The organism is Deltaproteobacteria bacterium, from assembly GCA_016218975.1.
Classification (GTDB): domain Bacteria; phylum Desulfobacterota; class Deferrimicrobia; order Deferrimicrobiales; family Deferrimicrobiaceae; genus JAENIX01.
In genome coordinates this window covers 1-43115 of sequence record JACRCO010000036.1, presented here as the reverse complement: position 1 = coordinate 43115, position 43115 = coordinate 1, and the positions used below count along the sequence as shown (strand labels likewise).

Sequence of the window (43115 nt, the reverse complement as noted above, 5' to 3'; positions counted from 1 at the left end):
TTCCTGTCCGGTCGGAATCGGTCCGCCTCGGCAAGCTGTCGGCGCCGTCCCTGGCGCCTTTTCCTCGCTTATCGCTCGGCGCTTGCCTCGGAGCTCGAACCACAGTATGTATTCCACACGTTGGTTCTCGCTCCATGGCCGTGCTGCGGCTTTACGCTCCTCGCTCGCTGCCAGGGATGGCGAGAGCAAGCTGAGTCGCAGGCGAGGAGTCCATGGACGGACGGCCGCTCCTGCGCATCCATGCGCCCGCGGCACGCTGCCGTCCATGGCAGCGACGAGCCGTAGCCGCGGGGAGAACATCCAACTCCGGCAGGGACCCGGCCCCATCGTGCGCTGAAAGCTCGTTGCCTTAATTAAGAAGCGCGGCATTTAGTGTCCCTTGGCGCCGTGGACGAAGAAGAGGGGCTCGCCGTCGATCTTGAAGCCGGCGATGATCCGCCGCCCCTCCTCGCCGGTCACGTACTCGATGAGCTTCATCGACAGGTCATACTTCGCGTGCTTGTGCCGGGCGGGGTTCACGGCGATTATGCCGTACGGATTCCAAAGCCCCTTGTCTCCCTCCCGCACGACGACGAGGTCGGTTTTCTTCTTGTACGCTATGTAGGTCCCGCGGTCGGCAAGGGTGTAGCCGCGCACCTGGCCGGCAATCTGGATCACCTCGCCCATACCCTGGCCCGCGGCCATGTACCATTTCCCTTTCGGCACGATACCGGCGGACTGCCAGATCTCCTTCTCCTTCTGATGCGTTCCGGACTCGTCGCCCCTCGATACAAAGCGGGCCTGCGCCGCGGCGATCCGGGAGAACGCCTCGACCGCGGTACCCGTTTTCCGTGTTCCCGCAGGATCATCCGCCGGGCCCAGTATCACGAAATCGTTGTACATGACGTCCCTCCGGTTCACCCCGAACCCGTCGGCGACGAACTTGTCCTCGAGCTTCCTCGCATGAACGAATACCACATCCACGTCCCCGGTCTCCCCCAGCTTGAGCGATTTGCCCGTCCCCACCGCGATCACATCGATCTTGCACCCGTATTTTTTCTCGAAGGGGGGAAGGAGTACCGCGAGGAGCCCGGAGTTCTCCGTGGAAGTGGTTGTGGACATGCGCAGCCGATCCTGCGCGAATGCCGGAGCGGGATGATTCACATCCGCCGCAAGTATTAAAAGGAAAGCGAACGAAAAAAGAAACGACATCGGGCAGCGGAACCTCTCCGCCCCCGGCCTGGTCATCCGCTCACCCCCAGGATGACGCTTGACGCCTTGACGACGGCGCATACGTGGTCGCCGTGTTTCAGTGCAAGTTTCTTCGCGCTTTCCCGGGTTATGATAGAGGTCAGAATATTTCCTCCCGAAAGTTTTACGGTCACTTCCTCGTTCACCGGCCCTTCCGCGAGCGTCTCCACGGTGCCGCACAGCAGGTTCCGGGCGCTGATCTTCGCTTCGTGGAGATCTTTTCCCAGCAGGACCGAACTCGCCTTGATGATGCCGTACGCATCCGCCCCCTTCCGGAGCCCCAGGCTTTCCGCGCTCTCCTTCGTGATGACCGCGACTACCGTGTCGCCTCCCTTGAGCGACAGCGTCACCTCCGTGCTTACAGCACCTTTTTTTATGCCGGCTACCTTTCCCAAAAAAGTGTTCCTCGCGCTCACTCTCACGGCGATCCTCCGTAAAAACCGGTAAAAGGTTTCCACATCCCCGATCTTCTCCGAAAGCCCACCCAGAAACCTCTCGTGTTCCTTTTGAAGGACACGGTATCTTCGGACGACGTCCTTGCCCTCCTCCGTGAGGACCGTGCCTCCCCCTCCCTTGCCTCCCGTCATCCGCCGGACGAGCGGTTTTTCCGAGAGGTTGTTGACGGCGCTTACGATATCCCATGCGGTTTTATAGCTTATCCCCGCCGCCCGGGCCGCCTTCGTGATCGAACCGCATTCCCCGATTTTTTCCAGCAGCCCTATACGGTCGCTGCCCAGGAGGACGTCGTCCCCCTTTCCGAGCCAGACCGTCCCGGATACTTCCAGCGGATATTTTGTACGGCTCACCGGTTGCCTTGGCCCGCATTCGGTGAGAAATGCGGACTATCCTCCTTTTTAGAAAACGACCTGTGCCTGCACGCGGACCTGCTTATTGTCGGTGCTCGTGTTCAAGGAAACCTGCTTGTGGATGTTACTATAATCCGCCTGCAGCTTCAGGTTATGTCCGAAGAAATAATAGGAGACAGCTCCCTGGGTCTCCGCCTGGATGTCGTTCGATCTGGAGCGGTTGGGATCCACGTACGAATACCTCGCCGCCGCCTCAAGCCGTTTCGGAATCAGGAAGTACCCCGCCTGCGCATACATCCCACGGGCGCGGAGAGTTTTTCCCGACGTCTTCCCCTCCGCGCGTCCTTCGAGGTACTCCGCCTGGAACGAAAAACCGTTCCATAAGAAAGCCGCATCTCCGCCGAATTGATCGATGTCGACTTTCTCGGTGTTGTCGAAAGTCGAGGCTCCATTTCCGAGCCAGCCTGCCGCCGCAGCGTAGTTCGGCGTGACGCTCTCGAAGACAGTCGTTGCCGACCTTTTAAGCGTGTTGCGGAAATAGTTCGCTCCGACCGAAAGGAGCGGTTTTTCGTGATGCCCGACATCCGTTTCGCTGTAAGGCGCTTCCCCCAGCGGGCTGGCAACCAGTCGCGCCGCGAAGGCGTTGTTGTTCGTCGTTCGGGTTGCGCTCTGTCCCGCCCCCCCGAAGATACCCGCGTTGTATGCGAACATCCCCCGGCCGATCTTTCCCGAGGCCATCGCGCCTATATCGTAGTTCGGCTTGAACGCATCCACGGCATTGGACCGGTCGACGAACTGGAGCGCCGAAGCCGAATTGAGCGCCTGCCGTGAAAACGGGACCTTGAACTGCCCGGCCTGGAGCGCAAAAGCGTCCGAGAACCCGTATTTAAGGTAGGCGTAATCGAGAAGCTTCGCGTTCCCGCTGTTTTCGAGCGCGATCTGGATCTTGTACGTTAAATCCTTGCTGTAGGCGTACCCTCCCACCGACAATTTCGCCCAGCGTATTTTCCATTCGCTCGCGTCTTGAGCCGAACCGCTCACCGCCTCCGCGTCGGTATATGAATAACGGGGCTGTATGCGGCCGCCGACGGACAACTGGAATTTCTCATCCGGAGAAGTAAACGTAAACCCTTTCCCGAGCTTGTAGTCCACGGGCTTCGAACGTGTCGCCTCCTTGTAATCGGCCTCCGTGATCACTCCCTTCTCTTTAAGGATCTCCTCGATAGTCCTTGCACCCGCCGTCCCGGCGGCAAACAATACGGCAAAAGCGATTGCGGCGACGATTCTCCGGACCAATTCCATCCCTCCTTCGATTCGGCGATTTACCCGCAATCCCGCAGGGCCCACGCTTCGGCGAAGGATGCGGGCCCGCGGCAATCCCGTGCAGGATATAGGGCGGATTCGTTATATAGTATGTTATATAACGATATAGTCAAGAACGAGAATAAAACGCATGTTTTTTAAGTTTTATTTGCTATTCGATCATAATATGCGGAAAATGCAGCTAAATATGGCTCAACCAATAACCCCTATTATTTGTTGGAGTTTTTTTTATTGAAATTTATAAAACGATTTTATAATATCTCTTCGCACCTTCGATTCCACACCCCGCGATATTCAATCTCCAGGCAGGTGCCCTGACAACAGAACCGAAGCATTTTTACGTTCTCACGACGGTTTTATTACCGATAAACACGCCGCAAGAACCAAGGAGGTGCAACGCATGGCGATTTCCAGGAGGGAATTGTTCAAGCTCTCCGGAGCCGGGCTGGCCGCCGGGGTGTTCGGCCTGTCCCTCGAGCCGGTCGAAGCGAAGGCCCAGGACCTTCAGATCCGGTACGCGAAGGAGTCGACGAGCATCTGCCCCTACTGCTCCGTCGGCTGCGGGATGATCCTGCACACCCTGAACGGAAACTTGATCAACGTGGAGGGGGACCCCGACCACCCCATCAACGAGGGGTCGCTCTGCCCGAAGGGTTCCGCCGTAATCCAGCTGCGCGACAACGCCACCCGGGTGACGAAGCCGCGTTACCGGGCCCCGGGCGAGAAGGAATGGAAAGAGGTCGACTGGGACTGGGCGCTCGACGAGATAGCCAAGCGCACGAAAAAAACCCGGGACGCCACCTTCCAGGCCAAATCCAGGATCAAGGTCAAGGAGAAGGTGGGCGACAAGGAAGTGGAGAAGGAAATCGAGGCGGTCGTGAACCGGACGATGGGGATCGCCCACGTCGGCAGCGCCGCCCTGGACAACGAGGAGTGCTATCTCCTCCAGAAGATGATGAGGGGGTTGGGCCTGGTCGCCATAGAACACCAGGCGCGAATATGACACAGCGCCACTGTAGCGGCTCTGGCAGAGTCGTTCGGACGCGGCGCGATGACGAATCACTGGGTAGACGTAAAGAACGCTGACGTAGTGCTCATCATGGGGGCCAACCCCGCGGAGAACCACCCGGTCGCCTTCCGGTGGATCATGAAGGCCAAGGATGCGGGCGGCAAGATCATCGTCGTTGACCCCCGCTTCACCCGGAGTGCATCGAAGGCCGACATATACGCGCCACTCCGCTCTGGGACCGACATAGCCTTCCTCGGCGGGATGATCAACTACATCCTTCAGAACAAGCTCTACATGGAGCTTCCCGTCAAGAAGTACACCAACGCGAGCTACGTGGTCGGCACGGATTTCAAGGGCCCCGGGGAGCTCGCCGGCCTCTTCTCGGGTTACGACACAAAGAAGCGGGCCTACGACAACAAGAAGTGGGGTTTCCTCAAGGACAAGGACGACAAGATCGTAAAGGACGAATCCCTGACGAATCCCCGTTGCGTGTTCCAGCTCATGAAGAAGCACTACTCCCGGTACACGCCGGATATGGTTTCGAACATAACCGGTACGCCGAAGGAAACGCTCCTCAAGGTCTACGAAGCATACGCCTCAACCGGCAAGCCGGACCGGGCCGGGACTTCCCTGTACGCGATGGGATGGACCCAGCACACCGTGGGGACGCAGAATATCCGCGCGATGTCGATCATCCAGCTCCTGCTGGGCAACATGGGCGTTGCCGGCGGCGGCGTGAACGCCATGCGCGGGGAGTCCAACGTCCAGGGCTCCACCGACCACGGCGTTCTCTTCCACATCCTCCCCGGCTACATGCCGGTGCCGTCCGCGGACATCAAGGACCTGAACGCATACATCGAGAAATACACTCCGAAAACGAAAGACCCGATGAGCGCCAACTGGTGGGGGAACCGGAACAAGTACATCGTCTCCTACCTCAAGGCGATATACGGGGCGAAGGCGACGAAGCAGAACGACTTCGGATACCACTGGCTGCCGAAGACCGACCCCGGAATGAACCTGTCGTGGATCATGCTCTTCGACAACATGGCCCGCGGGAAATTCAAGGGGTTCTTCGCATGGGGCCAGAACCCAGCCTGCTCCGGCACCAACGCGGGGAAGGTTCGTAAGGCGCTCGGAAATCTCGAGTGGATGGTGGCCGTCAACCTCTTCGACAACGAGACGGCGTCGTTCTGGAAGGGGCCGGGCGTCGACCCGTCGAAGATCAAAACGGAAGTTTTCTTCCTGCCGGCCGCCGCGTCGTTCGAGAAGGAAGGGAGCATCACGAATTCTTCACGAATGGCGCAGTGGCGAGTCCCTGCGGTGAAGCCGCTCGGGCAGTCCCGACCCGATGCCGAGATCATGAACGACCTCTTCTACCGGATCAAGGGGCTCTACGCCAAGGAGAAAGGGGCATTCCCCGATCCGCTGATGAACCTTGCCTGGGGATACGGCTTCAAGCGGGCCGACGGAACCGTCAAGACGGTGGACATTCACGCCGTGGCAAAGGAGATCAACGGGTACTTTGTAGCCGACGTGCCGAACAAGCCGAAGCCGGGGCAGAAGCCGCCCAAGGAGAAGCTCCTCGGAAAGAAGGGGGAACTGGTGCCCGGTTTCGCCGCGCTCCAGCCCGACGGCACCACCTCCTGCGGCTCCTGGATCTACTGCCAGAGCTACAACGAGAAGGGAAACATGATGGCGCGGCGGGGGAAGAAGGACCCCACAGGCCTGGGACTTTTCAACGAGTGGGCGTGGGCTTGGCCGGTCAACCGCCGGATCATATACAACCGCGCTTCCGTCGACCTCGACGGCAAGCCGTTCAACCCGAAGAAGGCGGTCATCTACTGGAACCCGGCCGCACCGCTGCCGGACGGCAAGTTCGGCGCATGGGCGGGGGACGTTCCGGACGGGCCGTGGCCCCCGATGGGCAACGAGAAGGAAGGGAAGAAGCCGTACATCATGCGGGCCGACGGCGTCGCTGCGCTCTTCGGGCCGGGCCTGAAGGACGGCCCCTTCCCAGAGCATTACGAGCCGCTGGAATGCCCGGTCGCGGAAAACCCGCTTTCCAAACAGCGGGTGAATCCCGCCGCGAAGATATTCTCGAGCGACGGGATGCCCGAAGACGCATACGCCTCGAACGACAAGCGTTTCCCGTACGTGGCCACTACCTACAGGGTCACGGAACATTGGCAGACCGGGGTCCTGTCCCGGAACGTCCCATGGCTGCTCGAGCTTCAGCCCAGGCAGTTCGTCGAGCTCTCCCAGGAACTGGCCAAGGAGAAGAACATCAGGAACGGCGATCTGCTGGAGGTTTCCTCCGTGAGGGGGAAGATCGATGCCGTCGCCGTGGTCACCCCGCGCTTCAAGCCGTTCAAGGTGGCAAATTCCATCGTCCACCAGGTCGGCATGCCCTGGTGCTTCGGGTGGTGCACGCCGGCCGTAGGGGACTCGGCGAACCTGCTTACCCCGACGGTCGGGGACGCCAACACCATGATCCCGGAAACGAAGGCGTTCATGGTCAATATCAAGAGCAAGGGGTGAGATAGCCATGGCCGAATCGAGAATGGGATTTCTGGTCGATACGTCGCGCTGCATAGGCTGCCGCTCCTGCCAGGTGGCTTGCAAGCAGTGGAACAAGCTCGATCCCGACAAAACCGTGAACCAGGGGACCTACGAGAACCCCCGCGACCTGACACCCAACCTTTATAACCGGATCCGGTTCGTCGAGAAGTCCGACGGCGGAAACGTGAAATGGCTCTTCCTGAACGAAAGGTGCATGCACTGCGGAGACGCCGGGTGCCTGAAGGTTTGTCCTTCGCCGGGCGCCCTCTACCGCACCCGGGAAGGGTTCGTCGCCTTCAATGCGGAGAAGTGCATTTCCTGCAAGTATTGCGTTTCGGCCTGCCCCTTCGGGGCTCCGCGCTACGGCACCGGCGAGAAGGTCTCCAAGTGCCACCTCTGCTCCGACCGGATCGGGGCGGGGATGTTCCCCGCCTGCGCGAAGGCATGCCCGACGCAGGCGCTTCAGTACGGCCCGAGAAGCGGGCTCGTCGCCAAGGCGAAGGCGTCGAAGAAGACCGTTTACGGAGAGGCGGACCTCTCCGGCCTGGGCGTGCTTTACCTGCTGGACGACAAGCCTGAAAGCTACGGCCTTGCGGCCAACCCCTCCATTCCCACGGCCGTCTTCCTGTGGAAGGACGTACTCAAACCCCTTGGGCTCATCGGATTCTGGGGCAGCATCATCGGCGTGCTGACGCACTACGTCACCTTCGGACCCAGAAAACTGGAGGAGGAGAATTCGGAGAAGGGAGGAGGCGCCAATGGGTAAATCCATAGAAAGGTTCAACGCGAGGGAAAGGATCCTCCACTGGTTCGTGATGGTGTCGTTCTTCATGCTGGTGTTTTCGGGACTGGGACTTTACTCCAGGATTTTTCACGGATATTTCGACCTCTTCGGCGGGGGGGAAGCCGCCATCTTCGTCCATAAATACACGGGGGTCGTCTTCTTCGTAAGTTCCGTCCTGCTCTTCTTCAACCATTTCAAGGAAATGAATTTTTTCGACGAGGACGACCGGCGATGGTTCAAACTGCTGGGAGGATACCTCGACCGGGACCCGGAACACATAAACAGCGGCAAGTTCAACGCCGGGCAAAAAGCTTACGGGCTGTTCATGGGGATAGCGACGATCATTCTCGGCGTCACCGGATTCATCAACTGGTTCCCCGGGTCGTTCCCGATCGGCATCGTCCAGATCTCACTATTGATACACGGACTTCTTTTCATCCTCTTCATCATGTTCGTGATCGTCCATGCCTACCTGACCACCATCGGAAACCCGGGCACGCTCGAAAGCATGATCTACGGGAACGTCCGAAAAATCTGGGCGAAAACCCACCATCCGAAATGGTATAAGGAGATATCGGGCCAGTAAAAATTCGAACCGACACGAAAGAATGCCGCAGACCGCCAGAAAACGCGAACACCTCGATCGCACGGTACGGGAAAAGCCGGAGTACCGTGAGATCCTTTCTCTGTTCCAGGGCCTTTTCGCATACATAGACGGGAGGGAAGGGGAGACCGGCATCTCCTTTTCCCTCCCCGATCGTTTCGAAGCCGAGAGAATCGAAGGCGGCCTCCCCCTTCTCGCCCCGGAGAGCCTTTCCATCGATCGGGAAAGGGCGGCGTCGTTCCTCGACGGCATCGTGGGAGTCATGCGCGGGGTGAATCGCGATCCCCTCGGAGGTGAAGAGCTCGACCGGATCGGGCAGGCGCTCAAGGAAAACTCCCTTGACCTCGCGCCCCTCCTTTCCGCCTGTCTTCAACGGGAAAGGAAATGCGTAGAGGAGGCCTCCGCCGCGATTTCCGTCCGCCCGCCGCTTTTGACGTTCATACTGGAAGTTTCCCTTAAAACCGCGCTTTCGGTGGCCGCGGAATCGGTCGATCCGAAGGCTGTGGAAGGCTGGAAGGAAGGATATTGCCCGGTCTGCGGATCGCGGGCGGGTATGGACGAACTGGCAGGGGAAGAAGGAAAGCGGCTTCTCTCCTGCTCCGCCTGCTCCTTCCGGTGGGCCTTTCCAAGGCTTAAATGCCCCTTTTGCGGGAACCAGGATCCGGAGAGCCTGTCCTACTTCGTCGCCGGAGACGAGCCTGTCCGCGTGGGCGTCTGCCGCAAGTGCACCCGGTATATAAAGACAAGGGATTCCCGCAAGGGAAACGGAGACGTACCGCTGGAAGCGGAAGATCTTTCTACGCTTCACCTGGATCTGCTGGCGGGCAAGGAAGGCTTCGAGAAGGGCCGATGAGCGAAAAGGAAAAGGAAGAAACGGAAACGCCTCTTCCCGTACTGCGATACGACGGGCGGCGGCTTTCCGGAACCGACCACTTTCCCGTCAGGGAATTCCCTATCGCGCTTACCGTCAACGGAATCGAACTCGCCACGCTCATCGCTTCTCCACACGATCTTGTTTACCTTGTGGCAGGGTTCCTGCGTATGCAGGGGCTGGTGAAAAGGGCCGACGACCTGCTCGCGCTCAGCGTATGCGGGGACTTCGGCGCGGCCACAGTCCGGATTCGCGGCGAGGTGCCCTCGAGGCTCACCCCGACGCTCACTTCCGGCTGCGGCGCGGGGATCTCGTTCAAACTCCAGCAACCGCTGCCGCGAAATGACCGCGCTGCCGCAAAAGAAGAGCGGATCTATTCCCCGGCCGACGTCTTCACCATGATGAACGAACTCGCCAGGCGCGCGGAGAACTACAGGAGCCATGGAGGGATCCACTCCGCCGCAGTCGGGGACGGCCGTACCGTCCTTTTGCACGCGGAGGACATAGGACGCCACAACACGCTGGACCGGATCGCAGGCGAGGCGCTGCTGAAGAACATCGATCTGTCCGGGATGATCCTCGTGACCTCCGGCAGGATCTCGTCCGAACTGGTATCGAAGGCGGTCTCCCTGGGAATCGTCCTTATCGCCTCGCGCACCTCCCCGACCGACCTCGCGGTCCGGTTGGCACGGGAGCACGGGATCGCCCTTATCGGTTACGCGCGGGGGGGAAAGTTCAACCTTTATGCCGGCCCGGAACGGCTCGCCTTTCCGCCCGAGGAAGTGCGGATCGACGGCGTCACCGGCGTCATACTTGCCGGAGGCGCATCCAGCCGCATGGGGAGCAACAAGGCTCTCCTTCCCTACCAGGGAGGAAGGTTCGTCGAGGCGATCCACCGGCAGATGGCCTCCCTCTTCCGTAACGTCCTGATCGTCACCAACACTCCGCAGCTCTTCGATTTCCTTCCCTGCCCGAAAGTGAAGGACCTGATCCCGGGGATGGGAGCGTTGTCGGGGATCCACTCGGGACTCTTCCACAGCCAGGACCCGCGCGTATTCGTCGCCGCCTGCGACATGCCGAACCTCAACCCCGGCCTGATCCGCCACCTGGCCTCTCTTGCGGATGAAAACGACGTGGTCGTCCCCGAGGGGACGAAAGGGCTCGAGCCGCTGCACGCCGTGTACGGGAAAAGCGCGCTTCCGGCCATCGAGGATGCCCTCCACGCGGGAAAAGGAAGGGTCGTTTCCTTTTTCGACAAGGTGAAAGTCCGGAAGGTCTCCGCAGGGGAGGTTTCCAGGCTCGACCCCGACTTCCGTTCCTTCCGGAACATCAATACCCCGGAGGAGTACTTCCGTTTCCGCGAAGAGGGGAAGCCGGCGCAATCCGCGGAACACGGGAAGCCGCACACGGGGAAAGACGGAGGTTGAACCCCGGGGCCTGCGCCTCCCATCGAAATGAGGAAGCAGGAGGACTATTTGCGTCGGTGCCGGTTCCCATTCCTCGCGATCCTCTCAGCGGCCGTCATTCTTCACGCCGTTGCGTCCCCGTCCGCCGCGGAAACTCGTTTCGACGTTCCCGTGGGCGATTCGCAGGCGGTAGGTCCCGCGAACGCCCCCGTCACGCTGATCGAGTTCGTCGATTACCAGTGACCGCACTGCAAGGCGGCCGGTCCGACCGTCGAGAAACTCCTGAAAAACTTCCCGGGAAAAATACGGATGGTCGTAAAGCAGTACCCCTACCGCTACCGGGACTTTTCCATCATCGCCTCCGAAGCGGCGCTTGCTGCGGGAGAACAGGGTAAGTTCTGGGAGATGCATCATCTTCTTCTCCTGAATTCTCCCGACCTGGATCGCGGGAATCTCCTTCGTTGCGCAAGGGAGATCGGACTGGACCTGGGAAAATTCACGAATTCCCTCGACGGTGCGAAACACGCCTATGTCATCGAACGCGATCGGAAGCTCGCCGAATCGCTTGACCTCTACAGCACGCCGACGTATTTCATAAACGGACGGAAAGTCGTAGGCGACCGCGACTACGAATATCTCAGGGAGATCGTGGAGGAAGAGCTTGCGGCGGCGAAGTGATTCAGCGTACAGCCTCTCGCCGGCCTCCGTCCTGACAGCGGCTTTTCTCCTCTTTGCGCCGCCCGCAACGGCGGGGATCCTTTCCCCGCTTCCCCCGCCGCCTGTCCCGAAGGAGAACCTTCAGACACCGGAAAAGATAGAGCTTGGAAAGAAGCTCTTTTTCGACCGGCGTCTCTCCGGCGACGGGACGATGAACTGCGCCTCCTGCCATATCCCGGACAAGGCGTTCACGGACGGCCAGGAGCTTTCCCTGAGCTACCCCACTACCCGGAACTGGCGGAACGCGCCGACTCTCATCAACGCGGCCTATTTCAGGCATCTGTTCCATGACGGCCGCGCCGCGTCGCTCGAAGAGCAGGCGCTTTTTCCGATAATGTCACCATTCGAGATGAACCTGAACCTCGACTTTCTCGAAGAGAAGATCCGTGCCGTTCCCGAATACGACGGCGCTTTCCGGAAGGTGTTCGGCGGAGAGCCTACGAGGATGCGGGTTGCGATGGCGATCTCGGCATTCGAGCGGACGCTGGTCTCCGCGAACGCCCCGATCGACCGGTACCTTGCCGGAACGCAGGACGCTCTTTCTCCGGAGGCGCGGCAAGGTTACGGAATCTTCACCGGGAAGGGAAAATGCGCCGACTGCCATTCCGGTCCCCTCCTGTCGGACGAGCGGTTCCACGCGCTTGGCGTCCCGGAGAAGACGGAACATCTTAAAGATCCCCGCATCACGGCCACGAGGCGTTTCGTCGCAAAGGTCTACGGCTACGAGGATTACCGGAGCCTCGAAGAGGATCCCGGGCGTTATTTAATTACGAAAGAGAAGAAGGACTGGAAGGCATTCCGGACTCCCACCCTCAGGGAAATCGCGAAAACCGCTCCCTATATGCATAACGGGACGCTGAAAACCCTGGAGGACGTCATCGAATTCTACGACCGGGGCGGCGGTCCGGGGAACAGGGAACTATCCCCGCTGGGGCTGACCGTCAAGGAAAAGCAGGCCCTGAAAACCTTCCTCGTCGAGGCCCTCACCGGCGACCCGATCGCCGTCAAGGTCCCGGAAATCCCCCGATAGTGTCGATCACACTCCCGGGCATCCCTCCAGCGGCCTCGATGGGGCGTCCAGCACTTCGCGGACCTTGCCCAGCAGGGCCTCGGGCCGGAAGGGCTTCTGAAGGAACGGCACTCCGGCCTCCAGTTCCCCTTGACGCAGGATCGCCTCCGTGTAGCCCGACATGTAAAGAACGCGCATCCCGGGGTGGGAGGGCCCAAGGCGCATCGACAGTTCATGCCCGCCCATCTGGGGCATGACGACGTCGGTCAGGAGAAGGTGTATCGGCCCATCGTGCAAGCGGCCGGTTTCCAGGGCTCCTGCGCCGTCCCGCGCATCCAGGACCGTGTAACCGCGGCTTCGCAGTACGTTCAGTACGAAATCCCGGACCAGGTCTTCGTCTTCGGCCAGGAGTATCGTTTCCGTTCCCATCCATTTGACGGACGCTTCCTCGGCAACCGCCCCTGCACGCTCCGCCTCCCCCTCCGCCCGCGGCAGGTACACGCGGAACGTGCTCCCTTTTCCCACCTCGCTGTCCACCAGGATGTAGCCCTTGCTCTGCTTAACTATCCCGTAGACGGTGGAGAGCCCCAATCCGGTCCCCTTCCCCTGCGGCTTCGTCGTGAAGAAAGGCTCGAAGATCCGGGAGATCGTATCTCTCTCCATTCCGCACCCTGTGTCCGTCACCGCCATCATCACGTACGGGCCGGGCAGGACGTACGGGTGGTCCCGGATGAAGTTCTCGTCGAATTCGACGTTCATCGTCTCTATTATGAGTTTCCCGCCATGGGGCATGGCGTCGCGGGCGTTGACGGCGAGATTCATGAGAACCTGCTCGATCTGGCCGGGATCGACCCGCACCTTCCAGATCTCCGGTTCCGGTCTCGCGATCAGCTCTATGCTTTCCCGGATCATGCGCCGGAGCATTATGTCCATATTGGAGATCACGCGGTTCATGTCGAGCATCCTCGGCTGGAGCATCTGCTTCCGGCTGAACGCCAGTATCTGGCGGGTAAGGACGGCGGCGCGTTCCCCGGCCTTCTTTATCTCCTCGACCTCCATCCGCATCGGGTTATGCCGGTCGAGGCTCCCCAACAGCAGGTCGCTGTAACCCAGGATGGCCGTCAACAGATTGTTGAAGTCGTGGGCGATCCCTCCCGCCAGTTTTCCCACTGCTTCCATTTTCTGCGACTGGCGGAGCTGCTCTTCCAGCTGGACTTCGCGCGTGACGTCGCGTTTCACGGCGACGTAATTCACGATGTTGCCTGAGGCGTCTCGAACGGGGGAGATCACCGCCATCTCCTCGAACATCGTCCCGTCCTTGCGGCGGTTGATGAAGTGCCCTGACCACACCTGCCCGCTTGCAAGCGTGTCCCACATGTCCCGGTAGTAATCGGAATCGTGCCGGCCGCTCTTGAGCATGCGGAGGTTCCTTCCGATCACTTCCGCGGCTTTGTATCCGGTGGTCTGCTCGAAGGCAGGGTTCACGTACTGGACCTTCCCCCCGATATCGGTGATCACGATGGTCTCGGCGGCCTGTTCGACGGCCATGTTCAGCAGCTCCCTATCCTCCTCTGCCCGCCTCCGGACATCCGCTTCCTGACGGTTGGCCTCCGCAAGCGCCATGTTCCGGACTTCCAGCTGGTCCCTGTAGGACTTCAACCGGGTAAGCATCAGGTTGAATGAATGAGACAGGTCGGCGATCTCGGCGCTTCCTCCGACGGGCGCCTGCTCCCCCATCTTCTCTTCCGATACCGCATGGGTAAAATCGACGAGTTTCCTTATCGGGGACGTGATCCTGCGGGTGATCAGCAGCGTCGCCAACGTCCCGGCGAGAACCAATACGGACGTGACCATGGCCGCCGACAGAATGAACTGCCGCAGCTTGCGGTCACGGTTCTCCATCGACAATCCCAGCTGGAGATAGCCGATGACTCTCGGACGATGCTTTGCGGCGTCGGTGATCCCGGCGAATTCTTTCCCCGGTTGAATGATCACCGGAACGAGATAATCCGTGAATTCCACCCCGTCACGGGAATTCCTGAATCTTCGGCGGGAGATGTTTCCTCCCGCTGCCTGGTCCATACCGGAGGGGGGGCCGGGAATCGTGTCGAACCGGGGCTTGCTGTAGCTCCGAAGAAGCCGCTTTCCGTCGTCGAGAAACGCCGCGTAGCCCAGGTCGGGATTTGTCTCGATCCCTTCCAGTATCGCCTGCAACGCTTCCCGGTCTCTCGTGAAAACTCCGAATTCGCCGTTCTGCGCCATCATGGACGCGGTGGTCCGGCCGAAGTTGTCGATTTCCTCCCGGCTGTACTTCGCCTCCTCCCAAATGAGGTAGGAAGTGATCCCCGCCGCGGTGGCAAGGATCAGCGAGATCGCCAGCAGATTGAACCGGGCGGCAAGTCCGAACCGTTTCTTCATATCCATGGCCGCTTCAATCCCCTCCCTGGAACACGCGAACAGCTCCCCGCACGATCGATTCCGGGAGCCGGATATTCAACTGTTTCGCCGTATTCATGTTCAACGCGTAGACCGTTCGCCGCGGCGGCGCCGGCGGGATCGAATCAACCGGTTCCCCGCCCAGCACTTTCAAGGCCATTTCGCCGCACTGCGACCCGATATCGCCATAGTCCCATTCGAGGGAGTAGAGTGCGCCGGCCTTGACCCAGGATGAGGAAAGGCCGACGAACGGAATGCGATGTCGGAAGGAGGACAGCAGCACGTAACGAGCCGTCTCGGGAGCCGACGCCACGGAGTCGGACATTCCCCACAGGACGTCCGCCCTCCTTCCGAGACTCTCAAGCGCCTGCGGGATGTCCCCGGGGCTTTCGACTTCGCGGGCCTCCAGGCGTAACCCCAGGTCCGCCGCGATACGTGCCGCGCACTTCACACCTTCCCAGTTCTCTCCGGGGTTGAAGAGAATGCCGACGTTCCTCGCTTCCGGGAGAATGCGGCGCAGCCACTTCAATTGCGTCTCCACGGGATGTTCGAGATAGACGCCGGTGGCATTGTCCTTTTCATCCAGAAGATCGGGCCGCAGCAGAAGCCCGGCGATTATGGGAATATCCGCGATTTTCTTCAACGCCGCTTCCGTCGCCCGGGTCCCCACGGTGAACAGAAGATCCGGCTTTTCCGATTTGATTTCCCGGACCGCCCGTGCCGCCTTCTCTCCGTTTCCGGCAAGATTCCGGACGATATACCGCGCCCGCATCCCCCTGGTCCGCAAGACCTGCTGGAAGCCGGCGAGAGTTTCCTTGAAGGGTGCGCCATTGCCGCCGAAGAGCACCGCTATGCGCACCTCACCGGTTTCCGCCGCGATGCACGCGCCGACCCCGAGAAACAGGACCAGCGAAGCGGCAGCCGTCACGAGGCTGATCCATCGTGATCCGAATGCATTTGTTCGCGATCTCAAGGAGCGATTTCCACCCCGGTCAATATTTGTACGTGAACTTCAACCTGTAATTCCTTCCGTCCTGCGGGATCAGGGCTTCGGGATGCTCCACAGCTGCCGGATCCCCATATTCCTTGTCGAAAAGGTTGTAGACGCTCCCCGATACGGCGAGCCCTTTCACCAATCGGGCCGAAAACAGCGTCACGTTGGCGACCGTTACCGCGCCCGCGGGAGTCGTGTGGGGAGGGGTGGGGCTGCGCTTGCTCATGTACCGGACTTCCATCCCCGCGGACAGTTTTTCTCCCGCCAGCGGAACGAGCAGATTGAGTTTCGCGAGATGCCGGGGGGAATTGGAAAGGTCCGTCCCCGTGTCGGACGTCCTGGTCTTCTGGAGCGCGTAATTTACCCGGCCTTCCAGCCCGCTCCCCCATTTTCGTTCCAGCGCGAACTCGATCCCCTTCGCCCTGACCTCGCCCGCGTTCCGAAATACCGTGAGGCCGTCCGCCGGATCCTCCTGCTGGGAAACAAGGTTGTCGATCCTGTAAAAATAGCCGGCTGCGACCACGCGATAATGATCGGCCGTGTAATTCTCGAAGACGATCTCATAGGTCCGGATTACCTCGGGGCGCAGGCCAGGGTTCGATTTCTGAGTGACTCCGCCGTCGGAATAATAAAGTTCATATGCGTTGGGAGCGCGGAACGCCCTGCCGTAAAGAAACTTGAGAAACCAGTTTCCCGAGGGGTTATAGATCAATGCGACCCTGGGATTGAAGGTACCGCCGAACCTGCCGTAGCGGTCGTGCCGCGCGCCGGCGTTCAGCACGAGGGTTTTAGCGAGCACGACCTCATCCTGAAAGTAGATCCCCCAATTATCATCCCTCCGTTTGTCGTCGAGCGCCTGGGTGAAAGGGTCCGGATTGAAATTGAACTGGTCCAGGTGTAACGCGTAACGGTATTCCGCTCCGACGGTCAACCGGTGCCTGTCCCGCATCCTTCGGGAGAGCTTGAACTCCCCGCCGGCCCATTCCGCCTTGCCTCCGTCCCTGTTCAGGTAGAAAAACGGCGGGACCGGATTCACCGTATCGTCCCGGTAGGCGTAATCCCCGTCGTACCGGTACCAGTCGTAGAAGATCCTCCCCATGAAGCTCGTCCGCGCATCGATAACCCGCTCGTATTTGAGGTCGGCATAGTACCGTTCGTCCGTCGTCCTTGTCCGCGGATCGTTGAACGCCGTGCCGTACGACCCCGTGGGTATCCCTTTTTCGCGGGTTGAATATGCCGCCTGGAGGTTGAAATCGCCGAAGGAAACATTGGAGAAAAGGCTTTTGAACCTGTCGCCGTCCTTCTTCTCCGCAACCCCGTTATTGGTGGCCGGATCGTCGAATTCGGGGAAGAAGAGGTTTTGCCCCTTGCTTTCGTAATGCGTTCCGGACAGGACCGCTTCCAGCCCGCCGCCAAACCGGTTGCCGTAGCTCGCGCGCCAACGGGTGGTATCGAAGCTCGCCGCTTCCCCGGAGATTTCCAGGCCGTCCAGGTTGCGCGCCCGGCGCGTAATGACGTTGACCACGGCGAAAAAGGCGCTGCTCCCGTAAAGGGAGGAACTCGGGCCGCGGATGACCTCCACCCGGTCGATCAGGTCGACGTCGAGAATGAAGTCCGTCCCGATGTAAGCCTGTTCGTAAAGAGCGTCGTTGATCCGGTGCCCGTCGACGAGAAGCAGGACCCGGGTGTTGTAGTCCCCCGGGCGATTGAATCCCCGGACGCCGACGTACGAATAGTTTCTGTCGTCCGTCACGTAAAACCCGCGCAGGCGTCGCAGGATATCCGCCAGCGTCCGGTATCCGTATTTTTTGATTTCGGCGGATGTGACGATGCTCACCGACGACGGCGCCTCCGTCACCTTCTGTTCGTACTTGGAGGCTCCGACCACGGAGGGAATTTCCCCGAAAATCATCGTCTCTTCATCGGATCGGGCGGCGGGGTGTGCCGCGATGGCCGGGGAATTAAACCCGGCGGGCAGGGCAATGCACAGGAGCCCGAGGAGTACGATACGCCGGCTGGGTTTCCGTTTTTTCCCGTTCATCCTGTCCAACGAAGACGCGTTCTTCCCGGCTGGAGGGGAAAACAGGAATTGTTATCGTCGGTTCTTTGCTGTAATTTTTTTAGTTTCCCGGAACCCCACCCCGTATGTATTTATCGGATTTTACTCGGAAATCTTAAGTAGAGAACGAGGTTCTATTTTGTCAATTCGAGCCATCCGCCCAAAATCTTTTTGACGAAAGGAGTTAGCCTCGTTCGGTTGTATGCTTCGGCCGCCTGCCGGATCGCTTCGGCCTGGGTCGGATAGGAATGAATGACGTTAGCCAACGCCCCCAGCCCGATCCCGCCAACGATCGCCAGGGAGATTTCGTTGATCATCTCGCCTGCGTGACGGGCGACGATCGTCGCGCCGAGGATCTTATCGCCTCCCTTCCTTACATGGATTTTGACGAACCCTTCCTCCTCCCCGTCCACTACGGCCCGGTCCACACCGCTCATCTTCTTCTCGAAAGTATCGACGGCGATTCCCCGCTCCCGCGCTTCGCGTTCGTACATGCCGACGTGGGCGATTTCAGGGTCAGTATAGGTGCACCATGGAACCGTGAGCGCGCTCACCTTCTTCTGCCCGAGGAAGAGGGCGTTCTGAATCGCGATGCGAGCCGCGGCATCGGCCGTGTGCGTGAATTTATGGCGCAGGCAGACATCCCCCGCCGCGTATACGCGGGGATTGGTGGACCGCAGGAAATCGTCCACAGCGATCCCGCCCGCGGCATCGTACCGGACCCCCGCGGTTTCGAGACCCAGCCCTTCCACGTTCGGGACCCGGCCGGCTCCGATAAGTATTTCGTCCACGGGTACCGTGTCCTCACTCCCCTCATTGTCCCGAAGATGGACGCGCTTCTCTCCTCCCGCGACGCTTACGCTCGTGACGGCCGTATTCAACCTTACTTCGATACCCTCCGCCAGGAACGCAGCATGCAGAAGCGCCGCGGCATCCGGGTCCTCCCGTGCAAGGAACTGCGGTCCCCGCTCGATAAGAGTGACCTCCGAACCGAACCGGCGGAAAGCCTGCGCCAACTCGCATCCGAGCGGTCCGGCGCCGAAGACCAGGAGGCGGGGCGGAAGTTCGGTAAGGGAAAATACCGTCTCGTTCGTCACGAACCCCGCATCGGCGAGCCCGTGGACGGAAGGCACGGCGGCCCGCGCTCCCGTCGCTATCACCGCTTTCGAAAAGCGGAGTGCTTTTCCTTCCACCTCTATGGTGTCTGGGCCTGCGAACCGTCCATCGCCGAAAAAAACGTCCACTCCCAGCGATCTGAATCGTTCGGCGGAGTCGTGCCCGCTGATTCCCGCCCGAAGCCGCCGCATCCGCTCCATCACCGCCGGAAAATCGACGGCGCCGTTCCCGCCGGAACGCACTCCGTAACGGTCCGCCGACCGGATGTCGAAGGAGACGCGGGAAGAGCGTATGAGGCTTTTCGACGGCACGCATCCCACGTTCAGGCAATCCCCTCCCATTAGGTGCCGCTCCACAAGCGCGACCCTGGCACCCAGGCCCGCGGATCCTGCGGCGGTAACAAGCCCCGCGGTCCCGGCTCCGAGAACGACCATGTTGTAGCGCGGGGCGGGGTCCGGGTTTTCCCATCCGTGCGGACGGACGTTGGCGACGAGTTCCAGATTGTGCCTATCTTGCGGAAATACCCTGCCTGCGGCGGGAACGGGCTTTCGGATCGCTTCCATCTCGCTATTCTCCCTTGATCTTCTTTATGATTCGGGGAATGAAAAAGGAAAAAACGAACAGGGCGACCGAGAAGAGCGTCTTCCCGGAGAGCAGCCCGCTCCAATTCCCGCTCACCCAGACGTCCCGCACCGTGCCGACGAAAAACGTGAAGATGAAGACGCCCACGACGATTCCGAGGCCCGTGCCGAAGAAGTAATCCCAAAAACGCACGCTGGTCAACCCCATCCCGAAATTCATGGGCGTGAAGGGGAAGTAGACCAGCCGCAGGTACAACACTGCGGCGAACCCGTTCCGTTCGATCGCATCGTCGTATTTGCGGAGGCGGTCGCCGATGAGCGAGGAGGCAAGGTCCCTGCCGAGGGTGCGCCCGATCCAGAAGGCGGCGCTCGCCCCCAGCATCGCTCCGACCCAAACATAAACGAATCCGTACAAGGCGCCGAAGATCGCCCCTCCCAGGGTCGTGAGAAGCGTGCCGGGAACGAAAAGGCAGACCCCGACGGCATAAGTCAGGATGAACAGCGCCGGAGCCCACGGGCCGGCCATCTCCAGGAAATGCCCCAGTTCGTTCGCGGTGAGGTAGGCTTTAACAGGTGTGAACCGGACTACCGCGACGGCCCCCGCGATAAAAACCAGGAGAAAAACCGCCTTGGCAAGCGGCTTCTTCCCCTTGATCGGATGCGGCTGGACTGTCTCCATCGATTCCTCTTCGGAGGGCGAATTTACAGATTCGATTCGCCCGGTGCAGGAATCGTTTCCCGCGTTGAACGATCTCTTTAGCCGCGTTTCGGGGAGGGGCCGTTCCTCTAGCCCGCATTTTTCACCATGGTTCGTAGCGAGGCGGTGGAGACGGGTATGGCTACAAGGCGTCGCGACCGAGGGCGACGCAGGCGTAGTTTACACTACGTCGAGGAGCCCGACCGAGCGCAACGCAGTAGACATGCCTGTTTCCGCCGCCGCAGCAGAAGCATGGTGAAAAATGCGGGCTAGTGCTTGCGGATAGCTTCGAGCTGGCGGGGAGTGGGAACTTCCCTGACTTCGAGGTATTCACCCACACCGAGGATGGAAAAATGCCTCTGAACGACGTCGCCCGGCGATTTCGTCACCACGTCGTATCGATCCGGCATCGGGGATTGCAGAACCAGCTTGCCGTATCGGTCGAAGCTGTTCTCCGTCAAGGACTCCGCCAGTTTTACGATTCCTCCAAGGGAAAACGAATCCTCGTCGAAATCCACGTATGACATGTCCACGGCTTTAAGGAGGAAGGAATCCAGCCCCAGCTTCTTCACGACCCTTGTTGCGAGGTCGACTTCGTGAGCATCGATGAATTCGTCGTCTATCTCCATGCCCAATTCCCGGGCCTTCATGAAGACGTTTCTCCCGATCTGGCAAAGCAAACCGCCGGCCTCCACTTTCCGGACCAGTTCATCCTTGAGTCCCATCTGCTGGGCGATGATCCTTCCGAGGATCGATATACCGGCGCTTTTTGCCGCCCGACGCCGGCCGTCCGGGCCTTTACCGAGGGAAGACAACGCAAGGAAGAAAAAAAGGATCTTTATCCGTTCCGCTCCCAGCCGCAGGTAAGCGTCGAAAAAATCAGGGGCGCTCCCTCCACGGGAATGATCGAAGTATATGGAATGCGCGATCGCAAGGATCGTTGCGCTCGTCTCGGGATTTTTGGTCGCGATCTTCGCCCCCAATTCCTGGATCTTCGCCTTGCTGGAATTTTCATCTTCCAGGATCTTCAGCTCGGACCAGTTCACCCCCAGCTTGATCCCCGAGAGCACTTTCTCCACGACTTCTTCGACGATTCTCGAACTCTCTTCCGGATCATCTCCTTTCATGCGCCCCCCCTCCCCGCTATCGATACTTCATGATAAAGCAACGTATCGGCGGTGTCTCCATCAGGACGGGCTGGGACGCCGGAGATCGTTTGCCTTACGGGCGAGCGAGCGTTACGCCAGGTCGCGGTCCTTCGGAATCGGCCTCCCGCTGTTCTCCAGTTGATCGAGTTTGTGGCTGATGGAGAGCTTGATGTTCCGGATCGTCTCCTTCCTGGTGCTTCCGTAGGCGCGGCATCCCGGCAACGCGGGGCAATGCGCGCGATAACCGCCGTCGTCTTTCGGCCCCAACAGAACGGTGTAGGTGTACCTCTTCATTTTTCTCCTCCCCTCTGCCCTTCCTTATCCTTCCCGATGAAAATCGACGGAAGAGGAGGCAGGAAGGACTTTCCGGAACCATGGCTGAACCCGCAACGCCGGACGGGCAACGTTTATTGACGACGACCGGACGGAAAGCCTATCGTAGAATCAGGATGTCGGGGGACGGAAAACTTCGGGACAATAAAGAGACGATATGGGATACGCCGATGCGGAGCCGAACCTGTCATATGCATTCGGCGGGCCTATCCGGGGAGCAACCGATTCACCGATCGCTTCCGTGCAAAGCTGACAGGAACAGACGTCGTCGGATTCGGAGCCGTCGTCCGCCATTACTACGGGGGCACCGCTACGTTCGTCGAACAGATTATCGGTTCGGCCAAGGAAGGCATAGTCGTCGGCGCACGCCAACGGCGCCGCGAGCAAGCTCACAAGCGCCATGGCGACAACGCTCATGGCCCTGCGGCATGAAACATTTCGCATCATGGGTCCTGCCACCCCGTCCGCGTTCCGGCTGTCCAGAGGACTTGAATGTTATCAAACCCGCCGCAGAAAAAAAAGGGCTGCGGCAGCCGCGCCGCAACCCCTTGATTTACATGGTCGGGATGACTGGATTTGAACCAGCGACCCCCTGGTCCCGAACCAGGTGCTCTACCAGGCTGAGCCACATCCCGACGGAAGAAATAATGCTATCAACTGCCCTGACGGGCCGTCAATATGTATATCGCCCTTCCTACCGGGACTCCCGAAGCCTCCTTAAGATATCCTCAGGAGAAGCGTCGGGGGCATTCCCGCGTTCATCCTCCGGCAACTGCCGTCCCGCGGCGGCCTTCCGGTAAAATTCCAGCGCCAAGGGCATCAGCTCCTCGAGCCTGCGGATACGCTCTTCGCCGCTCGGATGAGTCGACAGGATCGCCGATGTCTTTCCTTCCCGGCCCACCGCAAGCAGCTTTTTCCAGAAACCGACGGCTCTCCCCGGGTCGTACCCGGCCTTTGCCATCAAAATGAGGCCGATCTCGTCTGCCTCCGATTCATGCAGCCGGCTGAACGGAAGCAGCACCCCGAGCTTCCCTCCCGTGCCGTAGGCGCCGAGTACCCCTTTCTGCAAAGCAGGAGATCCCCCAGAGAAGACCGCGGAGATCGCCGCGCCGCCGAATTCGAAGAGCCGCGCCTGGGAAAGCCGCTCCGCTCCGTGCCTGGCAAGCGCATGCGCCACTTCGTGCGACATGACGGCGGCGATTCCCGCCTCGTCCTCGCAATACGGGAGGATCCCCCTGTAGAAGCCGACCTTCCCCCCCGGAAGCGCGAACGCGTTCGCCTCGTCGCTGTCGATCAGGATGAATTCCCAGCGGTAGCGGTCTTTCCCTGCCACGGCGGCGATCCTTGAGCCCACCCGTTTGATCATGCGCGCCCGGTAATCGTCTATCAGCGGTTCCCTGCCCTTTATCTCCAGAAAGGCCTCCTCGCCGAGCCGGAGTTCCTCCGCTTCCCCGATGGCGATCAGCTGATTCCGTTGGGTATAGGGCGCCGCCGCGCAGGCGGCGATGAATCCGGCGAACAAGATCCACCACACGCTGCCAAGGGACCGGGTCACTGCTTGCCGAGGATGCGCTTTACCACCTCTTCCGGGGATTCCTTCGCCGGCGGGCCGGGCTTTTTCTCCGGCGGTGGGGAAAGGACCCGGACGAGATCGAGCCGGATGTCGGTGAAGATAGCCTGCATGACACCGTTCAGGTACCCGTGGATGCGGTCGACGACGCAGCCTCCGTACGAAAAGCAACCGCTTGTAAGATTGCGCGGACGTATGCCGCTTCTTCCGACATCCGCCTCCCTGACGACGGCATTGCCGGGCATCCGGAGCACCTTCAGGTGGAGGGCGAATTCGTCGGGCTTGTCCTTGATCGTGGTGAAGTCGGACTTGGTCAACGCACCCTCCACAACGATGTCCTCGTCGGTCACTTCGGAGAGACTGTACAGGAATTTCACCGACCGGAACGCCCCGGAGGCGGCCATGTCCTCCGCCAGGGACTTGGCCCACTTTTCGGGGGGCAGCGACGATACGCTGAACGCGGCTCCCGTATTGAGCCACAAGCCGTTGATATCCGTCCTGGCAAGGTTGAAGACGTGCCCGGTGACTATGTTGCCGGCGCTGGTGTTATCTACCGTGCCGTTCCGGAACGCCACCACGGCGACCTTAACCGGCAGCTTCGGGACATCCCCCGACGGGTTAGCCTTCCGCTGGTACACGAACCCGGAACTGCATCCGGCAAGGAAGCAGGCGGCCAAAAACGCCATCAGCATCCTTTTCATAAGGGTCCCTCCTCATCCGGTCGCCGGTTCATTTCCCCTCGAGGATGCTTCGTATCGTCTGCTCCACCGAATCCCGGGCCGCGGGCCGGGATGTCTCCGGCCTTGTCGATTCCCCGGCAGCAGCCGGGACGCCTCGTTGGCCTCCCCCTTCAATCCCGACTCGCGAAAGGGCGCCGACCGAGGCTGCGAAGTCCGCCACTGCCTCCGCAAACATCCCCTGCATCACCTGGTTCGTGTACGCGTGGGAGCGGTCCACCATGCACTGGATCCCAATCCCGCATCCGTCGTAGAGGCTCGGCTGGTTCTTCCATACCCGTGTGACCGTCTTCTCCCAGATGAGACGCTTGTCCGCCTTTCGCAGCGCCCGGAGGGCAAGGGCGAATTCATTCGGAGTGGTCCATGCACCGGAGGCATACGCCTTCTCCACAGTCCCCTCGATGAAGAACTCCTCGTCCGCAAGCTCCGACGGGCTGTAGATGAAACGGACCGATCGGAAGGCGCCGGAGGCCGCCATCTCATCGGCGAGGGACTTCGCCCACAGCTCCGGCGTCAGCGCCGTGATCGAGCCGCTGATGCCCGACTTCGCAAGATTGTACATAAGACTTTTCGGATCGAATACGCTCCCCCGTTTTGTGAAATCCTCCGTGCCGTCCTTGAACGGAAGGACCGCGACCTTTACCTGATGCTTCACCCCTTCGGCCGCAGGCGCGCCCGCCTTGTAGATGAACTGCGAGTTGACCCCGCACCCCGCGGCCAGTACAAGCATCCCGATCAGGACAGTTTTACGCATCCCCATCCCTCTTTCTCCGCAGAATTTATTCCATGGCCTGGCCCGCATTTCCGTCGAGCATCTCATCGGATCTTCTCCCACCATCTGTTGATCCTTCCCGTGTCGGCAACCTTCGGCGTCCCGAGGGGCTCTCCGCGCCGCGCCTCGAGCGTCTCTCCGGGCGCAAGGGTCACGGCTCCGCCTCCACCCCGCGAGGCGGCGCGTACCCTGCCGTCGAGCACCACGACGGCCGTCGTGTCCCCGGAAGCGAACACTGCCACCCGGGCGGACTCGAAGTCGAATGCCAGCGCCCCGGCGGATATTTCGAATCCGCCGGGTCTCCGGCTTTCGATCCCCCCGACGGGCGGCCGGTACGATTCGAAATAAAGAAGACCTGCCTCCAGAGACAGCCTGCAAGTCCCGGATGGCCTGCACTCCCCGAGCGTCGCTTTCGAGTCCGGGCCGATGCGCAAATCGCTACCGTCCCATAGGGCTACCGCCGCTCCCCGTTTCGAGGTCACGACCGGTTCGTTCGAACCGATCGCCTTCGTCCCGGCATCGCTGCCCCAGAGAATTCCTTCCGCTCCGGACGCCGCTTCCTTCGCAAGGGCCGTTTCTATCCCGCCGAGCTCCTTTTTACGGTCGGCTGCATAAGCGCCCATCTCGCCCGAATCTTCCGCGCGGCTCGCCTGACCGCCTGATCCGGAAAGCTCCAGGGCGGCCTTGAGGATCGCCCGCTCCCGCTCCGCCCGGCAGTAGAGGCCGATTACCGGATCCTTGCAGGGATCTTTCCATGGAGTAAGCGTCCCGTCCGAGAGGAGGGCCTCGGAAATGCCGCTCATCCGGAACAGCGCGCGCTCCTTCCACGACAGGACGAAGAGTTCGCCCGCGCGGCAACGGAGCATTCCCCCCAGGCCTCTCCGTACGACGACGAAACTGTTCCCGCGCAATGCGTAGACCTCGTCGCCGTCGGAGAAGTAAAGCAGCCCGCGCGCGTCATCTACCGCAAGCGACGGTATGCGGGAAATGCCGGGAAGAAAAGCGAACGGCCGGACCGGGCCGCCCTCCCGCAGGGCGTAGATTCCCGGCCCGACCGAGAAAAACAGCTCCCCGCGCGCGAGGGCCATTGCGTCTATCGGCGCGTCCAGCTCGAGCAGCGCCTTGTACCCGGCGCGCTCCTTGAAAATGAACAGCAGCGGCTTCCCGTCCGGGGAGATCCCGGCGAGGAAAGTCCGCTCACCGTCCGATGCGAAGATCCGGCTCTTCAATGGAACATCCAATAGTTTCCTCGGCACGCGTCCGTCCACGACGTAGAGGACGTCGTCCACGAGAAATTGCAGGTTCCGGCCGGCGAAGCCGAGCCATGCCGGATCCTTGAGAGGCTCCCCGAAAAGTGGTCCTTCCGCGCCTGCGTCGAATATGTTGTCCCGGGTGAGAACGAGCACGGCTCCATCGGGACCGACATCGAACACGAAAGGGTTGCCGAGGGGAGCCGTGTCGAGCACCTTGCGGACTTCCACCCTTTGGGAAACCGCCGCGGCCGGCGCCGCAAGGATCGCCGCCAACGCCAGCAGCGCGCACGCGAAAGAGCAGCGGCATGCGCCACCCCTACTCATGCGCGTGCCCGGCCTGCCTCAACTTCGGCATGGGGAATTTCCCGGTAACATCGTCGAAAAGATTGTTCAGGAAGTAGACGGGAACCAGGTCCGCGCTCCTGGACAGCGCCTTCGCCTCGGCCTCGCTGCCGTAGGCGATCACGCGGGGGGCATCCACGATGATCCCTCCAACGTCGTCGGCGGTCGTTTTTACCGCGGACAGGATCTTGTACCCAGTCGTGAGGGACTTCCCGTAAGGGCAGTTCTTCTCCACGTACCCGGTGATGACGTCCTTCACCAATTCCTTCGGGCGGTCCTTGATGAACTCGGTAAGCCCCATCCGCTCGTCGGCCTCCCGATACGAGGACTTGAGATTGCACCACCAATCCGGCCCCCCCCGATCGATGTAATCATCGAAGTAATCCTGTACATGAGCCGCGACACCCAGGGGATCGATGAGCCCCAGCCCTTGCGCCAAGACCTGTTCCTTGACCTTTTCGGCGGCCGTCCCGCCGTCCTGCCGTCCTGCGGACAATTTAGGCAAGGGGGGGACGACGGATGCTTCGAGCCTGTTACCCTTGTTCCACTTCTTTTCCCATTCCGCCTTCAGGTCGATCACTTTCGCATCGTACCGAAACCCCTCCCCGGGCGTCCTTCCTCCCTTCCCGGCAGCCTTGAGACCTTCCACGAGATTGCGGGTCCTGCCCGCATGGGAGGCGGAGCTCGAACGGGTGCCACAATATCCCCCGACACCCGAGGCTTTATCGGCCTCAAGCCGGTGGCTGGCGGCATCTCTTTTCAGCGATTCCGAACGCCTGATATAGAGGTCGGCATCCCCGAACCGCTGCGACCCGCCGCTTCCCGGCGATTCAGGATTCATCCCTGCGGCCCGGTGCTCCTGCCGGAGGCGTTCCACTGCGCGCGCCGCCTCGCCCTGCAGGTCCCGGCATGCCTGGTTTGCCGAATTCGCCGCCTTGCGGTAGGACTCCTGTACCTGGCGAACGAAGTCGGCGGACGAGCCTTTTCCGGCATATGACGTTATGTTCGGCGGAGAGGGACAGAAGAACGAGGGGGGATTGCAGCGCTCCGGCGAGTCGAGGCACGCCTCGATCCCCTGGAGCGCAGTGCCGATGCTGCCCTCCATCCGGCTGAAGTATTGACTGAGCCCGGGAACGGCTCCACGGTCCTGGCTCGCGGCGGCCGCACCCTGCCGCAACTGCGGCAGCATCGCCCTTGCCTGTGCGACCTGCGCCTTGATGGATTGCCTGAGCGCGGCCGTGTTGACGCCTACGGCCGGTGCGGCGGATCCCGGCAGATCGAGCTTACCCGTCCCTTTCAGGAACCGCCGGCGCTCCGCGGATTTTCTTTCGTAATCCCGCGCTTCCCGTTCCGCCGAATCCGCCCGTTCGCAGAGGCGGTCGGCCTTGTCCTTCCCGGTGTCCGACCATGCCTGCGTTGGAATCAATAGAAGCGCAAGGAACAGGGCGCAGCGCCAGCCATCCGTTCTGTCGCCGCATCCGCGCATCTGCGCAATCAGCGAGCCGACATCGACATGAGGAGTCCCCGGTTGCTCTCCTTGAGCCGTTCCAGGTGGCGGGTGTCCGCGTCGACCTTCCTCGACAGCTCGTCGGCTGCGACGAGCAGGAACTTCGCGTTCGCGATGCCCATCAGGCGGTTGTGGGCTTCCATGAGGCGGTTCCCCTCGTTTTCGAGCTCATCGGCGCGCAGTTCCAGCGGGCCGGCTTTCTTTTCGGCCTCCATCGCGATCTGTCCCGACCTGGCCTGGGCGCTCATGATCCCTTTCGCGTCGCTCGCTTGCTGCCCCTGGATCATCTTGCCCGTCAGGGACGAGGCAAGCGCGGCATTGGAGGAGAACCCTCCTCCGCCCATTCCGCCCACGCTCGACATTATGCTGAACATGTCGCCGAGCATGCTTGATATGGCGGCGGTTTCCTCCGCCTTGCTCCGTAACGCCTCCCCCTTCTTCGAGGACTCCGAACGGAACCCGCCTGCCTTTTTCCGGAGCTCCCCGGCAGCCGCGTACTTCTTGTTCGCGGCTTCCTTAAGGAGTTCCCCCTTGCGTTTGAGCCCCTCCGCCTCCTTCCGCAGGCTGCCCGCCTCGGCCGCTGTCATGAGAGAGGGGGCTTTTTCGGCCTTCGGCAGGAACAGCGGGCTTTCGGCGACCGCCGCGCCCCGGCCGAAAATCAGGAATCCCGCGAAAACAACCGCAGTCGGAATCGCGTATTTCATCGTTCGCCTCCCTGCAGGACTATTTCGCAACGACGCAGCCGGTTACGTACAGTTTAAGCGGCTTGTAGTACGATTCGGTCTCGAGCAGCATCCGCTGAATGTCCTCCTTGTCCCTGCGGATCACGTTCTGCACCGACTGGAACCGCTCGAGGGCCCTATTCGCCGACTGCGATCCCTTTTCCGCCCCGGTGTCCACCCTGCCGAGGGGGCCGCTGCCCAGGACCTCCTCGGACAGTTCGGCGGTCTCAAGCTCGTTGGAGACGTTAGTGCTCGCGGCGATGGCGGCTTTGACCATCTCGTCCCGCTCCCTGTAGACCTCCCACTTCCCGGCCAATTCTTTCCTCTGCGTCTCAAGGATCGCCAGCGCCTGGAGGGCCTCCGAGAGGTTTCCCTCGGAGTCGGGCCTGGCCTTGAGGCCGGCGGAAGCGCACATGTCGGGAAGCGCTCCGGAATCCGCTCCCTTCTCGAGTTCGTACAGCCGGCGCCTGAGAACATCCGGGTCCCCGGCGTTTTCTTTAATGGCGGAGGACAGCGCGAGAGCACAGGAGTGCTTACGGAGCAAAGGGCTCCTGGAAACCGCTTCCGAGATCGCCCCGGCCAGGTCCGGCAATCCGGGCCGCTGTGGGGCGGAACGTATCCATCCCCCAACCTCCGCAGCTTGGGGGGCATCGGGGAACTTCGCGAGAAACGCCTTGTATCCGTACTGGTTCCCCCACTGCTTCACCTGACGGAAGGTCGTCTCCTGCAGGAGCTTTCTCCCTTCCGCCTCGAACCGCGAACCCGGGTACCGGTACAGGAAATACTCCTTGGGCATGGGGGAGGGGTCCTTGCGGGCACTTTCGAACTCGAGCTCCTCGAGCCGGTTCCGTACCTCCTGCGCTCCGCCGTGTCCCTTGAAATAGGCGAGAAACTCGTAAAGGGCATCCACGGAGGTTTCCTTCTGCGCAGCCTTGAAGGCGAGGTCTCCCACCATGGCGGCGGTCTTCGGGTCGGGGTTTGTCTTCATTATCCCGACGCACTCGGCCACCGATCCCGCCTTCATGATCCGCTCCTTTTCCGATTTCCCGATCAGTTCGCGAGCCTCGTCCGCGTGGCCGCTTTGCGGATAACGCTGAGCGAAGTCTTTGTAGGCTGCGGGGGTGTTCACCTCCCGCACCATGTTCCATGCGGTGATTTCCGGTGACGTCGCGCAACCGGTGAAGACAAGAACGAAAATCGCAAGAATGATCCTTTTCATCCTCTTCACCTCAAGGACGGGTTTTGAAATTCCATATTTGAGTGAATTTCATTCATGTCGACAGTGCAACCGGTTTGGTCGGTAACGAATGGCTGTTCCAGGAGATGTTTCAAGGATGCCCGCCACAATATATATATCGAAGCGGTCGGGCAGTACCTTTAATAATTTTTTGCAGGATGAGTATTATCGGAGGAAAGTGCTGATCGGAAAATCGGCCGGACAAGTTTCCGCGTGATTGTTACTATCCATTAACGGGCCGTCAATATGTATATCGCCCCCATCACGATCAACACGCCGCCGAAAAGACGCTTCAGGAGCAGGTCGGGAAGGGCGACCGCGTATCCGGCGGAGAGCCAGGATCCCGCGAGGAAACCCGCGATAAGGAGGATCGCAGCGGCGACGTTTACCTGCCCTGCCCGGTAGAACTGGAGGAAGGCAAGGATGCCTATGGGCGGAAGGAGCATCGCCAGCGACGTCCCCGTCGCCGTCTTCTGCGTGAACCCGAAGATATACACCATCGCCGGGATGACGAACACTCCGCCGCCTATCCCGAACATCCCCGACACCGCCCCGGTGAACACCCCTATGACCAGAAACCCCATATATATCAGCGGCAATAGAGCGTACCTCCTTTCAACCCGGATAATGCATGACGCGATCAAACTTACGTGCGAGCCGCCGAAACGGGGTGCCCCTCGCGGGGGCGTCGAGCGACGAAGCGGGAGCCAGGGAGGGCGGGCCGCTCTTGCGCATCCATGCGCCCGCGGCACGCTGCCGTCCATGGCAGCGTGCTTTGGAGCTCGCGAGCCGCAGCCCGGCCATGGACGGCCGGGCAAGGCGTCCCCCGCGAGGGGTACCCCGCGAGGCGCTCGCACGTCGTTCGATCGCTTATAACCCCATAGGCTCGCCGCATAGGAGCACGGTGATGTCGGAGTGCGGCGGCCGTCTCTCGATCATCGAGTAGACCCGGCAGATCCGCTGGGGGGAATTGCAATCCTCGCAGAATCCGGTCGTAGCGCAGGGTGTGGCCAGCTTCAGACGCTTGGTGTTTCGGGGCGCGACGTGGGTTTTTATCCTGCGTATACCGTCGTCCACGTTCGCCACCACTTTCTGGCAGCCCGCCACGACGACGATCTTTTTCGGGCCGAAGGTCATGGCATTCGTCCGGTTACCGTTCATGTCAAGGTTGACAAGAACGCCGCCGAGCGTCACCGCATTCGTGCCGGTGAGGAACAGGTCGCAGGTGAGCTGCCCGAGCCTCGCCGCCGCCTTTTCGGCCTGCGGAACCCGCCCGTGATCGAAAAGTTTCTTTCCGCTCTCCTTGAGGGTGTCGTAGATCCCCAACTCCGCTATCGTCATCGACCCGCCGAAGCCGATGGATCCGGCCTTTTCGCACTCCTTCAGCACGCGCTCGCGCGCTCCTTCCCTGCCGGAGTGGTATTCGGCGTCGAAGCCGTTCTTTCGGAGGGCCTCGACGCACTTCTTCCCCCTCAACTCGAGCTGCCACAGTCCGAGATCGACGCGGTTCATCGCTTCCCCCCTCCCGCCGCCGCCGATGCCGCCTGGCGGATGCTTTCCTTCATCCGGGAGATCGTCCTGCCGTAATCCTTCGTCCCGAAAATCCCCGATCCCGAAACGATCACGTTCGCGCCTGCCCTGACGACCTCGGAGACGTTGTCGGCCTTGATCCCTCCGTCCACCTCGATGTCCACCTGCAGCCCGGTCCGCGCAAGCTGCGACCGCAGCAGTTCGATCTTCCCCGTCATCCCCGGCAGGTACGCCTGCCCGCCGAACCCCGGGTTCACCGTCATGAGCAGCACCATGTCGACGTCGGTGAGGACCCACTCTACGGCGGACAGGGACGTGGAGGGATTCAGCGCGACGCCGGGCTTTTTCCCCAGTTCGCGGATCCGCGCCACCGCGCGCTGAAGGTGGGGGGTGGCCTCCGCATGGATCGTGATGACGTCGGCGCCTGCATTCGCGAAAGCCTCGATATATTCCTGCGGCTCGACGATCATCAGGTGGACGTCGAGCGGAACCGTCGCGCAACGCTTTATCGCTGCGACCACCGGGGGTCCGATCGTGATGTTCGGGACGAACCGGCCGTCCATGACGTCCACGTGGAGCAGGTCGGCGCCCGCGGCCTCGACGGCCCGGACCTCCTCCGCAAGCCTGCCGAAATCGGCGGAAAGGAGCGACGGCGCCACGTAATAATCCATGGAATCCTCCATGTTCAGCCCTTGTAGATCGCGGTCGATTCTATCATGTCACTATCATGCATTTCCCACCATGGTTCGTAGTGAGGGCTAACCCTTCCGCAGCAGCGCGGCGAAGAAGCCGTCGGTCCCGTGCCGGTGGGGAACGAGCCGCACGAATCCTTCCGGCGTCCATGCGTCCGGCGGTCCCGGCCAATTCCCCGCGGCTTCCCGGCCGAGGATCGCCGCGCCGGTCTCCTCGCGGAACGCCTTCACCACTTCCTCGTTCTCCTGCCGCAACGGCGAGCACGTGCTGTATAGAAGGATCCCCCCCGGCGCAAGCGATGCGAAGGCTCCCCGAAGAATGGACCGCTGCAAGCCGGCCATCCGCTCCGGGTCATCGGGACGGAACCTCCACTTGGCGTCGGGATTCCGCCGGATCACCCCCATCCCCGTGCAGGGGGCGTCCACGAGGACCCTGTCGAATTTCTCCTCGAATCCCGGCAAGGGGCCCTTGGAAAAATCGTGCACCGCGGTCGTCATCCCGGTCGCGCCGAGCCGCGACGCCGTATCCCGCAGCGTCTTCTCCCTCGCGGCGGATGCGTCCGCGGCCACGATGCCGGCCTTCCCCATGCAGAGCGCCGCAAGGTGGGTCGCCTTTCCGCCGGGCGCCGCGCAGGCGTCGAGCACCGACTCTCCCTCGCGGGGGGAAAGCAGCGGGGCGATCAGCTGGGCTCCTTCGTCCATCACCAGGTAATCCCCCGAACGGAAACCGCGGTCGGCGTGTACGAGGCCGGGTTTTCCGATGATTATCCCGTCCTCCGCGTATCTGCACGGCCTCGGCTCCATCCCCGCTGCGGAGAGCCGGGAAAGGAGAGCTTCCCGCGAGCTGCGGAACCGGTTGGCTCTCACTACGAACGGAGGTTTTTCAAGGGAAGACGCCAGGAAGGCGAATGCCTCCTCCTCTCCCAGCGAGCGAATGAGCGCAGTGAGAAGGTGAAGCGGGACCGAAAGCTCCGCGGCCTTCCTCGGGAGGCCGTCCTGCGGCAATATCGGCGACTTCCCCGCACGGACAACCGCCCGAAGCACCGCGTTCACTAGGCCGGCGGGTTTCTCTCCGCGCACCCGTTTCACGCAGGCGACCGTCTCGAACAGGGCCACCCTCTCGGGTATCCGTGTAAAGATAAGCTGGTAGGCGCCAAGCCGCAGCGCGTTGCGCACCACCGCGTCGGTTTTTTCGATTGGCCGCGAAAGAAACGGTGAGAATGAAAGGTCGAGCGTGCCGCGCCTGCGGAGAGTTCCCATCACGAGCTCGGTGAGAAGCCCGCGGTCGCGCGGGTCGGGAAAGTCCTTGCCGCCCAGCGCCCGATCCAGGAGGATGTCGGCATACGCTCCCCCCCGATCGACGCGGGAAAGGATCGCAAGCGCCTTCTCCCTTACTGTGATAGCCGATCCCCCTTTTGCACGCGGCGCCCCTGCGCATACGCCCAGGAGGCCATCGGGCGGCCACCCTCGGGCTGCACCTGCACGAGCGCCAGAGACCCCTCGCCGCAGGCGACGACGATCCCGTCCTTTCCGACCGCGACGATTTCGCCCGGCGTTCCGCCCGGAACATCATGATCCTCGCGAACCGCAGCCGAAAGGATCTTGAGCGCCTTTCCTCCATGGAACGCGTAGGCCGACGGCCACGGCGCCATGCCCCGTATCAGGTTCCGGATTTCACGTGCGGATTTCGTCCAGTCGATCATCCCGTGCTCTTTTTTCAGCATCGGCGCATAGGAAGCCTGCGAATCCTCCTGCCGGATTTCAACGAGCGTTCCAGCATGGAGATTGCGCAATGCCTCCATCAGCGCATCGGCGCCGAGGAGGGACAACTTGGGGAAGAGGGTTTCCGCCGTGTCGTAATGGCCGATCGGGATCTCCCGGACATGGAGCATCGGACCGGTATCCATCCCGACGTCCATTTTCATGATGGTCACGCCGGTCGTTTCCTCGCCGCGGACGACCGCCCAGTTGATCGGAGCGGCCCCCCGGTATTTCGGAAGCAGGGATGCATGCACGTTGATGCAGCCGAGCTTCGGAATGTCCAGGATGGATTTCGGAAGGATGTGGCCGTACGCCACCACAACGATAAGATCCGGATGCTCTCCCGCGATCCTCGCCACCGAGTCGGGGTGTTTGGCCTTCTCCGGCTGGAATACCGGCAGTCCCAATCTCTCGGCTTCCACCTTCACGGGCGGCGGGGCAAGCGTCTGCCCGCGCCCGGAAGGACGATCCGGGTTGGTCACAACAAGCACCACGTTCTCGGACGTAGCCAGCGCGGAAAGGGAAGGGACGGCGAACGCCGGCGTACCCATGAAGATTGTCCGGAAGGGAGAGCTCACCTCGACGGGGCGGCCGCGGCGGCGGAGATCCGGTCGATGAACAGGATCCCGTCGAGGTGGTCGATCTCATGCTGCAACGCCCGCGACAGCAACCCTTCAGCCCGGACCTGGACCGGCTCTCCCTGCGTATCCAGCCCCCGAACGAGGACTGTTTCGGCGCGCATCACTACTCCCTCGACGCCCGGAATGCTCAGGCATCCTTCGGTCCCTTCGACCTTGCCCTTACGTTCCACGATCACCGGATTTACCAACGCCAGCGGGGCGGTCTCATTCTCCACGGGGGATACGTCCACGACGATGACGCGCTTCCCAACCCCTATCTGCGGCGCCGCCAGCCCTATGCCCTTCGCGGCGTACATGGTCTCGAACATGTCCCGGACCAGCTCCCGGGTCCTGTCGTCCACCCCTGTAACGGGAGAAGCCTTCCTGAGCAGGAAGGAGTCAGGAAAGGTAAGTATCGGCCGCAGCAATTGAATTCGCCTTTTTTAACGGATAGTAACGCACGACGTCCTTTCCGCTTTCCTTCCCCCAGTATAATGCCCTGTCGGCGTTGCCCACAAGGTTCTCGACCGTAAGATCCACCCCGGGAGAAACGGTGGAAACCCCGAACGTAGCGGTCAGCCGAACCGGTTCCGGCGAGAGATCGAAGGACCGCTCCCGTATTACGCCCTGGGCCCTTTCCGCCGCGCGAACCGCCTGCGCCGGGTCGGCATTCACCAGGAGCCACGCGAATTCGTCTCCTCCCAGCCGGGCGATCGAATCGTACACTCTCCTTACCCCGTTCAGCAACGCACCTACATCGCGGATCACGCAGTCGCCTGCTTCCTGCCCATAACGATCGTTCAACGTCCGGAAATCGTCGATATCTACAATGATGCAGGACAGGGGACGGCCGATGCGCCGGGCCATTTCGACGTGCCTTGCGGCATCCAGCGAGAACCGCCGGCGGTTGGGGAGCCCCGTAAGCGGATCCAGCATCGCCTGCTCGCGCAGCGACCGGTTGGAATCCCGCAGCGACCGGTAGAGGGTGCCGTAATGGAGGAGCGGGGAGACCTTCTCCATAAGCAACTCCGGGGAAGTGTCGGCGGGAACCACGAGATCCACCCCCGCCGTCCGGAACAACGAGACGCGCATCAAGGCGTTCATTCCCCCGACCAGCACGACGGGGACTCCCGCCGCTCCCTCGCGCTCGCGGAATCTGCGGACGATATCCGCCTCCTCGCCGGCGGGGCCATGCTCTCCCAGGAAGATCCCGGCCAGATCCCCGCAGGAAAGCTCCGCTTCGAGGAGTCTCGACCAGGAGTACGCCTCCTCGATACGGTACCCTTCCGCGGAAAGGAACCCCGCCACGCGCCGCAGGACCGGCCACAAGGGACGAATGATCAGGATGGAACCGGCGGCTCCCGGCATATTCCGCGGTTCCGCACCGGAAACGGTTTTTTCCATCTGTTTACGCTTTATCCTCCATCGCCCAGCACTTTCGCGTTTTTCAAGGCGACCGCGGCGGCGTTTCCGAAAGATTCAAGGAGTTCCAGGTCTTCTTCCGCGAAAGCGGACTGCCGGTGATGATCGAGGTTAAGAACCCCCACGGTATCGCTCCCCCATTTGATCGGCACCGCCATTTCGGACCGCACGAGCGGATTCGCCACGACGTATCTCGCATCCCTGCTTACGTCCGGGACCAGTACGGATTTACCCTCTTTCGCCACCCACCCGGTGATACCCTGTCCGACCGGAAGCCGCACCGATTCCTTGACGCCCTCGCCCAATCCGCGTTCCGCCTCGATCCGCAGGGTGCCGGAAGCTTTGTCCACAAGGATCACGGAACCGCTGGAAGCCCCCATCAGATCCACCGCGCGATCGACGATGAGCTGGAAAAGGACGGACGGGTGGTGTTCCTCGTTCAACGCCCTGCTGATCTCCAGGATCGCCGCGATCTTCTTCGCCTTCCTGTCGAGGCGGGACACGAGGTGGGCATTCTCGAGCGCCACCGCGGCGAAGTTGGCCATCACCGACAGGAGCTTGAGATCGGCGTCGGACAGCTCCCGGCCGTCCAGCGGGGTGGCCGCGGCCAATACACCCACGACTCCCTCGCGGCCCCTCACGGGGGCGGCAAGGAAACCGCGAATGTCGAGGCGGCGCATCAGCCGAAGAAGTTTTCGCTCCGCGCCGAGACGGCTCTCGGAGACGATCATGCCCTCCCCGCTCGACAGTATCTGGGAAAAGACGTTGTCGTGGACCTCCTGCCGGTACTTGTCGAACTGCCTCCCCCGAGGTATTCCCGCGATCGACCGCGGAACCAGGTACTCCTGTCCCGGCTCCCTCAGCAGCAGGACGCTGCGCTCGACGCGCAGTATGGAAGTCGATGCGGAGACGATCAGGTCGAGGCTGCGTTGCACCTCCCCCGCGGGCGTGGCCATCGCCTGGGACACTTCGTAAAGGCCGGCGGTGAGCGCTGCGGCGAGGGATAGTTCGCGCGGCGCGGTGACGTGCCGCTTCTTGCCGCGCAACGCCTCGTACAGCACCGAGAGAACCGTCATTTCAACCCCAGCAATTTGCGGATCGTCTGCTTGAGCTCCGATACGTTCGCCGATTTGACTATGTACGCGTCGGACGCCCACGTGTTGAAATCCTGCCGGAACTCCCCGAATGCCGTCAGCAGAAGGACCGGAACGGAAGGGTTCTTCTCGCGGATCCGCCGGAGCACCTCGATCCCGTTCATGCCTGGCATCATCACGTCGAGCGTCACCAGGTCGGGCTGGAACTTTTCGAACTTCGAAAGCGCCGCCTGCCCGTTCTCCGCCAGCTCCACGCTATACCCTTCCTCCGACAGTTCGTCCCGGTACAACTCCCGGATATTTTCCTCATCGTCCACCACCAGGATCTTTTTCATCGGGTAACCTCCTCCCCCCAGCGGGGATGCGGCGCGGCATCCATCCCGAGCCGGGAAAGGATGCGCCACACGACGAAGTCCACGACCTCCTCCACGGAGGAGGGCTTGTGGTAGAAACCCGGGCAGGCGGGAAGAATTTCCGCGCCCGCCCGGGACAACGCCAGCATGTTCTCCAGGTGAATGCATGACAGCGGAGTCTCACGGGGGACAAGCACCAGGGGCTTTCTCTCTTTTAGCGCCACATCCGCGCATCGCTCGAGCACGGACGACGAGATGCCGCCTGCGATACGCCCGAGCATGCCCATCGAGCACGGAGCGATGACAACCGCATCCGGCGGGTTGGAACCGGACGCGAACGGGATGCCGAAATCGTCCTCCGCGTACAGACGGCACATGCCCGGCTCGGCGGGCATACGTTTCGCGAGCCACCGCTTCCTGGCCGGAAGGCCCGGTGGCGGCGGCGGCCCCGGGAGTTCCCCGGCCATGATGCCCCACGCCGTTTTCGTCACAAGAAGGTGCAGCTCGGCCCCGGCGGCAAGGAGGGCTGCCCCGGTGCGCATCCCGTAGACGGCGCCGCTGGCCCCAGAAATCCCGAGGAGAACCTTCATGGAGTTCCTCGAACCGTCCGGCCCGGCCCGGCGAGTATCAGAGCGCCAGGTCCAGGTATGTGAAAAGGCAAAGCGCGATGCTTACGACGCCGTTCAGGTTGAAGAAGGCGACATTCAGCCTCGACAAGTCGTTTCCCTTCAGTATCGAGTGCTCGTAAACGAGCACCGCGGCGCAAAGCAGCCACCCGGCCAGGTACCACCCTCCCAGCCTGAAAACATGATATCCCAGCAGCAGCAGGCCCGCCATGACCAAGTGAAACGCGCGCGCCACCCACAGCGACTTCCCCACTCCAAGATACCGCGGAATCGAATGCAGCCCCTCGCTGCGGTCGAACTCCATGTCCTGAAGGGCATAGAGGACGTCAAATCCCGCCACCCAGAAAACAACGGCGAAGGATATGACGAGGATGCGGGGGTCGAATCCGCCGGTGACCGCGATCCATGCCGCCAGCGGCGCAGCGCCCAGGCAGATCCCCAGTACGACGTGGGATGCCCAGGTAAACCTTTTAGTATAAGAGTAGGAAAAAAGCAGCAGAAGGAGGACCGGAGAGAGCTTGAGGCACAAGGGGTTAAGTTTCGCCGCCGACAAGGTAAGCAGCAGCACCGACAGGAAGATCATGACTCCCGCCATCCCCTTGCTGACCTGCCCGGCAGGAATGGCGCGGTTCCGGGTGCGCGGATTCCTCGCGTCGATCTCCGCGTCGACAACGCGGTTGAACCCCATCGCCGCGCTTCTGCCCCCCACCATCGCCAGCACTATGTAAAAGATCGTCTTCCCGGACGGCGATCCCCCCGCCGCGAGAAACGCCCCCATCAATGCGAACGGCAGCGCAAAGACGCTGTGCGCCACCTTGATCATTTCAAGATAAACGCCGACCCGCCCCAACATTTACAGGCCCGACCCCACTAAAAACCGTATTCCTTCCACCGCCGGTCGACGAGGTCGACGATCTCGTCCGGCATGCGGATATCTTCCGGCCACTCCCGCCCGAATCCTTCGGATGCCCATTTCCTCGTGGCGTCGATCCCCATCTTGGAGCCGTAGTGCGGGATCGGGGAGGCATGTTCAAGGGCATCCACCGGCCCCTCGACGACCATCACGTCGCGCCGGGGATCGACGTTGTTCCCGATGCGCCAGAGCACCTCGGACAGGTCCTGGACATTCACGTCGGAATCGAAAACGACGACGAATTTCGAAAACATGAGAAGACCGAGCCCCCAAACGGCGCTCATCACCTTCCGCGCGTGGCCCGGATACCGCTTGTCGATGGCGACGAAGGCGAAGTTGTGGAAGATCCCCTCGATCGGCAGGTTCATGTCGGCCACTTCGGGCACGATCTTCTGTAGGAGCGGCAGGAAGATCCTCTCCGTCGCCTTCCCGAGGAAAACGTCTTCCATCGGCGGCCTGCCGACGATCGTCGCCGGATAGATCGGGTTCCTTCGCCGCGTGACGCAGGTCAGGTGGAAAACGGGATAGCGGTCGGCGAGGGAGTAGTAGCCGGTGTGGTCCCCGAACGGCCCCTCCGTGCGAAGCTCCTCGGGATCCACGTATCCTTCCAGGATGATCTCGGCGTTCGCCGGCACCTCGATATCGCAGGTCCTGCAGCGGACCAGTTCCACCGGCTCCTTGCGCAGGAATCCGGCGAACATCATTTCGTCCACGTCCTCGGGCAGAGGGGCCGTGGCGGAGTAGATCGTCGCCGGATCTCCTCCCAGTGCCACCGCCACCGGCATCCGCTCCTTCTTCTTTCGGAAACCCCGGTGATGCTGGGCGCCTCCCTTGTGGACGTGCCAATGCATTCCCGTCGTCGTTTCGTCGTATACGTGCATCCTGTACATGCCGGCGTTGCGCCGCCCGGTTTCGGGGTCCTTCGTGAACACCAGCGGCAACGTGATGAACGGGCCGCCGTCACCCGGCCATGTTTTCACGACCGGCAGGAAGGAAAGGGAGGGACGATCCTTCTCGACGACTTCCTGGCACGGCGCGGCGGAGACCGTCTTCGGAACGAAGTCGGCAAGACGCGCAAGCTTCGGCAGCATCTTCAGTTTTTCGACGAAATTAGTGGGTATCTCCGGCTCGATCACTTCCCTGACGCGCCCTGCGATCTCGTCGAAGCCGGATACGCCGAGCGCGAGGCACATCCGGCCGATCGTGCCGAACAGGTTCATGGCCAGCGGCACCGATTTCCCCTCGACGTTTTCGAACAGGATCGCGGGACCGCCGGACTTGACCGCGCGGTCGGCGATCTGCGCAGCCTCCAGCTCGGCGGACACCGTCGCGGATATGCGTTTCAGTTCCCCGCGCGCCTCCAGGGCGGACAGAAATTCCCGCAAGTCGCGGAACGCCATCGTATCTCCTTACCGGAACGTGATCTGAATATTCATTCCAGGTTCTCCGGCATCCCATCCACGAAGGCGCGGATCCGGTTGCGTACGGAGCGGAATTTGGCCAACACCTCGGCTTCGGTCCCCCGCGCATGGATCGGGTCCTCGAACGGACGGTGAACACGCTTCCCCTGGCCGGGCCAAACGGGGCACCTGCTGTCGGCGTAATCACAAAGGGAAACGACGTAATCGAACTCGAGCCCTTCAAGCTCATCTACGTGCTTCGAGTACTGGCCGGAAATGTCGGCGCCGGCCTCCTTCATGACACGTATGGCCAGCGGGTGGACGAAGCAGGGGGAAACTCCCGCGGAATGCGCATCGATCCGATCGGATTTCAACGCATGTGCCCACCCCTCCGCCATCTGGCTTCGGCAGGCGTTCCCGGTGCACAGGAAGAGCACCTTCAACCGGCGGCCTTCGACGGCATTCTTCCTCAAGACCCGGCTCCTTCCTTTCGGCTTGACCCCCCAAAGGCGGATAGATTAGTTTATACTAATTTTTCGGGGGGGAATGTCGTTGAAGAGCATTTCGAAGGTATTCAAGGCATTATCCGACGAAACGCGCATCCGGATCCTGAAAATGCTGGAAAACCGGCCGCTTTGCGTTTGCGAAATCCAGTACGTCCTTAAAGGTTCCCAACCTAACGTGTCGCATCACCTGAAGACTCTCCACGAAGCCGGACTCGTCGAGTCGAAGAAGGACGGGCTGTGGATTTCCTACCGGTTGGCGGAGAAGCCCGAATCGTCCCTTCATGCGGCCGCGCTCGCGCTGGTCCGCAAATCGCTGCCTGCGGACGAAACCTTCCACAAGGATCGCCTGATCGTTGCGAACGTGAACAGGCTGGAGATTACCTGCCGCCGGTAACATGACCCGCCCGTGGATGCGGATCAGCCCCGCGGCCGCAACACCGCAACCGTCGCCCCCCAGCCGCCCGCTTCGGGCGGCGCATCGGAGTAGCTTTCCACCAGCGGATGCCGCGAGAGCACGCTGCGCACACGCTGCCGTTGCGTTCCGGTACCCCGCCCGTGGATTATCCTTACCTGCCTGTACCCCGCAAGAGATGCTTCCTCCAGGTAATCCTCGACGAGCGATGGAATTTCCTTCGGCGAGAAGGTGTGAAGGTCGATCATGTCCTCGATCGGCATTCTGCGGGGCTCGTCCATCGCCCCATGTTACCGTATCCTTTAAAAAACCGGTAAGATAGGCATCATGTCCAAAAGGGTGATCATCGGCACCGCGGGCCACATCGACCACGGAAAAAGCGCGCTGGTCAAAGCCTTGACGGGGATCGATCCCGACCGGCTCAAGGAAGAAAAGGAGCGGGGGATCACGATCGAGCTCGGGTTCGCGCACCTCGCGCTGCCTTCGGGGACACTGGCGGGGATCATCGACGTGCCCGGACACGAGAAATTCGTTCGCACGATGGTCGCCGGCGCAGCGGGCGTGGACATCCTCATGCTCGTGATCGCAGCCGACGAAGGGGTCATGCCGCAAACAAGGGAACACCTGGACATCTGCAGGCTCCTCTCCATCCGGCACGGGCTGGTAGTCCTCAACAAGTGCGACAAGGCCGACGAGGAATGGCTTGCGCTCCTGGAGGAAGATATCGGGAAATTCGTCAGCGGAACTTTCCTTGAGGGGGCTCCGGTGGTTCGCGTCTCCGCGGCGACCGGGGAAGGACTTACCGGGTTGATCGGAGAGCTGGACAGGATCGCCGCCGGAGTTACCGGGAAAGATCCCTCGCTTTTCTTCCGTCTCCCGGTCGACCGCTCCTTTTCGATGAAGGGATTTGGAACGGTCGTTACCGGAACGCTGGTGGGAGGAACGATCCGCGCGGGGGATGAAGTCCGGATCCTCCCTGCCGGACCGGTCGCACGGGTCCGGGGTCTTCAGGTCCATGGAGGACCGGCGGAGTTCTCGACGGCGGGGACGCGCACGGCCGTCAACCTCCAGGGGGTGGAAAAGGAGAGCGCCCCGAGGGGATCCGTCCTGTGCAGTCCGGGAACGCTGTTCCCCACTCGCATAGTGGAGACATATATCGAATATCTTCCCCTGGCCCCCCGCCCATTGAAAAACCGCGCCCAGGTTTCCTTTCACGCCTTTACCTCTTCCACGCTGGCGAGGGTCCTTCTCTACGGAACCGTGGAAATCCCGCCCGGGGGCTCAGGATACGCGCGGATCCACCTGGCGGATGAGATGGTCCTCCTCGGAGGGGACCGGTTCATACTGCGCGGATTCTCCCCCCTGGAAAACTTCGGCTACACGGTCGGCGGAGGGCGTGTCCTGCACCCCCTTCCTCCCCGCAGGAAGGGAGCGGCCAGGGCGGTGCCTGCGGCGCTCCCGATGCTCGATTCGGCGGAAATCGGCACCCGGATCATGGCGGCGATCGAGGATTCCGGATGGCAGGGGCTGGAGGACCGCGAGGCCGCGGCCATAACCGGCTCCGGACCGGAATCCTCCGTCAGGGAGATCGCAAAAGGCGTTGAATCCGGGCAGCTACGGCGAGTCGAAGGAAATACCCGGGTATGGCATCGATCCGCAGTGGAAGACGTCGGACGGAATGCGATCGAGGCCCTTTCCGTCCTGCACAAACGGTTCCCCGACAGGGAAGGGTTCCCGCGAGACGAGATCTCGACTCTGCTACCCGGTGGTCCCGACCCGGGGCTGGTCGCTCTTTCGCTTGCCGGGGCCGCCGAGGCGGGAAAAACCGGCGACTTCTACTACCTCCCCGCAAAGCGTCCCCGGTCGGTGGAGCTTTCATCCCCCCTGGCGCGCGCGATCACGGAGAAGGCACGCCAGGCGGGGCTCAACGCGCTTTCCAGGACGGAACTCACGGAATCCCT

At 61.5% G+C, this 43115-nt stretch carries 42 protein-coding genes and 1 tRNA gene; 10 read left to right on the top strand and 33 right to left on the bottom strand.

The features are described 5' to 3' along the window. Positions 1 to 369 precede the first annotated feature (369 nt). The 3 genes from HY896_04505 to HY896_04495 are packed head-to-tail and all read right to left on the bottom strand — an operon-like array spanning position 370 to position 3338. The gene (locus HY896_04505; protein MBI5575605.1) at positions 370 to 1227 is read right to left on the bottom strand and encodes a substrate-binding domain-containing protein; all 858 of its coding nucleotides are present in this window, start codon (positions 1225 to 1227) and stop codon (positions 370 to 372) included. Then, positions 1224 to 2036: a TOBE domain-containing protein gene (locus HY896_04500; GenBank protein ID MBI5575604.1), complete on the bottom strand. Its 813-nt coding sequence runs from the start codon at positions 2034 to 2036 to the stop codon at positions 1224 to 1226. Before HY896_04500 ends, HY896_04505 begins: the two co-directional genes overlap by 4 nt. 48 nt (positions 2037 to 2084) lie before the next feature. Further along, entirely contained in the window at positions 2085 to 3338 is a 1254-nt protein-coding gene (locus tag HY896_04495) for a porin (GenBank protein MBI5575603.1), read from the bottom strand. Between the two features lie 421 nt (positions 3339 to 3759). On the opposite strand from HY896_04495, the gene fdnG reads away from it, so the two are divergent. Genes fdnG through HY896_04455 form a run of 8 tightly spaced genes read left to right on the top strand, consistent with a single transcriptional unit; the run spans position 3760 to position 12342 of the window. Then, on the top strand, positions 3760 to 6909 hold the full coding sequence (gene fdnG / locus HY896_04490) for a formate dehydrogenase-N subunit alpha (protein ID MBI5575602.1): 3150 nt from the start codon (positions 3760 to 3762) through the stop codon (positions 6907 to 6909). 7 nt (positions 6910 to 6916) lie between these two features. Further along, positions 6917 to 7696: a 4Fe-4S dicluster domain-containing protein gene (locus HY896_04485; GenBank protein MBI5575601.1), complete on the top strand. Its 780-nt coding sequence runs from the start codon at positions 6917 to 6919 to the stop codon at positions 7694 to 7696. Then, positions 7689 to 8300, top strand: coding sequence for a formate dehydrogenase subunit gamma (locus HY896_04480; protein MBI5575600.1), 612 nt, complete (start codon positions 7689 to 7691; stop codon positions 8298 to 8300). Before HY896_04485 ends, HY896_04480 begins: the two co-directional genes overlap by 8 nt. Before the next feature lie 22 nt (positions 8301 to 8322). Further along, positions 8323 to 9171 (top strand): formate dehydrogenase accessory protein FdhE, encoded by an 849-nt coding sequence (locus HY896_04475; GenBank protein MBI5575599.1) that lies wholly within the window; start codon positions 8323 to 8325, stop codon positions 9169 to 9171. Then, the gene (gene fdhD / locus HY896_04470) at positions 9168 to 10616 is read left to right on the top strand and encodes a formate dehydrogenase accessory sulfurtransferase FdhD (protein MBI5575598.1); all 1449 of its coding nucleotides are present in this window, start codon (positions 9168 to 9170) and stop codon (positions 10614 to 10616) included. Before HY896_04475 ends, fdhD begins: the two co-directional genes overlap by 4 nt. Positions 10617 to 10664: 48 nt before the next feature. After that, complete coding sequence (locus HY896_04465; GenBank protein MBI5575597.1) at positions 10665 to 10838, top strand: hypothetical protein; 174 nt, start codon at positions 10665 to 10667, stop codon at positions 10836 to 10838. 39 nt (positions 10839 to 10877) lie between these two features. Next, on the top strand, positions 10878 to 11273 hold the full coding sequence (locus HY896_04460) for a thioredoxin domain-containing protein (GenBank protein ID MBI5575596.1): 396 nt from the start codon (positions 10878 to 10880) through the stop codon (positions 11271 to 11273). Between the two features lie 31 nt (positions 11274 to 11304). Beyond that, the gene (locus HY896_04455) at positions 11305 to 12342 is read left to right on the top strand and encodes a cytochrome-c peroxidase (protein ID MBI5575595.1); all 1038 of its coding nucleotides are present in this window, start codon (positions 11305 to 11307) and stop codon (positions 12340 to 12342) included. 6 nt (positions 12343 to 12348) lie between these two features. On the opposite strand, the gene HY896_04450 is transcribed toward HY896_04455, so the two are convergent. From HY896_04450 to HY896_04310, 29 genes are all read right to left on the bottom strand, one after another. Continuing rightward, a complete protein-coding gene (locus HY896_04450) occupies positions 12349 to 14745 on the bottom strand; it encodes a PAS domain S-box protein (GenBank protein ID MBI5575594.1) in 2397 nt (798 codons plus the stop codon). 7 nt (positions 14746 to 14752) lie between these two features. Then, entirely contained in the window at positions 14753 to 15730 is a 978-nt protein-coding gene (locus HY896_04445; GenBank protein MBI5575593.1) for an ABC transporter substrate-binding protein, read from the bottom strand. A gap of 19 nt (positions 15731 to 15749) precedes the next feature. After that, the gene (locus HY896_04440; GenBank protein ID MBI5575592.1) at positions 15750 to 17801 is read right to left on the bottom strand and encodes a TonB-dependent receptor; all 2052 of its coding nucleotides are present in this window, start codon (positions 17799 to 17801) and stop codon (positions 15750 to 15752) included. A gap of 143 nt (positions 17802 to 17944) precedes the next feature. Next, positions 17945 to 19489 carry a mercuric reductase gene (locus HY896_04435; GenBank protein ID MBI5575591.1) on the bottom strand — a complete coding sequence of 515 codons (1545 nt, stop codon included), beginning with the start codon at positions 19487 to 19489 and terminating at the stop codon, positions 17945 to 17947. A gap of 4 nt (positions 19490 to 19493) precedes the next feature. After that, positions 19494 to 20186, bottom strand: a complete 693-nt coding sequence (locus tag HY896_04430) for a TVP38/TMEM64 family protein (protein MBI5575590.1) — start codon at positions 20184 to 20186, stop codon at positions 19494 to 19496. Positions 20187 to 20473: 287 nt separating this feature from the next. Beyond that, positions 20474 to 21331 carry an LLM class flavin-dependent oxidoreductase gene (locus HY896_04425; GenBank protein ID MBI5575589.1) on the bottom strand — a complete coding sequence of 286 codons (858 nt, stop codon included), beginning with the start codon at positions 21329 to 21331 and terminating at the stop codon, positions 20474 to 20476. A gap of 111 nt (positions 21332 to 21442) precedes the next feature. Continuing rightward, positions 21443 to 21646: a type II toxin-antitoxin system HicB family antitoxin gene (locus tag HY896_04420; protein MBI5575588.1), complete on the bottom strand. Its 204-nt coding sequence runs from the start codon at positions 21644 to 21646 to the stop codon at positions 21443 to 21445. Positions 21647 to 21796: 150 nt separating this feature from the next. After that, a complete protein-coding gene (locus HY896_04415; GenBank protein MBI5575587.1) occupies positions 21797 to 22102 on the bottom strand; it encodes a hypothetical protein in 306 nt (101 codons plus the stop codon). A 141-nt stretch (positions 22103 to 22243) separates the two neighbouring features. Next, positions 22244 to 22320 (bottom strand) — tRNA-Pro (locus HY896_04410). A 59-nt stretch (positions 22321 to 22379) separates the two neighbouring features. Next, a complete protein-coding gene (locus tag HY896_04405) occupies positions 22380 to 23240 on the bottom strand; it encodes a M48 family metallopeptidase (protein ID MBI5575586.1) in 861 nt (286 codons plus the stop codon). Then, positions 23237 to 23956, bottom strand: coding sequence for a hypothetical protein (locus HY896_04400; GenBank protein MBI5575585.1), 720 nt, complete (start codon positions 23954 to 23956; stop codon positions 23237 to 23239). Before HY896_04400 ends, HY896_04405 begins: the two co-directional genes overlap by 4 nt. Before the next feature lie 28 nt (positions 23957 to 23984). Beyond that, positions 23985 to 24746 (bottom strand): hypothetical protein, encoded by a 762-nt coding sequence (locus HY896_04395; protein MBI5575584.1) that lies wholly within the window; start codon positions 24744 to 24746, stop codon positions 23985 to 23987. Positions 24747 to 24808: 62 nt separating this feature from the next. Further along, on the bottom strand, positions 24809 to 26341 hold the full coding sequence (locus tag HY896_04390) for a hypothetical protein (GenBank protein ID MBI5575583.1): 1533 nt from the start codon (positions 26339 to 26341) through the stop codon (positions 24809 to 24811). Further along, entirely contained in the window at positions 26334 to 27845 is a 1512-nt protein-coding gene (locus HY896_04385) for a hypothetical protein (GenBank protein ID MBI5575582.1), read from the bottom strand. Before HY896_04385 ends, HY896_04390 begins: the two co-directional genes overlap by 8 nt. An 8-nt stretch (positions 27846 to 27853) precedes the next feature. Then, complete coding sequence (locus HY896_04380) at positions 27854 to 28570, bottom strand: hypothetical protein (protein ID MBI5575581.1); 717 nt, start codon at positions 28568 to 28570, stop codon at positions 27854 to 27856. Between the two features lie 19 nt (positions 28571 to 28589). Then, the gene (locus tag HY896_04375; GenBank protein MBI5575580.1) at positions 28590 to 29807 is read right to left on the bottom strand and encodes a hypothetical protein; all 1218 of its coding nucleotides are present in this window, start codon (positions 29805 to 29807) and stop codon (positions 28590 to 28592) included. 248 nt (positions 29808 to 30055) lie between these two features. After that, positions 30056 to 30409 carry a sulfite exporter TauE/SafE family protein gene (locus tag HY896_04370; protein ID MBI5575579.1) on the bottom strand — a complete coding sequence of 118 codons (354 nt, stop codon included), beginning with the start codon at positions 30407 to 30409 and terminating at the stop codon, positions 30056 to 30058. A 286-nt stretch (positions 30410 to 30695) separates the two neighbouring features. Then, a complete protein-coding gene (locus HY896_04365; protein ID MBI5575578.1) occupies positions 30696 to 31337 on the bottom strand; it encodes a lactate utilization protein in 642 nt (213 codons plus the stop codon). After that, complete coding sequence (locus HY896_04360) at positions 31334 to 32026, bottom strand: ribulose-phosphate 3-epimerase (protein ID MBI5575577.1); 693 nt, start codon at positions 32024 to 32026, stop codon at positions 31334 to 31336. Before HY896_04360 ends, HY896_04365 begins: the two co-directional genes overlap by 4 nt. Before the next feature lie 87 nt (positions 32027 to 32113). Next, positions 32114 to 33556, bottom strand: a complete 1443-nt coding sequence (gene rsmB / locus HY896_04355; protein MBI5575576.1) for a 16S rRNA (cytosine(967)-C(5))-methyltransferase RsmB — start codon at positions 33554 to 33556, stop codon at positions 32114 to 32116. Continuing rightward, positions 33439 to 34359, bottom strand: coding sequence for a methionyl-tRNA formyltransferase (locus HY896_04350; protein MBI5575575.1), 921 nt, complete (start codon positions 34357 to 34359; stop codon positions 33439 to 33441). The genes rsmB and HY896_04350 overlap by 118 nt, the downstream gene beginning before the upstream one ends. 23 nt (positions 34360 to 34382) lie before the next feature. After that, the gene (gene def / locus HY896_04345; GenBank protein MBI5575574.1) at positions 34383 to 34856 is read right to left on the bottom strand and encodes a peptide deformylase; all 474 of its coding nucleotides are present in this window, start codon (positions 34854 to 34856) and stop codon (positions 34383 to 34385) included. Continuing rightward, positions 34828 to 35832: a diguanylate cyclase gene (locus HY896_04340; protein ID MBI5575573.1), complete on the bottom strand. Its 1005-nt coding sequence runs from the start codon at positions 35830 to 35832 to the stop codon at positions 34828 to 34830. Before HY896_04340 ends, def begins: the two co-directional genes overlap by 29 nt. 11 nt (positions 35833 to 35843) lie before the next feature. Further along, a complete protein-coding gene (locus HY896_04335; protein MBI5575572.1) occupies positions 35844 to 36926 on the bottom strand; it encodes a GAF domain-containing protein in 1083 nt (360 codons plus the stop codon). Next, positions 36923 to 37279 (bottom strand): response regulator, encoded by a 357-nt coding sequence (locus tag HY896_04330; protein ID MBI5575571.1) that lies wholly within the window; start codon positions 37277 to 37279, stop codon positions 36923 to 36925. Before HY896_04330 ends, HY896_04335 begins: the two co-directional genes overlap by 4 nt. Beyond that, positions 37276 to 37887 carry a UbiX family flavin prenyltransferase gene (locus HY896_04325; GenBank protein ID MBI5575570.1) on the bottom strand — a complete coding sequence of 204 codons (612 nt, stop codon included), beginning with the start codon at positions 37885 to 37887 and terminating at the stop codon, positions 37276 to 37278. Before HY896_04325 ends, HY896_04330 begins: the two co-directional genes overlap by 4 nt. 37 nt (positions 37888 to 37924) lie before the next feature. Next, entirely contained in the window at positions 37925 to 38776 is an 852-nt protein-coding gene (locus tag HY896_04320) for a UbiA family prenyltransferase (GenBank protein ID MBI5575569.1), read from the bottom strand. A gap of 17 nt (positions 38777 to 38793) precedes the next feature. After that, entirely contained in the window at positions 38794 to 40236 is a 1443-nt protein-coding gene (locus tag HY896_04315; protein ID MBI5575568.1) for a menaquinone biosynthesis decarboxylase, read from the bottom strand. Positions 40237 to 40268: 32 nt separating this feature from the next. Then, on the bottom strand, positions 40269 to 40634 hold the full coding sequence (locus HY896_04310; protein MBI5575567.1) for an arsenate reductase ArsC: 366 nt from the start codon (positions 40632 to 40634) through the stop codon (positions 40269 to 40271). A 154-nt stretch (positions 40635 to 40788) separates the two neighbouring features. Between HY896_04310 and HY896_04305 the strand changes: the two genes are divergently transcribed. Continuing rightward, on the top strand, positions 40789 to 41136 hold the full coding sequence (locus HY896_04305; protein MBI5575566.1) for a winged helix-turn-helix transcriptional regulator: 348 nt from the start codon (positions 40789 to 40791) through the stop codon (positions 41134 to 41136). Positions 41137 to 41159: 23 nt separating this feature from the next. Here HY896_04305 and HY896_04300 read toward each other — a convergent pair whose 3' ends face one another. After that, complete coding sequence (locus HY896_04300; protein MBI5575565.1) at positions 41160 to 41417, bottom strand: Smr/MutS family protein; 258 nt, start codon at positions 41415 to 41417, stop codon at positions 41160 to 41162. Positions 41418 to 41481: 64 nt separating this feature from the next. Between HY896_04300 and selB the strand changes: the two genes are divergently transcribed. After that, positions 41482 to 43115: selenocysteine-specific translation elongation factor (gene selB / locus HY896_04295; GenBank protein ID MBI5575564.1), on the top strand; the 1634-nt coding region annotated here is incomplete at its 3' end.

Bases quoted from the DNA above. Each gene is read 5' to 3' on its own strand.
- HY896_04505 (MBI5575605.1), bottom strand. From the start codon at position 1,227: ATGACCAGGCCGGGGGCGGAGAGGTTCCGCTGCCCGATGTCGTTTCTT.
- HY896_04495 (MBI5575603.1), bottom strand. From the start codon at position 3,338: ATGGAATTGGTCCGGAGAATCGTCGCCGCAATCGCTTTTGCCGTATTG.
- HY896_04485 (MBI5575601.1), top strand. From the start codon at position 6,917: ATGGCCGAATCGAGAATGGGATTTCTGGTCGATACGTCGCGCTGCATA.
- HY896_04480 (MBI5575600.1), top strand. From the start codon at position 7,689: ATGGGTAAATCCATAGAAAGGTTCAACGCGAGGGAAAGGATCCTCCAC.
- HY896_04475 (MBI5575599.1), top strand. From the start codon at position 8,323: ATGCCGCAGACCGCCAGAAAACGCGAACACCTCGATCGCACGGTACGG.
- fdhD (MBI5575598.1), top strand. From the start codon at position 9,168: ATGAGCGAAAAGGAAAAGGAAGAAACGGAAACGCCTCTTCCCGTACTG.
- HY896_04450 (MBI5575594.1), bottom strand. From the start codon at position 14,745: ATGGATATGAAGAAACGGTTCGGACTTGCCGCCCGGTTCAATCTGCTG.
- HY896_04435 (MBI5575591.1), bottom strand. From the start codon at position 19,489: ATGGAAGCGATCCGAAAGCCCGTTCCCGCCGCAGGCAGGGTATTTCCG.
- HY896_04430 (MBI5575590.1), bottom strand. From the start codon at position 20,186: ATGGAGACAGTCCAGCCGCATCCGATCAAGGGGAAGAAGCCGCTTGCC.
- HY896_04425 (MBI5575589.1), bottom strand. From the start codon at position 21,331: ATGAAAGGAGATGATCCGGAAGAGAGTTCGAGAATCGTCGAAGAAGTC.
- HY896_04420 (MBI5575588.1), bottom strand. From the start codon at position 21,646: ATGAAGAGGTACACCTACACCGTTCTGTTGGGGCCGAAAGACGACGGC.
- HY896_04415 (MBI5575587.1), bottom strand. From the start codon at position 22,102: ATGAGCGTTGTCGCCATGGCGCTTGTGAGCTTGCTCGCGGCGCCGTTG.
- HY896_04400 (MBI5575585.1), bottom strand. From the start codon at position 23,956: ATGAAAAGGATGCTGATGGCGTTTTTGGCCGCCTGCTTCCTTGCCGGA.
- HY896_04395 (MBI5575584.1), bottom strand. From the start codon at position 24,746: ATGCGTAAAACTGTCCTGATCGGGATGCTTGTACTGGCCGCGGGGTGC.
- HY896_04390 (MBI5575583.1), bottom strand. From the start codon at position 26,341: ATGAGTAGGGGTGGCGCATGCCGCTGCTCTTTCGCGTGCGCGCTGCTG.
- HY896_04385 (MBI5575582.1), bottom strand. From the start codon at position 27,845: ATGCGCGGATGCGGCGACAGAACGGATGGCTGGCGCTGCGCCCTGTTC.
- HY896_04380 (MBI5575581.1), bottom strand. From the start codon at position 28,570: ATGAAATACGCGATTCCGACTGCGGTTGTTTTCGCGGGATTCCTGATT.
- HY896_04375 (MBI5575580.1), bottom strand. From the start codon at position 29,807: ATGAAAAGGATCATTCTTGCGATTTTCGTTCTTGTCTTCACCGGTTGC.
- HY896_04370 (MBI5575579.1), bottom strand. From the start codon at position 30,409: ATGGGGTTTCTGGTCATAGGGGTGTTCACCGGGGCGGTGTCGGGGATG.
- HY896_04365 (MBI5575578.1), bottom strand. From the start codon at position 31,337: ATGAACCGCGTCGATCTCGGACTGTGGCAGCTCGAGTTGAGGGGGAAG.
- HY896_04360 (MBI5575577.1), bottom strand. From the start codon at position 32,026: ATGGATTATTACGTGGCGCCGTCGCTCCTTTCCGCCGATTTCGGCAGG.
- HY896_04350 (MBI5575575.1), bottom strand. From the start codon at position 34,359: ATGGGTACGCCGGCGTTCGCCGTCCCTTCCCTTTCCGCGCTGGCTACG.
- HY896_04340 (MBI5575573.1), bottom strand. From the start codon at position 35,832: ATGGAAAAAACCGTTTCCGGTGCGGAACCGCGGAATATGCCGGGAGCC.
- HY896_04335 (MBI5575572.1), bottom strand. From the start codon at position 36,926: ATGACGGTTCTCTCGGTGCTGTACGAGGCGTTGCGCGGCAAGAAGCGG.
- HY896_04330 (MBI5575571.1), bottom strand. From the start codon at position 37,279: ATGAAAAAGATCCTGGTGGTGGACGATGAGGAAAATATCCGGGAGTTG.
- HY896_04325 (MBI5575570.1), bottom strand. From the start codon at position 37,887: ATGAAGGTTCTCCTCGGGATTTCTGGGGCCAGCGGCGCCGTCTACGGG.
- HY896_04320 (MBI5575569.1), bottom strand. From the start codon at position 38,776: ATGTTGGGGCGGGTCGGCGTTTATCTTGAAATGATCAAGGTGGCGCAC.
- HY896_04315 (MBI5575568.1), bottom strand. From the start codon at position 40,236: ATGGCGTTCCGCGACTTGCGGGAATTTCTGTCCGCCCTGGAGGCGCGC.
- HY896_04310 (MBI5575567.1), bottom strand. From the start codon at position 40,634: ATGGCGGAGGGGTGGGCACATGCGTTGAAATCCGATCGGATCGATGCG.
- HY896_04300 (MBI5575565.1), bottom strand. From the start codon at position 41,417: ATGCCGATCGAGGACATGATCGACCTTCACACCTTCTCGCCGAAGGAA.